Below are 57,671 nucleotides of genomic sequence, written 5' to 3'. Positions count from 1 at the left end.
GAAGACAAAATGGCCGAAGTATTTTATAGCCATATCTTCAAAGGTATCATCGTCTAACGCAATTTCCAGGGCAATTTCCAACATGTTCAAACAATAGAGCGCCATCCATGAGGTACCATCAACCTGTTCCAGTATGCCGCCTCCGGGCACACCATTGCTGCGATCAAAAACACCAATATTGTCGAGACCTAAAAAGCCTCCTTGGAAAACGTTATTACTTGCGCTATCCTCCCGGTTTACCCACCAAGTGAAATTAAGCGCCAGTTTATTGAACATCCGTTTTAAGAACTTTAGGTCGCCTTTACCTGTTTTACGCTGCTCCATTTGGTAAATCTGAATGGCGGCCCAAGCCTGCACAGGTGGGTTTACATCGCTAAAATTCCACTCATATGCAGGAATTTGTCCGTTTGCGGCCATATACCATTCTTTGGTAAAGAGCAACAGTTGCTTTTTGGCAAATTCATGATCTACCATTGAGAATGTAACACAGTGAAAGGCAGAGTCCCATGCCGCGAACCACGGATACTCCCAAGCGTCTGGCATTGATAGTATATCATGGTTTCGGAAGGCCGTCCATGAATTGTTTCTGCCGTGCCACCGCTCTTTTGGCGGAGACGTATTAGGATCTCCTTCTAGCCATTGCTCAACTTCATAGTTGTAATATTGTTTGGTCCATAATAGACCTGCAAATGCTTGTTTCTGTATTTCCCGTTCTTCTTCCGAGGATTTTTCGGTTACCGTATCTAAAAAGGAATTAGACTCTGCTATTCTTTCTTCAAAAATAGCATCAAAAGTATCATCAATGGGAGAGTTAATGTCTTCCGCCGAAAGTCTAAGCCTAATTATTTGGGTCTCTCCGGCAGGAATATTTAGCTCATACATAGGGGCAGATTTCGTGCCTTGCTTCTTTTTTTCTGCCAGCTTAAAATCATTTTCTATAACAGCATCGTGAAAGAGGTCTTTTTTATACGGATGGTCGTTCTTACCGTTATAAATACGCTCCATATTGGTTTCGTTCTCCGTGAGAAGAATTCTTGAAGGTGTGTCAAAATACAGATTGTATTTGCCCACGTAGCTATGATCAACCGCTAGATAGGGTTTCTTTTTAGTTCCTTGCTTTTTGATGGAAGGCATTTCTTCCATTCCTGTGAAACTCCAAAAATTACGGATCCATAAAGTAGGTAAAACAACGGCCAACGCTTTTTTAGGGCCACGATTACTGACCGATATTTTTACTAAAATATCTTCTTCGCTGGCTTTGGCATATTCGGTATGTACATCAAAATATTCGTTCTTATCAAAAATACCGGTATCCAAGAGTTCGTATTCATCATCGCTCTTGCCCCTTTTTTGGTTTTCCGCTACCAACTTATTGTATGGAAATTCATTTTGGGGATACTTGTACAAATGCTTCATGTATGAATGAGAAGGCGTATTTTCTAAATAGTAATAGAGCTCCTTAACATCTTCTCCATGGTTACCTTGCGGACCGGTTAATCCGTATAACCGTTCTTTTAATATGGGGTCTTTCCCGTTCCAAAGAGCCACAGAAAAACAGATGTTACAATAGCGATCGGAAATACCGGCAATACCGTCTTCTCCCCAGCGATAGGTTCTACTACGAGCGTGGTCGTGCGGCAGATAGTTCCAAGCGTCACCATTTGGACTGTAATCTTCCCGTACGGTTCCCCATTGCCGTTCACTGAGGTAAGGGCCCCATTTAAGCCAATCTTTTTTTTTGCTATAATGGTCTTCTAACCTTTTGTTTTCTTTGGTGCTTTGGGTCATATATTTGAAGTATGTAGGTTTAATGGTTCAAAAGCGCAAGAGTTTTGCGATTGTGTTTAACAAGATATCTAAATTAGGTATATATTGAGGTCTTCGCAAGTTGGAAATGCCTCTGTGAATAAAATTTTAAGCGCTATCGGAAATTTTCGTCATTTTTGTACGTTCATAGAGTAATTGGTAGGGATAGTAATCGCTCATCAATCTTCAAAATGAGAAATTAGCAGTGATATGAAGAAAAAAGGACATCTATTATGGAATGTTATGATCGTGGTCACGGTAATTATTTGTCTTTGTGCCTTTGTTCTTCATTTTAAAAATTGGACAAAAACAGATGCGGCCGGGCTAAAAGTGCTATCTGGCTTTTATTTGCAGGAAGTGCCTTTTTCGGCTTTGGACAGTGTAGATTTTGTTGAGAAAGTTCCACCCATGGTACGCCTTAATGGCTTTTCGGCCTTTGATAAGGAAAAAGGTATTTTTCAAGAATTTAGAGATTCCCTTACCGATAAAAAAGTATATGTCTACGTTGATAATTTTGAGAATCAAAAAATAAAAATTGTCCACCACGATTCATTAAAGCTCTTTATCAATCTAAAAGACTCTACGGATACGCAGCAGTTGTTTGATTTACTTTCGAGCAAATTAAGTGTTGAGCCGAACTAGAAGGCTAGAGGCTGTTCTTTATTCGTATTTTGCTTTACACATCATATTAATTTCTTTTTAAATTATCTGCAGTCCTTTGTTATTCAGGGGAATGTGTTGTATTTTGTTGGGATAATCAATAAACAAACAATCATGGAAACAAACGAAATTGCCTCTAAATTAGTGGCTTGGTGCAATGAAGGGGATTTTGAAAAACCGTATCAGGAATTGTACAGTGATAAAATAGTAAGTATCGAGAACGACGGTAAAGCGGAAGGTGCTTACGTTGAGGGTTTTGAGGGGATTAAGAAAAAGGGTGAGTGGTGGCAGGAAAACTTTGAAGTCCACAGTAGTAAGGCGTCAGATCCGGTAGTGGCAGACAATTGGTTTTCGGTAAAGTTTACCATGGATACGACACATAAACCATCTGGGCAGCGTTCAACCATGTCCGAAATAGCCGTATACGAAGTTCAGGATGGTAAAATTGTAAAAGAACAGTTTTTCTATGATGACAAAGAGTAAGTAGATATTTAAATGTATAAACTAGGGAGCCGCTCATCTATTGGGCGGCTCTTTGTTTTTAGTAGTGCCAAGGTGTACCTTTGCTTAAAATTGTTTTATGGTTCTATTGGCTCAGGTTTTAGGTGCATTATACGGTCTTTTGGCTGTAATTTTCGGCGCTTTTGGTGCTCACGCTTTAAAGAAGTTACTTTCTGAAGAGCAGCTTAAAAGTTTTGAAACTGGAGTTAAATACCAAATGTATCACGCAATGATATTGTTGGTAGTTGGGTTCAATCTTAATATGAACGCTGCGTATCAGCAATACATGGTCTACTGCTTTGCAATTGGTACGTTTTTGTTTTCTTTTAGTATATATGCTTTGGTCATCAGCTCGGCAAAAGGAAAGAAATTACGTTTCCTAGGACCCATAACGCCACTTGGAGGGTTGTTATTGGTATGTGGTTGGGGGCTATTGTTGTATAGCTTTATAAATAACCTTGTCTAGTTATCAGGTTGGATTTCTGAAGTGAATTCTTTTATGGCCTGATTGGGTTCTATAATGTCATGACCTTTCCAAAAGTTGGGGTCGTAATCTGGCATATAGGTTGGGAGAACACCGGTCTTTTCCTTAAAGGCTTCAAACTGACCTGAATTAATGGGTTCCTCGTCAAAAACTATAAGTTCATACCGGTTGATATTACCAAAAGCAGCATCTACTTTTAACGCCAACTCATTTTGCTTGCGCCTGCCCTTCACGTTTTTGTTCTTTTCAATAATGGTCAAGGGTCTTTTAATTCCAGCTCGGATACCTTTAATTACATTGTAGTAGCGCAGGTGGTACTTTTGATCGGGACCCTTATCAAAAAGAATGCTCCCTTTTGCTAAATATTCGTTCACGGAGACACCTAATAGTTTAAAGTCTCTAAGCGATTCAGTATTCTCAAAATCCATTCGGATTAGTGCAAAATCATCTGAATTTATATAAAGGGTACCACCATATTCGGGTGAGCCGTCTGGAACAAAACTGATGACATATACGGCCTGGTCTCCTAAATAGGTATAGTTTTCTAGGATGAGGTCATAGCGTCTGGGTTTGAACAGCACGTTATAGTCGGAATCGTCAAAAATCGGGAGGTTTTCAAAAAGGTTGCCCAGTGTTTTACGCTTGTATTCCAGAAAGAATTCCCTTCGCTCTTCTTTGCTCTTTTTTTCCTCTTCAAGGCGTTCGTTAAGGGCAGCCACATCTGTAGAATCTATTTCCTCTTTAAAGATTTCGCCCATGTCATCAGCATCTACTTTAGTGCCGAACAATCCGGATTTTATCTTAAAATAAGAATCGGTCTTAATATTTTCCTTTACAATTTTATTGAACTTTTCCTCTAACAGCTCTACATCTAGCTCTTTGCTTTTATCATACAGTTCTGATGCTTTAATAAGATCTAGCTTTTGTTCATCCGCATCATCGGCACCATAGAGGTCGCCCAGCATTTCTGTGTAATAAATGTTGTTTTTAGGTATGGATTGAATCACACTATCCAAGAAATTTTTGTTGAAAGCATCAATCGTAGATTTCTTGATCTGATACTCGGTTTTTATAATATTGTTCTGGTAGGTTTCCCTAAGGAACAACCGTTTTTTAGAAAAATCCGTGATGTAGTTCTTCTCAATATTATCTTCTACAAGTTCAATAATTTCCTTAGGCGTATAGTTTTTGTTGGATACGATAACTTCCCTAAGCTCTATAGCCTTTGGTTTAAGATAAATTAGGCTATCCGTAAACTCGGAAATGGGCTTCCCTATGGACTCATAGCCAATACAAGAAACAAAAAGTGTGTCGGAAGCTTCTACAGCATCGTTCAGCAAGAATTTGAACTTCCCCTCTTCATTGGTAATCATACCTCTATTGTTTAACTGCACGGTAGCGTAGGGCACAGGTTTTTTAGAAACGGAATCTACAATAGTAGAGCTTAAGCTTTGGGCATGTTGTGCCGAAGTAAAGAATAGGAAGAAGATGAGGGTATGAACAAAGACTTTTGGCATATTGATAACTAATGGCTATTCAAAAAAAGCGATTGCAATTGAAGTAAACGCATCTTTTTTGATTTATTTAATACCAATTTATCCTTTTATTAACGAAAATACTTACATCGCAAATGAATTTAATTCTGAAGTTTTGCAAATCCATTGCTGTTTGAATACGCATGATTGCGGTTGTTAGTGGCAACCACAGCCATCTTGTCCGCAATCTTTACCGTTTCCTTTTTTGCTAGCGAACAATGCTTTGGGCAGAAAGAATTTTTTTACCAAATACCCAACTGCAACAGCTAAAATAATGTAAACCAATATGGGTTGAATCATGCTCATTTTATTTTAATATTTGATAGGCGGCCAAAGCAACAATATAGGCAAAAGAACTCATAAATACCAATTGTGCGGCTGGCCATTTCCAAGTATTCGTTTCTCGTTTTACTACGGCTAAGGTGCTCATACATTGCATGGCAAAGGCATAAAATAACAATAACGAAATTCCCGATGCCAAGTTGAACAATGGTTTTTTAGTTTTAGGGTTTACCTCTGCGGCCATTCGGTTTTGAATGGTCTGCTCCTCATCACTACCAACACTATAAATTGTGGCCAGTGTGCCCACAAAAACTTCACGTGCAGCGAATGAGGTTAGGACTGCGATTCCAATTTTCCAATCATAGCCTAATGGATGTACGATAGGTTCTATAGCTTTACCCATATAGCCCATATATGAATTCTCAAGTTTATAGCTAGAAATTTCTTGACTCACCGCTTTCTCTTGAAGCGACCTTTTCTTTTGGATTAAGGAATCGGTAAGAGCGTTCTGGTTTATGGCGTACACGTTAGACTGAATACTGTCGTTTAAAGCAGCTTCATAATCGGAAAGCTCGTTTTGGATACTTTCTTGATTGAAATCCGAAAATCCTTCGGTTTCAATACGACTTGTTACAATCTCATCGGCATTTTTATAATCATCGGAAAAACCGTTAGAGCCTAAAAACCAAAGTACAACGGAAATCGCCAGTATTATTTTACCCGCTCCCAAAACAAAACTTTTGGTCTTTTCCCAAACGGTATAAGCTACGTTTTTGGGTAATGGTAATTTATAGTTGGGCATTTCTACCACAAAAAATGAGCGCCCTTTAATTTTTAATATTTTGTTCAATATTAAAGCTGATATAATAGCTGCTCCAAACCCCAGTAGGTAAAGAAGCATTAAGGTCAAGGCTTTATAGCCAAAACCTAGAAAGTCGCCTTCAGGAATCACCAAAGCAATGATAATAATGTAAATAGGTAGCCGTGCCGAACAAGTGGTAAAAGGCGTGACCAGTATGGTTATGAGTCTTTCCTTCCAGTTTTCAATAGTTCGGGTGGCCATTACTGCGGGTATGGCACAGGCCGTTCCTGACATTAAGGGAACGACACTTTTTCCGCTTAATCCAAATGGACGCATGAGGCGGTCCATTAAGAATACTACGCGGCTCATATACCCTGTTTCTTCCAGTAGGGAAATGAATAAGAATAAAAAGGCAATTTGGGGAACGAACATGGCAATACCGCCTATTCCTGCTAAAATACCTTCGGCAATGAGATTAGTAAACACTCCGGCGGGCAAGGTATCTTTTACCCAAGAGCTTGCGGAGGCAAAGAACGTCTCTATCAAATCCTGTGGGTAACCGCTCCACTCATAAATACCTTGAAAAATGACTAAGAGAATGGCAAAGAAAATGACATAACCAAACACCTTGTGGGTCAGAATTTTGTCCAAGGAAGCTCTAAAGCCTTTGGCGGCGGCCATATCCACTTTGTAAGTTTCCTTTAAAATACCGTTTATAAACTGGTACCTTAGAATAGTTTCTTTCTGTTGTAAGCGCTTTAACTCAGATTTAGATTTGGTCGCAAAAGACGCGGCATCTTTAAACAGCGTTTTCTCAATGGGCATAAAGTTTACGTCTTGCGTAATTACAAGCCATAATTTATAGAGGTCCTCATTAGGAAAAGCGTCTTTTAATTTTTTAAAATAACCTGGGTCTATGACCTTAATATCAACATTCTGTTCTGTGGAGAGACTTTTGTAGTTGGCAATAAATTCTTTGAGCTTATCTATGCCAATGCCTTTTCTTGTACTTACCAAGGCAATTTTAGTATTCAATTTTTCCTCTAAAAGTGGAATATCTACCGAAATACCTTTACGGGACATACGGTCTGCCATATTAATGACCAGTATTGCCGGTATCTTAAGGTCTTTTATCTGAGTAAATAAAAGTAGGTTCCGTTTTAAATTTTCCACATCCGAGACAACAACGGCTACATCTGGGTGGTTCTTGTCATTTTTATTCAGTAAAAGTTCAACAGCCACACTCTCATCTAAAGAAGTGGTGTTTAAACTATAGGTGCCCGGTAAATCTAATATGTGTGCTTTTACGCCTCTGGGAAGTTTACAAATACCCTCTTTTTTCTCAACGGTAATACCCGGATAATTACCTACCTTTTGGTTAAGGCCTGTAAGTTGGTTAAACACTGAAGTTTTACCAGTATTTGGGTTCCCAATAAGGGCAACGTTAATCTGTTTACTCATAGAGCAGAGGTGTCTTCTAAAATGTCTAGCTCAATGAGCATGGCGGTTTCCCGTCTAATGGCAATGTGTGATCCGTTTACATTTACATAAATAGGGTCTTTGAACGGAGCTATTTGAACCAATTCTATTTCATTGCCGGGTAGACAGCCCAACTCCAATAATTTTATGGGTAGCGAGTCATCGGCAAATTCCTTGATGATTCCTTTTTGTCCTTTCTTAAGCTGTGCGACCGTAGTTATCAATGTTTATTTAGATTGATTATAAGTAAGGGCAAAAGTAGCATAAAATATATTAAAAAGCGGTTCGGAAATCCCAAAAATTCATAAAACTATAGAAGTTAGGAGGTTTATTCCTCTTTGTTGTTTTCTCTTAGGATTTTAAGATCACCCATCAATTTTTCAACTTCCTCCTTGTTGGTTCCATCATAGAATCCGCGAATTCGTTTTCGCTTATCCACTAAAATAAAATTTTCGGTATGAATCATATCAAAAGGACCTCCATCGCCATCTGTTTTCACGGCTAAATATGATTTTCGGGCCAATTCGTATATCTGCTTCTTATCGCCCGTTACCAGATTCCATTTAGAATCGTCCACACCTTTTTCTAGTGCATACTTTTTTAATTGCGCCACCGAATCTATTTCTGGAGTTACGGAATGGGACAAGAGCATTACATCATCAAACCCTTTTATACGTTCTTGAATACTCGCCATATTTTTGGTCATAATGGGGCAAATGGTAGGGCAGGTGGTAAAGAAGAAATCGGCTATATAAATTTTATCTTCATAATTGGCCTCTGTTATAGTTTCTCCATTTTGATTCGTTAAAGAAAAATCTCCGATAGTGTGGTATTTTCTTTTGTATTGGAGAGTACTGTCCACCAGCTCTGGATTGACCATAGTAGGCTGATAAATAGTTAAAATTTTTGGAGGTTGTAGGGCATTATAGAAAAGATACATGATTATCGCCGAAAGCCCCAATAGTACCAGACCGAAAAATTTGTATTTGGCAAAAAATGAGCGCATAATCTTTTTGCCAAAGATACGTTAGTCAATACAAGCATTCAACTCTTAAGGGCTTATAGTGCTGCTAAAAGTTTCTTAAAAATAAATAGGGGTAGTTAGTTATTTTTTTTAAGCGGCTGTAAAAGTGTACTTTTGTCGGCTGAATTCAAGATGAGTTCGTTAATTATAGAAAACATAGATGAGTCCGTTACTTATAAAGACCATACAATTTTTTTTAAGCCTTTCGTTGTTAATCGTACTACACGAATTAGGGCATTTTATTCCAGCTAAGTTATTTAAGACACGTGTAGAAAAGTTCTATTTGTTCTTTGATGTTAAGTTTTCCCTCTTTAAAAAGAAAATTGGGGAGACCGTTTATGGTATTGGTTGGCTTCCTTTGGGCGGTTATGTAAAAATAGCCGGTATGATCGATGAAAGCATGGATACGGAAGCCATGAAAGAAGAGCCCAAGGAATGGGAGTTTAGAAGCAAGCCGGCCTGGCAACGTTTGATTATTATGATCGGCGGTGTAACGGTAAACTTTGTTTTAGCGGTGATTATTTACATAGGAATGGCCTATGCGTATGGCGATCAATATATACCTGGGGATAGTTTAAAAGATGGTGTACACGTTACTGAAAAGACCATTGGAGACGAATTGGGTATTGAAACAGGAGATAAAATTATAGCGGTTGATGGAGATAAGATCAAGGACTTTAATAAGATCTTTATGGACATCATTAATGGAAGTAGTATTACCATAGAACGTAATGGTGAAACTATTGAAAAGGAGATTCCTGTCGATTTTATTGCAACGCTGATGGAAGATAAAGACCGAGCTCGGTTTTTAGGTCCTCGTTTCCCTTTTTACATAGCGGAAGTGTCCTCGGAATCTTTGAACAAGGATGCCGGACTAGAGCCAAAAGATGAAATAGTAGAGATAGCCGGAAAGGAAATCTCCTATTTTGATGAGGTGAAACCTATTTTGGAGCAATATAAAGGCGAAAAAATAAACTTGACCGTTGTTCGTGATAACAGTGTGCGTAAAGTTATACCCGTTGTTATTAATGATTCCGCACAAATAGGAGTAAGACCGGGTATGCCTTCTATGGAAGAAATGGAAAAAAGAGGTCTTCTGCGTTTGGAGACTGAAAAATATACTTTTGCCGAATCTATACCCGCGGGAATCAATAAAGGGGTTAACACCCTTTCGGGTTATTTAAAGCAATTAAAAAAGATTTTCAATCCAGATACAGGTGCCTATAAAGGTGTAGGTGGTTTTGCAGCCATAGGAAGCCTTTTTCCAGATGCTTGGAACTGGGAAGTATTCTGGGGAACAACGGCGTTCTTATCCATTATGCTTGCCGTTATGAACTTGCTGCCTATACCGGCATTAGATGGTGGTCATGTCATGTTCCTGTTGTACGAAATGATTTCTGGTCGTAAGCCGAGCGATAAATTTTTGGAATATGCACAGATGATCGGCTTCTTTTTATTGCTTGCTTTAATACTGTTTGCCAATGGAAATGACCTGTATCGGTATTTAACCGGAAAATAGTTTTCGAATTTTATTTGGGACAATAAAAAAAACAATTATATTTGCACCCGCTTAGATAAACAAAGCGAAAATATTTTCCTCCTTAGCTCAGTTGGTTAGAGCATCTGACTGTTAATCAGAGGGTCCTTGGTTCGAGCCCAAGAGGGGGAGCAACAAAAAGCTAGTCGAAAGACTAGCTTTTCTTGTTTTAGGCTGTATTTGTTGGGGTTAAGCCTAATATAGGTGTTCGAGATGTACGCTCTAGTCTTAAGGTTCCTTACCTGTCTTAACCACGGGCAACGCTATACTTAAAGGTCGGCCTGGTTTTTCTTAAGGGATGAAAAAAGGAAAATCTTCTTGCGCTTTTTCTTCGGTCTTAGTTTCTGTGGAATTGCAAGCGACAAAAAGTGCCGTTACTACCAAGGCAAAGAATTGATATTTTATTTTCATAGCTGTATGGTTTAAAACTGAAAGGTTAGTTTTACTACAATGGGCTCATCGGTATTTCCGAAATATTTTTTGGAACTACCTTGTGGACCGGATTGCTCTGCAGGCATAAATTTGGTGCCCATTGCAGGAATATTTTTCACAAAAGAAAGGTCTCCTTGGGGGAATTTAGTTACTGCAGCACCTTTTCCGGAGTCTGAAGGTTGTTCTGGGGTAAGCATACGTAGAAATGTAAGGTCTGAATGGCAGTACACCGTAAAGCCGTTATTATTCTTTCCATTTAACTTCATCCAATACAGGTTAGAGAAAAAACCTTTAAATTCTGGGTATACAAACCCAGGTTGACCGGTAATTGTATTGTTATAATCGTTTTCCCAAACCTTAAACTGCGTGCCTTTCATGCGGTTGCTCCACACACGGTATGGACCGTCTCCTAGCCATTTCATGCCCTTAACTTCTTCCTCGGGGAAAGAAAAAGATATGCCTATATATTCTTCAACAATTTTTTGGTTTCTTATTTCAACATGTAAATCAAGTATTCCGTTGGGGTGAATGGTCCATTTAAAGAAATCTTGCGTCATTTCATGATTGCCATCCCAATCATGATATTTTTTTCTTTTTTTGAACCATGTAATTATCTCCACTTTATCATCTGATGATTTTATTTTTACATCTTCTAATTCCGTTTTGTTACCTAATAAAATGGGTCCTTCCTTTATGGGAATCAATTTTCCCTTTTTTATTACTTCTTTCAGTACTCCTGTTTTAGCTGAAAATTTAAATTGGTTTTCATCCGCATTGATTATTATGAAGTTGTTGGAAGTAGTAGTTGTGATACTTCCCTTTTTAGAGTATTTAATTTTATCAGTATTCACCTGCATAGCCATTTTTACCGGATATGACCACGTGAAGATTTCTTTACCGCGAATATCCGTTGCCATCAAGAATAAGGCATCCGCAGATTTCCAATTGGTGGGCTTGGCAATAGAGAAAGTTCCCTTTTCTAATGGTGCTAACTTTGGGAGTTCAACATTGCTTTCCGACATCATACTGAAGTCCGTTCCACCTTCAGGTCCATTGAAATTAACCCATTTTGCAATCATGGAACACTCATCTAAATCCGTGAAATGATACCGGTTTTCAACTTTGAAAGTTCCGGAAAAATCTTCCCTAATATATCTGTCCGCTATATAAATTGGGGACCATATTTCTTTAATGGTAAAATAACTAGCCTCTTTTTCGCCGTAAGGCCCCACAATACCATCCGCTCCATGATTACCGTCAGTGTCGATTATGCCACCTTTATCCGTGCGCACTACGCCTTCATCTGCAAAATCCCATAGGAAACCGCCTGCCGCCAATGGCATATTCCACATTTGTTTCCAGTAGTCATCTAGGCCGGCACCATGCCCACCATCATATAAACCGTGTAAAAACTCTGTAGGAAAATAGATTTTATCCTTGCTAGGGGAGTCAAAAGCAAAGTTATAGTAGTCCGGGTAGTGCATGGTATTGGTCTTTTTAAAGACGTTCCAAGGGTGTATTACCTCTCTTTTTTGAATGTCCCATTTGGCAAATTCATCATCTAACTCGGTATTCCAACCACTTTCATTACCGTTGTCCCACATTAAAATAGATGGATGATTTACATCTCTAGTAACCAGTTCTTTTATTAGTTTTTTCCCAACTTTAGTTTCTAAATAGGGTACATGCCATGTACACAGCTCATCCAAAACAAAGAGACCCAAAGAATCGCAAGCTTCTAGAAAATGAGTGTCTGGTGGGTAATGAGACATGCGAACGGCGTTCATATTCATATCTTTCATCAGTTTTACATGCTCAATACTCAGTTCTTTTGAAGTTGTTCTGCCGGATTCAGGGTGAAAGGAATGATGATTTACACCTTTAAACTTTATTGGTTGACCGTTTACATAAATACCATCACTCTCTCGGATTTCAACCGTACGGAAGCCTATCCGTTCCGAAACTGTATGTAGTTCCTTACCTTTCTTATCCAACAAACTAATTTGAAGCTGATATAAATTCGGCTTTTCCGGGTTCCACGTTTTAATGTTGGTGGCCTTTGCCTTAAAAGACAACTTCCCTTCGTGCTTCTCTACTTCCGCCTCTGGAAATTCCTGAACTAATTTTCCTTTCAAATCAAAAAGCTTTGCCACTATAGAAGTCGCTTTTTTTGAGTTTGTATAAACATCTGCGGTGACAGCTCCGTTGGCTTGTGCGCTTATTGCCACGCGCTCCATGAACTGCTGCGGTAAGACTTCTAAATATACCGGACGATATATTCCTCCAAAAATCCAGAAATCGGCATTGCGCTCCGCTGAGTTTATAGATGCATTGGCAGACATCTTATTCACTTTAACTTCCAATAGGTTTTCTTCTCCGTACTTAAGTAATTTTGAAATATCATATTTGAATTCGTAGAAAGCTCCTTGGTGAATTTCTCCTGCCAACTTACCATTAATTTTCACTTCACAATCGGTCATGACACCTTCAAAAACTATCTTTACTTCCTTTGTTTTCCACTCGGAAGGCACTTGAAATGTATGTTTATACAGACCATGCTCATTGTAATACTGTTTTCCATCTTTGTAATCGCGTCCGTAGTTATAGTTACCAAAACCTTGAAGTTCCCAACAAGAGGGCACAGGAATTTTTGACCATTTTCCGCTTTGCATTCCATCGGAACAAAAGAAATCCCATTCAACGGTATCATCTTTGCCTGTTCCGGACAGATATTGGATTTCGGTGGTGTTTTGAGCAAACAAAACCCCAGAGTTAAACAGGGAGAGTAGAAGCAGTATCGCTAAGGAAAGTACATTTTTCATTGGAGACGGTTTAAAATTTAAAGGTTAGGTCAAGGCTTATTAAATCGTCGTCGTTACCAAAATAATGCTCGGGATTACCATGTGGACCAGTACTCTCGGCATACTGAAACTTGGTGCCAATAGCAGGAATGTTCATCACAAATGAAATATCTCCTGCAGGGAATTCTGGAATTACTTTATCCCTCTTATTATCGGCTGGCGCATCTGGTGTGAGCATACGTAAATAGGTATGAGGTGTTTTACAGTATACGGTAAAACCGTTGTTGTTCTTACCCTTTAATTTGGACCAATATAAACCGGAGAAAAAGCCTTTGAATTCCGGGTAAACAAAACCGGATTCACCGGTGATGGTATTATTGTAATCGTTTTCCCAAACTTGGAATTTTGTTCCTTTCATTCTATTTCTCCAAACACGGTACGGGCCATCTCCGAGCCATTTCATACCTGCAACTTCTTCTTCTGGAAAAGAAAAGGTGATGCCCTTAAAACCTTTTACATTTCGGTAACCTTTAAACTTAACCTTTAAGTCCAATAAACCATTGGCATGCACTGTCCATTTTATAATATCTGAAGCATATTCTTTTACGGTTGACCATCCCGGTGATTTATCCGTCTTTTCATAAACAACGGTTATTTCAACTTTATTTTTAAAAGGGGTTACGGTCAGATTTTCTATTTTTTGATCTTGATTTAGGATAATTGGCCCGTTACTTAAAGGTATAACGGTACTGTCTTTTTTTACCTCTTGTAACATGCCTGTTTCTCTGGAAAAACGATAGGTTATATGGTTTGTCTCAATCCTTATCTGTTTATCCTTGGTTTCTGTTGTAATAACTTCGGACCCCTTATAGTCAGTTTTAGAATCACTCACATCTTTTGGTGTAGAAACGGGATAACTCCATGTAAAAATCTCTTTCCCATACGGGTCTGTCGCCGTTAAGTGCAAGGCATCGGTAGATTGCCAGTTTTGAGGCTTGTTAACCGTGATTTTCCCTTTAGATGATGGAGCTAAGTTGGGTAATTTTACTTCACTTTCGCTAAAAACAGTAGGGTTTTTTTTACCGTCTGGTCCATCGAACTTTAGCCACTTTGCGGTCATGGAACATTTCTCTAGGTTAGTATAATGATAGCGGCTCTCTAATCTGAAAATTCCGTTGAAATCATTAGTTATATACCGATCCTCAATATAAATTGGAGACCATATTTCTTTAATGGTGAAATAACTGGCCTCTTTTTCACCGTACGGTCCAACAATACCATCTGCGGCCTTGTTTCCTTGTAAGTCGATTTCATTGTTTCTATCGGTGCGCTCAATACCCTCATCGGCAAAACCCCAAAGGAAGCCGCCTGCACTTAGAGGTAAATTCCACATGATATTCCAATAGTCTTCTAGGCCCGCGCCATGTCCACCATCGTACAGACCATGTAAAAACTCCGTTGGGAACAGGATTTTTTCTTTGGAATAGGCATCGTTTATTAAGGAATGATAGTGACTGTAATGAATGGTATTCGTCTTTTTGTAAATACTCCAGGGGTGGATGACCTCTCGGTTTTGAATATCCCATTTGGCGTAATCATCATCTACTTCTGGATTCCAACCTTGCTCATTACCATTGGCCCAAAGTAAGATGGAAGGATGATTAACGTCTCTAACCACGGTTTCCTTCACAATTTTACGAGCTACTTTGGTGTCTAACATTGGGTTGTGCCACGTGCAAATTTCATCTATGACGAATAAGCCTAGGGAATCGCAAACATCTAAAAAGTGGACATCCGGGGGATAGTGAGACATACGAACAGCATTCATATTCATGTCTTTCATTTGTTGCGCTTGTTCAATACTCCAAGCTTTTGATGTAGTCCGACCCGATTTGGGATGAAAAGAATGCCTATTTACGCCTTTAAACTTAATGCGTTCCCCGTTTACATAAATGCCATCACCTTCAAGAATTTCAACCGTTCTAAAACCAATTCGTTTATTTAAGCTATGCAGTACCTCATTCTTTTTGTTGAGGAGTTCTATTGTTAGGATGTATAGATTGGGAGTTTCAGGATTCCATGTTTTTATAGTATTTGCTTTGGTAGAAAAGTTCCATTTCTCGCTTGTGCTCTTGTTTTCTGTAACCGATAAATCTTGAATTTTATTCCCTTTATCATCTGATAAGTACATTTGTATGGATGAAGCCTTTTTTGAAGTGGTAAATACGTCTACAATTATTTTTCCGTTGGCTTTTGCATCAATGGCTACACGCTCCATGTGTTCTTTGGGTAAAATCTCTAAATAGACAGGTCTATATATACCACCAAAAACCCAAAAATCAGCATCTCGTTCTGCATGGTTTATGGATTCGTTTGCGGAAACCTTATTCACTTTAACCTCCAATAGGTTCTCTTTTCCATAATTTAAAAGTTTACTTATTGCATATTTAAACTCGTAAAAAGAACCTTGGTGAATTTCTCCCGCCAGTTTGCCGTTTATTTTTACTTCGGCATCTGTCATAACACCTTCAAAAACAATTTTTACTTCGTTGTTACTCCAATCCGCAGGTGCATGGAAATTATATTTGTATACCCCATATTCTTTAGCGCGTGTTTTGACGTCATCGCTTCCGTAGTTGTACGCTCCAAAACCTTGTTGTTCCCAGCAAGAAGGTACTCCAATGGTTGTCCATTCTCCACTTTTTCTCCCTTCCGAGACGTAGAAATCCCACTCTACCATATCGTCCATTCCTGTACCTGATAGATATCGGATTTTAGTTTGTGTTGAATTTGTGCCAGGCTGAAAAGCATTTGCGTTTAAAACAGATAGGAAAAGAGCTATGATGACAGTCATAGTTATTTTAAGATTTTTCATACGGGTTCAGTAAAGTGTGGTTCTCTGCATAAAGTTAGGTTTTAAGCGTCGCCCCTAGGGCGTTAACCCTACTTTAACGGTAGTTATAACGGTTAATGTTAAATGTAAATGATTTAAAATCAGTTAGTTGATTGAAAATCACTTAAATTGATTTGAAATTTTAATGTTTAGGTGTCTTGCACATTGCAATGTTTTTGTGTTCGATTTAAAGGGGTTAATAAAATGAGTTTCTATATTGTTTTCTGCGACAAAACGTTGATAATGATTACTTAACATTTGTGATATGAATACTTTCCTATAATTTGTTACTTTGCAAAAACCAACCATTTTGACACGTACTTATGTTTAGTTCCCTATTAACTTCTATTCAAGAAGCCGAATCCGTACAATCTTTCTTTATTGCTGTTGGCCCTTTACTACTGGTGTCAATGACTATTTCTTCCATGTTATTTTTCTTTTGGTATTTTGGTTTTACACTTTCTGAACAAAGAAGAAAAGCAAGGTGGTGGTTGGTGGATAATATTGGGCTCGTACAGCAGTATAAAGATTTGGATGAACTTCTTGATGGTCTGGGGCAGAAGACCTCAGTATGCAAAAAGTGCAATAATGATAAAATGCAACTATGGAATTATCAGCAAGAAGGCTTATTGGTAGTTCGTTGTAGATCTTGTAAAATGAATTATACGTTTACCAAGGAGCACAATGAATTGGTGCAATTAATACTTTCCCAGATGGAAAATGCCACTAAACTGGTCAATATACTCGTACGGTATCGATATCAGGCACTGGGGAAACTATTGGCACGTAACCTTTCTATAGATGCGTCTGCCATGCGGTCAGAGATTAATCCCTTAGAAGTTTTGCATTTTACTGCAAGAAAGGAGCGATTAAGAACAGAACCTGTTAATGATATTCATGTGGAGTTTTATGTTGTTTGATGCTACTGATTGTATTATAAAGGTAAAAGACGGACTAGGATTATACCTGTCCGTCTTTTTAAACCCTCCGCTTTTCTTTTTCAGCTGAAAAAAGCGATTTATATATCTGCTGTTATTGTTTTACCTATAGTGGTGTTGTAAACAGAAGATGAAATATTGTCTACGAAGCGATATTCTGCAACAGCAGAACCACTTGTGAATTCCACCATTACGTAGCCTCTTCGTGATGCGTCAAAATATTTTAGGTCGTCTATAAGTAGAGAAAATGCTTGTTCTATACCTGCAACCGTTTCTGGATCCGTACCAAAGAGGCCTTCAAAACCAGGTGAAGTTACTGATGAACAAGCGAATTCTTCGCCTACTTTATCACCATTTACATCGGTTAAATTACTGTTCCAAGCATTGTGTGTGTCTCCTGCTAGTACAATTGTTTTTTTACCGTTCAGAAGAGCAAAGAGTTTTTCTCTTTCAACAGGATAGCCGTCCCATGCATCAAGATTATAAGGTACAACCGTATTTATACGACTTAAATCACTGGGAGTCAAAGAACGGTCATTGTTTAGCACCCGTGCTTTAATTGTGGATAGTTCAGAAATGGTGTTAAGTAATTGTTGAAACACTTCTGGCGTGGCATTCCCTGATGACACAGCACCAATTCCAATTAATAATTCTGCAGGTACGAACATTTTGGCCATTAAGACTTGTTGGCCTATAACTTGCCATTCAGCATTGCTTCCGGTTATTTGTGATGCTGCCCATGCCAACTGTTCAGAACCTAAGATGCTTCGGTTGGGATCCATCATAGCTGAGGAGAAACCTCCAAAATCAAAATTACCATCAGCTGAAAAATAATCGCCAAAACTTAGTTGTTTGTCTCTTCCAATAACTCTTGTGTCCAACATGACAAGGTTGGCAAGGTTTCCAAATTGAAAACTTCGATATATAATATTTCTGTCGTTAGTTCTAATAGGTAGGTATTCGCCATGTACGCGAACAGCAAATTGCTTTCTTAGATCAAAAGAGCCTTCATCTTCAGAATGGTTCTCGGCACCTGTAGTATATGTATCGTTTGTTATTTCATGGTCGTCCCAAACAACAATGAACGGTTTTTTTTGATGTGCCAATTGAAGACTTTCATCCGTACGGTACTGTCTGTATCTTAAACGGTAATCCTCAAGACTTAATATCTCATTCTTAGGGTCATGAACACGCTTTAAAGCCTCTGTGTTTTCATTGGTACCATATTCTCCTTCACCATATTCGTAAATATAATCACCTAAATGAATGACTATGTCTGCATCGCTTTTAGCAATAGCGTCATACACGTTGAAAAGTCCCGCGGGATAGTTACTACAGGAACAAACAGCTAGCTTAAGATTTGTGAGATGCTCACCGGCTTTAGGCAAGGTAATGGTTTCCCCAACTACGGAAGTAGTTTTAAGATTTTCCTCCATAAAACGATAATAGTATGTATTGTTGGAGGATAACCCCGTTACGTCTTCAACTACCGTGAAGTCGTTTTCTATGGAACAAGCGCTACTTCCTTCGGTAACTATATTCGTAAATGCACGGTCTGTTGCCACTTGCCATTTTATGTCTATGATTTGATTCACCTCTTCCGTGGTAGGTGTAAATCGTGTCCAAATCATCACGGCTTCCGCGGTTGGGTCAAAACTTCCCACACCATGCAGAAATCTAGGAATTTCGTCATTTGCATCGCCATTACCGATTAAGTTATCTAGTTTTTCACAAGCGACTAGTTGAGAAGCTAGGATGACTCCTCCCGATGCCCAGATAGATTTTGCCAAAAAGGCTCTTCTTGTAGTAGTATTTCTTTTCATATTGAAGTTGGTTTTCGTTCTTTCTTAACCGCCCAGGTAATCGTTCAGTTTGAGCGAAAATACCAATGCTATTTGGCCTTGTCGTTACTTCAACGTTATTAGAAAATTAAGATAGCGGTTGATTAAATGCTACAGAAATGTAGAATAGGTTAGGGGAAAAAGGTGTTTATTTAGGGCATATACAGAGTTATAACATACATTATTTTTTAGGCTGAGCATATTTATATGTCCAGCCCATTTGAGTGAGGGGTTTAGAAGTGGGAAGAGGAAAAGGGAATTTCTAACTTGGAGGATAGCAAAGTAACAATTTAGAGCTTTCGGTAGATTTAAAAGTAATGTTCTCTATTGCAGCTGATATAAAAATTTCATCACCTTGATTGTAAGTGTACGCTTTCCCATTGCAGTTTAAGGTGCCGGTACCAGAATACACGACTATCACATAGAAGCTTCCGTTGGAAGCTATGGAATGTTCACCATCTAAATACAGTTCGCTGAGTCCAAAACAATTGGTGTGCTTTGTATTAAAAATAGTGTTTAAAGTATGACCATCGGCAGAGTCTATGGTTTTGGGTTCTATCTTCCACTTATCCATGGCCTCTTCTAGGGTGTAGTCGTCATAATGAAAACAGTCTAGCATAGTTTGCTCTCCTACCCCTTGGTGTATTAATTCAGGAGAGATTTCTAATCCTGCAGGAGTAATTTTCTCAACGCGCATGGTGTAATCCGTAGGTTCTTGCACTTCCATTAGGAAACACCCACTTCCAATGGCATGTGGAACACCTCCGTAAATCATAAAAGCATCACCGGGTTTTACTTCAATTTTGTGAAGGCTGTCCAGCATACCTTCTATATCTTGATTTAAAAAAAGTTCTTCCCATTTTTCACGGGTGCCCCCTTTTTTGAACCCCATGTGCACCACACTTGTTTCACCCTCTATTTCTCTTGTGTTTAGAACATACCACGACTCTGTTTTTCCAAATGAAGAATTAAGGATGTCCTTTGCGTAAGTTTTATCCGGGTGTACTTGAATGGTTAAGCGTTCTTGCGAATCTAGCATTTTAATCAAAACCCCTGTAGAACCGTATTTTTCTGCAACTTTCTTCCCTAGAAATAGCTCCTTGTTCGATTCTATTATATCTTTTAAAGCTATGAGGCCTTCTGTCGTTTCAACTTTGGATAGACCCTCATCTTCCGGTCTGTTTTTGCCTCTAGCGGTTACGGTAGACATTATCCATTCTTCTGGGAAACTATTATCTACCTCTGGGGTGTCTTTTTTCCAATTATCGATTAAAGCCCCTCCGGAATACGTACGCCATACTCGGTTTGAAATTTGCTTTAAAGGAATCTGTGCGTATTTCTGTAAATCGATTTTCATGTTTCTAGTTTATAAGTTCAATTACCCCTTTAATACCCGTTACCGAGGTGAAAATTGCAAAGATTAGTATGAGGCTCAAAATTATATTCGATTTTATGTTGGCTTTATAAGTACCCATCAAATCCTTTCTATTTACCAGGTAGAAGATGCCAAGAACCGTAAGCGGTAAAATAATTGCATTTAGCGCTTGACTAATAATCATTACAAAGACAGGTTGAGCGTCAAAAATGGGAACTACCAAGCCTAGGATTGAAATTAAAAAGACGATAAGCCTGTATTTGGGCAAGCTCATATCGCGCTCAGTTTCATTATAATCACAGATTAACCAAGGTAGCATTAGGATATTGGGAAATTGAGAAGACACTCCGGCAGAAACAATTCCTACTGCAAATATAGAGGTGGCAAAACTTCCTACTAGTGGTTGTAAAAGCTCGATCATCTGCGATGCTCTTGATAATTGTATACCTTCAACATATAAAGTTCCGGCTGCTGCTGCCATGATAGAACCACTTATCAAGAACATTAAGGTTACTGAGAAAAGGGCGTCGTTTCTTTGTTTTTTTAAATCGCTTAACGTCCACCCTGCTTCCTTCACTAAAGTTGTTCTAATGATAAACAAGCCGGAAAACACTGTGGTTCCTATGAGAGATGCAATAATCAGCAGTGGACTTTTTTCTCCACTGATCGTTTGTGGGACATTTGGAATAAAACCTTTGAGGATCTCAATAGGCGGTGGCATCATGATAAAGAAATTCAATAGGAAACTAGCGGACATTATAGCCACTATTACAGCCAATGCCCGCTCAAAAAATTGAGTCTTGCCATTCCAGAATATGAAGTAGACCAATATGATAAAGAATAGTGCAAAGTATACGGGAGATATCCCACCTTCTACCATTGTTTTGGACCATTCATGGCATATATCCGCAACAATGCCCATCACTCCCATGACACTACCGCAAACACCAACCGTTAAGGCTATAATAAAAAAGATGCCAACAGCAGGATGTATATGTTTTTTAAATGCCTGCAATGCGGTTTCCCCTGTTACAAGGGTGTAGCGCCCATAAAGGTTGATCATAAAATAAGTGGTAAGACAGGAGGCTAAAATTGTCCAAAGTAGGGACATGCCGTAGTCAGCTCCGGCTTTGGCCGTGGAAGTAACACTACCCGTACCAATATTAAGTCCCAACAAAAAGATACCGGGTAGAAAGAGGGCTATATAAGCAGAAAACTTAGCACGCCAATTTTCTTTTTGATGTTCCATATTTATTAAAATATATTTGGTAAACCAATCTGGTTAACCAAATATATTATTAATTTATCAATACCCAAGGAAATTATATTTTTAAATCATCTAGAATAGATATTGAATATATGGGGAAAAACCTTTTATGCGTTGTACTTTTTTTAATGGCCCAAAACTATTGCAACAACGAAGCGATAATCTACTTTTTCCATTTTACCCTTTGGATATAAGCCTAATTACAGATAACGCTATTGGAATTGTTGACGATTGGTAGGTCCGATATTAAAGGTTTTGCCTAAGTTATTCTTGGAATGTCGAGCGTATAGGTACAGCCAATTACTTTTAAGCTATTGAAGATATAGTTCCCAAATTTACGAGCGCCCGCATGGCAGAACAGTATTATAGAGAACTGTATTTGCAGAAAAAGTAGTGTTTTATTATCTATTCATCATACATGGTGAATGGTTGCCCAGTGCTTTGCAATACCCCGAACCAAAATTCGCCCTCCAAGTCAATTTTCTTACGTTTGTTGACCACTTTTGAAATTGGTAAATAAACAAATTTGTGGTTGAGCCTGCCTATCACAAATTTAGTTTTCCCTGCCATAGCGCCATGAACCGCATGATAGGCTAGTCTGTTACAAAAAAGGCTGTCGTTGGCATTAGCGGGAGCACTGCGTATAATATAGCTTGGATCTATATATTTTACGGTAGTCTTCATATTTTGGCCATCAAAATATTCTTTAATATGCTGCTTTAATAAAAGGCCGATATCTTGATGAACAATATTTCCCGATGCATCTTTATGGGATTTACTGTCATCATTGAACAAATGTTGTCCTGCCCCTTCGGCAACAACAATAACGGCATGTTTCTTATTGTTCAGCCTTTTTTTAAGAGCTTCCAAAAATCCATTTTTACCATCTAGCTGAAAGTGCATTTCTGGTACTAGTGCAAAATTGACCACAGGCATGGAAATAGCGGTAGATGCAGCGATAAATCCACTATCTCTACCCATTAGTTTTACAATGGCAATCCCGTTGAAAGCTCCGGTAGCCTCATTGTGCGCATCTCTAATAATGGGACTAGCAACATCGAACGAGGTTTCATAACCAAATGATTTATCAATTAAGTCTATATCGTTGTCAATTGTCTTTGGAATCCCAATAACCGAAATATTCAGTCCTCTTTTTTCAATTTCTTCTCCTATAGCATTAGCTCCTTTAAGGGTGCCATCTCCGCCAATAGTAAAAAGAAGATTAATGTCGTTCTTTACCAGAGAGTCGACCATTTTTTCTACAGACTGGGCGCCTCTAGAAGAACCGAGGATGGTTCCTCCAAATTCATGAATGTCTTTTACCTTATCCGGTACCAAATCCATAAAATCATGTCCGTTTTCAGGAATGAGTCCCTCATAGCCATATTTCACTCCAATAATTCGCTTTACTCCATAAAAATAATGCAGAGCCATAACCAAACTTCGGATTACGTTATTTATTCCGGGGCAGAGACCTCCACAACTAACGATGGCTGCAGTTGTTTTTTCAGGATTGAAAAAGAGCTTTTCCCTTGGACCAGCTTTTTCCAGACATTCCGGCTTACTCATATTTTCCATACAAGTATTGAAATTATGGATGGAAGTATCTGCTAAAATTCTATCGTTTTCGTTAATAAAATTGAATATTTTGTCTCCACTGGTCTTGCTGAGATTTATTGGTGATGGTATGGCTGGCACCCCTAATGTTTGAATATCAAAATTACTTTTATCGGCCATAGTTTTGATGAGTTTTATATCTGTATACCTACCCTAAATTTACGTAGTAGATTTGCCATAATCTCTATAAAATCGATTTTTATTCTAGTTAATCAACTAATCATAAAAATGTAAAAACGAATGTGAGATAATCACATCGGTTTCCTGTTATATTGAGATTATTCTATTTTCAATTGATCTTTAGAGGCAATTATAGCGTAATGGATTAATATCCTTTATAAGTTCTCATTGAAAATAGCATAGAGTAGGATAGGGTTGTGACGAATTAATGAATTTTCGGACTTTATATTCATATTTAGCTTTGTTCGGTATAATATTCTGATTAACAGTGGGTAAAAGGAAAATATTTATTTTATCTTGTTAAGCTTGCGTAATGTAAGCATCTAAGTTGATGATTAATTCGTAGATCGACTATATGATAATTCCGAACATCTTTTAATGTTTTACTTAATATAATGTGGATTGACTAATTTTTAGGTCAATTGCCGTAGAAGAAGTAATATTCATTAAAAGTTAATTATTTCATTCATATATTTGGCGTTGTTCGGTGAGGAGGCAAACTATTTTATAAACTTTTAAAACCGACTAAATATCCCCCATGAATTCAAAAAATAGATTTATTCTTATAAATTTACTTGCATTTGAGTTTGTTCTACTCAATGTAGTTTTGACCATATGCTTTATGTTCAAATTGCCTGATTTTTCATTTAGTGACACGGCAATTCTTTGGAATATGGTGCGGTTAATGGTCATCTATAATGTTACTTGGTTAGTAATCATTATGTACATTAGGAGTAGTGAGTTTTATTTTAATCCGGATTTTGGTTATTTTAAGAGTATAGTAACATCACTTTTTTTCTTCGTTGGTTTCGTTATTAGTGCTGTTATTTTGCTAAAAATCAGGTATTTTGCGCGATCAACTTTTATTATACCTATTTTTATTTTTTCCTATTTAAACTTGGTGAGCCATAAGTATTTGTTGCAATATTTAAAGAAAAGGGCTTCGCATCTTTTTTCCGATACATTACTTATAGGGTCGGGCTATGATGAAAACAACATTCAGGGTTTTACTAATGCGATGACCCAGTACGGCTATAATATCATGGGCTACTTGGAGAACAGAGATAAGAAGCCGAAAAACGTTTTAGGGTTTAATATTTTCGGTAGTATAGATGATTTGCCAGAGGCGCTGTCAAATCATGGTATTGATGATATTTTTATTGCCATGGCGGGTATGAAGCATGAAAAAATCATGGAGACAATATCGATAGCTGATAGTTTTGGGGTGAGGGTGAAATTGATTCCTAAAAACCCACTTTTAAAATCTAAAAATTACAAGGCTGTCACCATGGGAGATTTGGCGGTTTTTAAACTTCGTGAGTCTCCCCTAGATCACTTTAGTACAACTGTACTAAAAAGATTGTTCGATTTTTGTTTTGCTCTTGTCGTATTGGTATTACTGTCTCCTATATTTTTAATTATTGCCTTACTTATAAAGATAGACTCCAAAGGACCGGTGTTTTACACCCCCCTTAGGAAGGGTGAAGCGGGCAAAACTTTTAAATGCTATAAGTTCAGAACAATGTCAGTAACGGAAGATCCGGTTAACGGTTCTAAGTCTACTGTAGTTAATGATCCTAGAATTACTCGTATAGGTAAGTTCTTAAGAAAAGGAGATTTAGATGAATTGCCCCAGTTTTACAATGTTTTAAAAGGGGAGATGAGTGTTATAGGTCCTCGACCACATAGAATCAATCTGCAAAATGACTTTAGAAAGACGGTAAATCATTATATGGTTAGAAGCTATGTTAAACCTGGTATAACAGGCTGGGCACAAGTAAATGGCTGGAGAGGTCCAACTGTGACAGATGAGCAAAAAAATCAAAGAGTAAATCATGATTTATGGTACATTGAAAATTGGAGTCCTTGGTTAGATGTTAAAATCATTTTTCTTACCATTTTTGGGAGTCACCATAAAAAGGCATTTTAATCTTTTGCATACTTGGGCGAATAACGCCCTTGTTCCAAACGTATGTTCTATACGTTAAAAATCGAATCCGAAAATAAGAGACTAAGTAAAAATTAAGCCATGACAATTATACCAAGCATAAAAAAACCGATGCTTACTTTTTTTAAAAATGCATATGCCGCACTTTCCCTGCAGCGGGTTTTTGTAATATTGATCACTTTAACATTAACTTCTTGTTATACTACTAAAGGTGTGAATTACCTTCAAAGTCCTGATCAAGAAATGACCATACGTCTGAGACCTACGGAATATGGAGTGCAACCAAATGATGTGTTAAGTGTTAAAGTGCAAAGTAGAGATCCTGATCAAGTAGCATATTTTAATAATTCAACCGTAGAAAACAGAAATTTGCAGGCTAATCCTGCTTCACTTTTTTTAACAGGCTATACTGTTGATAAAGAAGGGGCTATAGATTTGGCTATCGTGGGAAAGGTTAATGTGCAGGACATGACTGTTGAAGAAATTCGCGATTTCGTACAAACCGAAATAGACAAATATTTATTGAATGCCGTGGTATCCGTAAAGCTTACCAGCTTCAAGGTTTCGGTTCTAGGTGATGTAAAAACTCCAGGAACAACGTATATATATAATACTCAAGCAACCATTTTTGAGGCTTTAAGTGCCGCGGGGGATTTAAACATATCTGCAAAGCGTAAGAACGTTAAATTGATTCGTCAAAAGGGAGATAAATCCATTGTGGTAGATTTAGATTTGACAAGCCCGGAAATCATAAGGTCGCCCTATTATTTTTTACATCCCAATGATGTGTTGTACGTAGAAACATCAAAAGAAAATCTTTTTCAAAAGAACTTGGGAGTTTTCAGTTTAGTGCTTTCCGCAATATCTACGACCATATTAGTATTGAGTTTCAATAACAACTAATGCGCCAGAGTTTCCTTACCGGGTAAGTGTAAAAGTAGAATTTCATGAAGGTTCAAAAAAGGAAAAGTATTTGGGCTGGAAGAAAACATTAATGATAACGAGATGAAAGAGAAAAAGAATAATCAAGTTAATGCTCAGCAAGAGATTAACTTAAAATTATTTTTTAGAAAAATATATAAGAACAAAATGTTTTTTATGGCCAGTATAGGTCTCTTTGTTCTTTTGGCGTTGATTTATATTGCTGTGGCCACACCAATTTATGAGGTTTCCACTTCTGTTTTGATTGACTCTAAAGGTAGAAACCGGGTTTTGGGAGACAGTGAATATGTTGAAGGCGGAGTGAGCCTTATTGAAATGGAGAAAAACCTATATAATGAAATAGGTATTTTAAAATCATTTAGTCTCATTAGGCAAACTATAGAAGACCTTAGTTTTGATGTGTCATACTATACCAAAAGCTTCTTGTCTTCTGAAGAAGAGAAGTACGGATATTTTCCGTTTGAAGTTTTTTTGGATCGTTCTAAACCTCAATTGTATGGGGTTCCTTTTGAAATTGAATTACTATCCGACGATAGTTACCGCTTGAATATTGAAGGCGACGAGTTCGGTGTTTCTAATCCATTGAACGGATCTGTAAGAGATGTAGAAAGAAGTTTTGATTTTTCTGGGGAGTATAAGTTCGGAGATACTGTAGAACACGAATATTTCACGTTTACTCTAAATAGACCTGAATATAGCGTAAACGATGAAGATTTTGACGGAGATGATTTAAGCTTTGTAATTAATAACATTGAGGGAGTCACTAAAAATTACATGGGTAAATTAGAGGCCGACAATATTGATATCCAGGCCAGTATTTTTAAAATAGTTTCATCGGGGCCTATTGTAAGTAAAGAAGTTGATTTTCTCAAAAAGCTAACTCAGAATTATGTTCAGAACGAACTTTCGTCAAGAACAGAGATTGCAGCGGGGAAAGAAGCTTTTATTAGAAATCAGTTAAGGGTCATATCTGATTCATTAAACAAATTCGAGGTAAAGCTAGAAGCCTTTAAAAGGGACAAGAAGGCTGTGGATTTAGGTGCTACGGCCTCAAATGCTTTAGATCAGACCAATAACCTTCAGGTTGAGGCTGCCAAAATAAAAATGAATATTAATTATTATAACTCCATTATTAGGAGTGTAAAGAGTAATAGAAACAAGGATGAATTCATAATGCCTTCCGGAATCGGCCTGGAGGACCCCATGATCAACCAGAATATTCTCGCATTAAAAGAATTATACGCAGAGCGCTCAAGAAAGAAATTTTATGTGACGAGCAACAATGAGGAGATGACCATTTTAAACGGTCAAATAAAAGAATCTACAGAACTGTTGTTGAATAACCTAAGAAGTGCAGTTAGGTCTTCACAAGCAGCTCTAGGTGGTATAACATCTCAATTGTCTAACATTGATGAGCAGATAAGCTCTTTACCTACTAGAGAAATACAATTGCTTAATATTGAGCGGCAAAATACGCTGTATGAGAATCTGTACAAGTACTTGAGTCAAGAGTTGGCTAAAACAGGAATAGCAAGAGCGGAGAGTACGTCCGATACGAGAATATTAGATGAAGCAAGAATGGTGGGGAATGGTCCTGTAGCACCACAAAAATCTCTTTTATTGGCTCTTGCCGTAGTGTTAGGTATGCTCATACCTTTGGGGTGGATGATATTCTTTTCACCAGATGATACTATTGAGAATGTTCAGCAGGTTATGGCGAATAGTGATATGCCAATAATAGCGAGTATCGTGCATTATGATAATGAGCCAAAAAAGAAAAGGGAGCTAGTGGTTCCTTTTTTGGATTTTGATATTGAGAAGTGGGTAAGGAAAATTAAGGGTAGTGAAAAGCTTTTTGATTTTGTAGACCAAAATTTTAAACCGGCAGAATCTGATTCGGAAGTGGCACTTTGGAAGCTTAAAGAATCATTCCGAGATCTGAGTACAAATCTTAAACTTGTTAATTCTGCAGATAAAGGAGTTATTGGCATAACCTCTATATTGCCTGAGGAAGGCAAAACTTATAGTGCAATTAATCTGGGAATAACACTTGCAGAAGCGGGAAAGAAAACCATAATTATTGATGCCGATTTGAGAAACCCTAGTCTGGTTAAAGGGGTTCGTAAAATAAAGGGGAAAGGATTATCCAACTATTTAATGGGAGAACTAAGTTCATTGAATGAAGTTATTCACTCACATGAAAAAGTCAAAAATTTAAAATTTATCCCTTCGGAAATCGTAGACGGTAATGTTCATGAGTTATTGTCCAGTGATAAAATGAAGTCTGTTGTTGAGAAGCTGAAACAGGAATATGACTACGTTATTTTAGATACCCCTGCAGTAGGTTTGGTGTCTGACTTTCTTCTGCTTTTAGATGTTATGGATATTAATCTGTTCGTAGTGAGAAGAAATATTTCTAAAGTGGAGTTTTTAGAAGATCTTGAAAATTTGATTCCTCGTGATAAAAAGAAAAAGAGCTATATCATATTTAATGATGCATTAAAAGAGGACCATAAATATGGGTATGAAGCCAAATATGGTCTGAACAAGGAAAAACAACTTGTGGATAAGTCGTTTTCGGTGTAAGGTTAATAAGCTATTGGATAGGTATATACAACTTTTGAATCGAATTTTGCTATAAGGGGAATGGGTAACTACGAGCAGCATTTTAGTTGGACAGGAGTTCAAATACACCACTTTTACATCTATTTTGTAATTGCTGGGCTAATTGCTTCGTATTTGACCTATAAAAGCGATTCTAAGTACAAGTTAGAGGGTTTTCTTTTGTCCTTTTACTTTTTGACAGGAAATATAAATGAACTGCTTACAATTAAAATACCGGGTTTTAGCTTTTTTGAAATTCAGCCTATAAGGCTCATATATCTTTTATTGCTCTTTTTTATAATACGGAAAACGCTTTTGTCTAAAGAAAAGCTATTGTCCTCCTCTAAAAGAAGCACTCCGTTATTCATGATTCCGCTTGCACTTTATATCATTCTACTTACAATCTCAATAGGTGTGAATGTGGATGAGGTGGGTTCTGGTGATGCATTAAAAACGGTACTGGAATCTTTTGCATTTGTCATTATTCTTTTTGGTCTAAAGTTAATGGCGGATCAGCCAACTTATGATTTAATTGGAAAATCTATAATCATAGGGGCTATCGTTACAAGTTTAGTTGCTATTGTACAATTAGGGGTTGAACCCTACTTTATGAGAATTGGAGATGATAGGCCGGCTTTTGGGGCGGTAATTAGATCTAATGGAATCTTTAGTACAGAATATTTCCATTCATATTTTTTAATTATAGCAATTGTATGGGTGTTTACTACCGTGAAAAATAACCTTTGGAAAACGGGTCTTGTTATTTTGTTTTCTATAGGCGTAGTTACTTCGTTTATGAGAATGAGTTGGATAATACTAGCCCTAGTGTTGATTACTTATCTTATTTTTATTTATAAGATAGCTCTTGAAAAAATGTTATTTGCTGGATTAACAGGTTTGGCTATACTGCTTTGTGCGGGTATTTTTTACTATCAAGACATTATGAACAGTACAATGGTAAAAGAACGTCTAACGGATTCCGTGGGAGGTCGAAAAGGGTATTATGGTATGGTAATAGATAATATTCATAAGAAACCGTGGCTTGGCTATGGAGGTCTTAAAAATGAAGTGTATTACATTAATCTTTTGAGAATAACAGGAGATAGAGATCGTGCAACCGCAACTACAGGTAGTTTGCATAGTGGATATTTTTCTTCATTGTTTGAATATGGTGTGCCGGCATTCGTTTGTTTTACTTTATTTGTTATGCTTTCAGCATTGTACTATTCTCGCTCCTTTCATTCAAACTTATATTTTGTAATTCCTTTTTTAGCAAGTGTAATATTTATGATAGGTAACCTCACAAACACCTTTTTATTTCTCTCTTATGTTTCTGTGTTGTATGCCGTGCACATTGGCATGGGTATGGGTATACATAAAATTGAGGAGAATCGATTATTGACATCCCAAGCGGATTACTCAAAATAGCCCAAGTTTACCTATGAAACTATTAGAAAAGGCAAAAAGGCTTATTGGAAAAGATAAAGGACGCTCAGGCAAGGCTAAAAAGAATATATTTTTGACCATTATCATCAAGGGGGTGGGCATCTTAATAGGGTTTCTTTATTTTCCTCTATCATTAGATTATCTTGGGGCGATGAAGTTTGGGATCTACCTGACTTTATTATCTACCATTGATTGGTTTTTGAACTTTGACATTGGAATTGGTCTAGGACTTCGAAATAAATTTGGAGAGGCGATTGCAAAAAATGAGGAAGAAGAGGCTGTGCACTATGTGAGCACGGCGTATTTTGTACTTGGAGCCATTGTTACTTTACTAACGTTTGTATTACTTTCACTCAATTTTATACTACCATGGACCGGTTGGCTAAATATTGAGCCCAGTATGGTAGAAGAGGTTAAGATGCTTGGAGCGGTGATAATAGTTGCTTTTGGTATTAGATTTGTAACCCGCAATGTATACGAGATATTCTACGCGCTACAGAAAATGGCCTATGTTGAGTACTTTTCGTTATTGACTAAAGCATCTTTCTTAGTGTTAATTTTGTTGATTCCTTTTATCATGAGCGATTCACTATTGCTTTTTGGAACAGCAAAGGCCATGACTTTTGCCTTAGTACCTTTGTTTGTTGGAGTATATTTTTTTAGAAGAAAATTCAGTCAATACCGGCCGACTTTAAAAGCAGTTAAGCTTTCTTATTTCAAAGACTTATTTTCCTTAGGTGTCAAGTTTTTTCTGATTAAAATATCACTTCTTGTAATTCATCAGACCAATAATCTTTTAATAGCTAGTTTTGTTTCCTTGGAAGGGGTGCCTCAATATGAGGCGGCGTATAAGTACTTGTCTATATTCATGATTCTTTTTGTAATTATTACAAATCAACTGTGGCCATCCAATATAGAGGCCTATGTAAAAGGAGATATTGATTGGATGAAAAAATCTCTAAAAACAGTGCTTAAGGTGTGGTTGGTTACCTTAGGGCTGGCAGCAGTTATGGTATTGTTATCTCCTTTAGTATATAAATTCTGGTTGCAAGATAACCTTACGATACCTATAGGTATTTCTATTACTGTTGCCGTGTCCGTGTGCTTGGTTACTTGGATTAATATTTTCAGTATTGTCTTGAATGGTACAGGAAAAATTAAAATTCAGATGTATGCTTATCTTTTCGCAGCCTTAGTAAATATTCCAGCATCACTTTTTTTTGTAAAGGTCCTTGATTTTGGTGTGGTGGGTATAGTTCTAGGAACTGTAACGTGTCTTATACCTTTGGCTATCTTGGCCCCAATTCAAGTATTCAAAATATTGGCTAAGAAAGAGCGGGGTATATGGGCGGAGTAGTAAATAATACGTAAACAAGAAACTTGACTGTGGAAAATGGTATACAGTTTTTATTAATACTAATGTAGTTTTGTCTGAACACGAAATGAAAAATCAAAAGCATGTTGTTTTTTTAGGAGAAGCTAGATTTCCCTATGGCTTAGCTTCTGTACAGCGTATGACTTTAATGGCAAAGGCTCTGCTGCATGAGAACATTAAGGTAACAATTATCTGTAGAAAAGGCTCTTGGAACCAAGGAGAACATCCTGATTTTAAGTATGAAGGCACCTATGAAGGAATTAACTATATCTATACTTCTAAAGAGGTGCATAAGCCAAAAGGTTTCATAAAACGAAACGTTCAAAAGATTCGAGGGATTTACGGCGAATACCAATATTTAAGAAATTTAAAGAAAAACGGAGGGATTAGCATGGGCGTTCTTTCAAATAGAAAGTTAATACATGTTTTCAGATATGTATTTTTTTCATATTTATTTAGGTTTCCAATAGTAATAAATCTTGTTGAAATGGCTTCCTCAATGAATCATAAAAGAAGCCTTTCAAGAAAGATAAATGATTTTATTCTTGATAAATGGATAGTTAAACTGTATGATGGGGCATTACCAATAAGTGATAAATTAAAAGATTTTTATCACGTTGCATCACCTTTAAAACCAAACCTAAAATTGCCCATCATTTGTGATTTCGATAAGTTCAATATATCAAGAGAACCTTCTGAACCATATTTCTTGTATTGTGGCAGCATATCATATCGCGAGGTGATAGATTTCATTCTTGAAGCTTACAAACATATTTCGCAAGAAGAAAATGTAAAGTTATATATGATAGTAAGTGGGGAAAGTAAAAAAGAAGTGGCACGTTTTCAGCAAGAAATGAACGATATGTTTAAAACTGAACCCATTCAGTTATTCTCGAACATACCTTATTCCCAATTAGTGAAATTATATGTAAATGCTAGTGCCCTATTGATTCCATTACGACCAACGCTTCAAGACTCATCAAGATTTCCACACAAGATTGGAGAATACTTGGCTTCTGGTAACCCGGTCATCACGACAAATATTGGTGAAATATCTGTTTATTTTAAAGATGGGGAGACGGCGTTGGTTGCCGGCAATTATATTGTTGAAACCTTCGCCGAGAAAATGAAGTTCGTAGTAGACAATCCAGAAAAGGCAAAAAAAGTGGGACTAGTTGGTAAGGAATTAGGCTTAAGAGAATTTGATTATAGAACTCATGGAGCGCGTTTAAAGGCGTTTATTGAAAACCTATAAATATAGATTAACTGAAAGGTAACTTTAGTTACAATCATCAGATAGCTCATATTGTATATATTTCTATCGTAAAGTCCGCTATGACAAAAAGAAAAAATATTTGCATTACAATTAACTCTTTAGGACGTGGAGGAGCGGAGAAACAGTGCCTGTTATTAGCAAAAGCACTAAAGCATAAGCATAACGTTGTTGTTGCTATTCTTAAACCGGAGCCAAGGTATGAGTCTCATGTAAGATTTATACAGCAGGAAGAGATTGAGCACCTTGTACTATCTCCTAATGTGCTTTTTAATGCCGTTAACTTTATTAAGTTTCTTAAAAAAGAAAAAATTGATATCGTTTTTTCTTTTTTGCCTACAGACACCATTTTTTCTGCCATTTGTGGAAAGTTTGCCGGAGTATCGTATTCTTTTGGAGGCATTAGAAATAGCTATATGCCTAAGCTCAAGTTTATGGCCTTAAAGGCGGTTAATAATTACCTTTTGGATTATACTATAGCAAATAACTTTGCCGCTTATAGTTCGTCTCAAAAATTTGGGTTTAAGAAGAATGTTTTTGTAATATCCAACGGAATAGATATCAACCCGTTTAAGCAGCGAATTCCTCAAAATGGAGCATGTATCTCTATAATTAGCATGGGTAGATTGGTAGAACAAAAGCAATATGGAGTAGCGCTTAAATCCATTTATAAGCTTAAAGAAACATTAGCTGGGGCCTATAGGTTTAGGTACAAAATTGTTGGACAGGGTGCTGAAGAAGAAAATATTAGAGAAGACATAAGAAAGTATGGGTTAGAAAATGAAGTAGAACTTGTAAAAAACCCGTCTAATATTTATCAACTTTTAGAAGAGTCTGATATATATCTGTGCAGTTCATCTTTTGAAGGTGTGTCAAATTCCGTAATGGAGGCTATGAACTCTGGATTGCCCATAGTCGCAACTGATGCCGGGGATAACTCACGATTGGTCATTCACCAAAAAAACGGGTTTATTTCAAAAATCGGAGATGATAAAGCATTGGCTGGATATCTAGAAGAACTTGTACAATTTCCACAAAAAAGAATTGACATGGGCAGGAAAAGTTACGATCATCTAGTCGAAAAATTTAGCTATAAAGCGTTCCAAAATCATTACTTGAGTCTCATTGAAAATATAAATACGTTTCACATAGATAAGGGGAACGTCCAACTGTAGAATGAGTACGTACTTTAATGTGATTGTAGTTTGAATTAAAAATGTAGTTGACCAATATTGAATGAAAGTATTATTACTTATAGATAGCCTTACCTCCGGAGGCAGGGAGAGAAGGTTGATAGAACTCATAAAAGGATGTAAGGAATATAGAGATGTAGAGCTGTCTTTGGTTACTTTTTCTGATAAAGTGCATTACAAGGAAGTGTTTGAGTTAGGTATTCCTGTAACAATCATGAAAAGAGTACCTAAAAAGAATCCTATGGTTTTTTATAGACTGTATAAATTTTGTAAAAATTATAAGCCTGATGTAATTCATAGTTGGGGTACGATGTCTACTATTTTAGCGATTCCCTCTTCGGTATTGCTGGGCATTAAAATAATCAATGGAAACATAGTTAATGCTACAAAAGATATGGGTTTCTTTGATAAACGCCTTCTTAGGGCTAGACTTACTTTTCCTTTTTCACAGGTAATATTAGGTAATTCAGTGGCGGGTTTGAATGCTTATCAAGTACCGGAGAATAAGCGAGCTTGTATTTATAATGGCTTTGGCAACGAGAGAATTGCAAATTTAAAATTGTCAGAATACGTTAAAAAAGAATTAGGTTTTACTGGACAGAGAATTGTTGGCATGGTGGCAAGCTTTACCGATAAAAAAGATTTCTCAAGTTTTATTAGAGCTGGTTTAATTATTCTTCAAAAACAAACAGATGTTGTTTTCTTGGCTATAGGAGATGGTCCAAATCTTGAAAAATGTAAACAGATGGTTCCTGATCAGTATATTTCCCATTTTGTCTTTACAGGTGTTAGAAACGACGTTGAATCATTGGTAAATATTTTTGATGTTGGGGTTTTGGCTACGAATACCGATGTGCATGGTGAGGGTATTTCAAATTCAATTCTTGAATATATGGCTTTGGGTAAACCCGTGGTGGCCACTACAGGCGGCGGAACCAATGAAATCGTTACTGATGGCAAAACTGGATTTTTAATCCCTAATAAGTCACCAGAAATTCTGGCAGATAAGGTAATGTACTTGTTAAATAATCCCGATGAAGCCTCAAAGATGGGAGATGAGAGTAAGAATAGAATTGAAAGGACATTTAGTTTACGGAAAATGACTTCAGCATATTATCAGCTCTATCAAGGTGTATTAAAGTAAATATTCAAAAACTAATAATTCAATCATAAAAGATTTGAAATCTTTAACTATGGCAGTGAAGAAAAAAATAGCTTTTTTTGGGATTAAATATTTTCCTTCTAGAGGGGGCACAAGCCGCGTTGCTGAGAATATGATTCTTAATTTGGTGAATGAGTATGATGTTACGGTCTATTGTTATAAAAATGAAAAGGCTAAAGGTCATATTAAGGGTGTGGAGGTAATAGAGTTTCCTGAAATTAAACTGGGTAGTTTAGGAGTACTTATCTATTATTGGTTGTGTTGCTTTCATATTAGAACAAGAGGAAAATATGATATAGTTCACGCACATAAAATTGACAGCTTCTTTTTTCTAAACACGCTCAGTAAGCATGCTAAAGTTATTGCTACTGCTCATGAGGCTCCTTATAAGAGAGATAAGTGGGGTAAAATTGCTAAATGGTTCTTTAAAATTTCAGAAAAAAGATTTTTAAATTTTTCAGGAGTCAAAACCGCTATTTCAAAGCCATTATGTGAGTTTTATAGGGACAATGCGGGAGTAGATGTTCAATTTATACCCAATGGTATTAATTTGCTGGAAAAGGTGGATTATAAAGCGGTAGATAGCTTTTGGCCAAAAACCTTAGGCACTAAAGAACCTTTTGTACTATTTGCTGCACGTAGGATTATGGGGACCAAAGGTCTGCATACTATGCTCAAAGCTTATAAAAAGTTAAATTATACTGGAATTATTCTTGTGGCGGGAGAGCTAGATAATTACCCAAATTATATCAAACAAATAAAAGAGCTGGATAAAGGGTTGAATGTTCACTATTTGGGTTTTGTAAGCCCGTTATCTACTTTATTGGCGTTGGTTGAACGTAGCGAGTATTTTGTTTTTCCGTCTGAAACGGAAGGAATGTCTATTATGTTACTTGAGGTTGCGAGTGCCGGTAAACCAATAATTGCAAGTGATATACCAGAGAACACCCAGGTCTTTACAGACGAAGATGTGCTTTATTTTGAAAATAAGAATGTTGATGATTTAGCTGAAAAGATAACATGGGCTGAAAATCATCGAGAAGATTTTGAATTACGTGGCAAAAATGCCAAAATTAAGGTGGAAGATCATTATACTTGGGACAAAGTAACTCGGGAGTATAGCGAGATATATGAAAATATTTAGTAGTTCCACATTAATTTTAACGTCTATGCAAATTGTCTTAATTTCATGGGCTTAACCTACTCCTATTGATGAGATATTTTTCGTTTTCTCAAGTTTTTTATACCGTAATAGGATGTTTTACTGTGATTATTTTCATGGGATATTTATCGGTTGATGATTTATTCCCTTCTAGTACTCTATCTAAAATACCGGAAAAACGTGATGGTCAAAGTAATAGATATCAAGATTGCATATCTAAGGGTGGTAGCGCCAAACAAACGGGTCTAAAAGAGTGGTGTTGGCAAGATGTTGATTTACCCACCTATTCAGGAAAGAAGGGGGCAACTTTAATACAGAATCAACTAAGTATTAATTCTGAGTGTTCTGAGGGTCAAATAACTGTTCAAGACAAGATGCTGAAATTTCGAGTGGAACCAACTAATCCTCAACCCCGGGATTGGTGTTCTAATGAATATAATTTTCGTGCAGAGTTGAGCACCTCGCCGTGGCCGGTAAACCATGAAAAGGGTACGGAAGAATGGTTTGGTTGGACCTATACTTTTGGCGATGATTATATAGTTGACTCAAAAATTCCTTGGCTTTTTTTTCAGGTGCATGAGGGCACAGTGGGTTTACCTCCATTAGTGGCGCTTTGGTGTATGAACGAAAATGGACCGGGTAGTGGAAAGGTTGGCGAAATCCATGTTGTGAATAATGCGGAAAGGTATAAAAACAAATATTTTCCTACAGGTGTGACACCTGTTGCTGGACAAACTATCTCTGTAGTGGTTCATATAGTATATGGCGATGCTTTTAATGGATTATTGCAGGTATGGATAAATGGCAATATGGTACACGATCGTAAGGCTAGAACTGTTCGCGCTTCAAATGAAGTTGGGGGAAATGCCAAATGGGGAATCTATAAATGGCGATGGTCTAAAGAAAACGGGGTTCGTCAATCCGCTCAACAGAATATTCATCATTTAGAAACTTATCTTGGTCCGTTAAAAATCGTTACGCGAAAAGCTAACGATTTAGAATATGGTAAAAGTGCATATTCACTTGTTTCTCCGGAATAAATATTAAAATATTCTTCTCCTTTCGTAATACTCATTTTTTCTAGTTTTACCCTTTGTATAGCGTGCTTTTTATCGATTCTGTTTTAAAAACACTAGATTTTCAACGTATAGTTTAATGTAGTCGTACTAAACTTATGTAACTGTCGTTAGGGTTAGAAGTGGTAAGACAAATCTCAATTGAAGTTTGTACTAAAGGCATTAAGAAATGAAATTGACAATACCTCTACCATGTAAACTAGAATTATAAATAAGTATCTCATTAGGTGATGACCTACCAAAACCTATATGAGATTTATGAGAACATTATGAAAGTCCCAAATATTACTATTTTGTACCTTACGGTATTTGCAATGATTTCTTGCGGAAAAGATAATTTAAACCTTGAGGAAAATGAGAGCGTCGCTGGGCTTCAAAAAACAGTGGAAATCAGAGACAGTAGTGAAGGCAATGATCTGGTGGCTAGCGAATCGGAAAAGGCAAGTGTGGAAATTGAATGTGTGACAAATGGGGCAATGGCTAATGAGTTAGGTTTAAAGACATGGTGTTGGGAAGATGCCTCTATTCCTGATTATTCAGAAAAGAAAGGGGTTTTGTTCAGTAATGGCCAAATGAAAGTCGATTCAGAATGTTATGAAAAGCAAGTGACTATAGAAGATGGTCGAGTCAAGTTTAGTTTAAATCCAACTTTTCCCGTAGTAGAAGATTGGTGTTCTCGAGATTTTAACATGCGCGCTGAAATAAGCACGCAGCCATGGAGGGTTGATCATCCAAAAGGTACGGAAGAATGGTTTGGATGGAGTTATACATTTGGGTCAGATTATATAATTGATAAAAATAATCAATGGCTTTTTTTTCAGGTTCATCCGGGTATTGTAGGTGAATCTCCTCAAACAGAGTTGATGGTTGTTAAGGAAGGGCAAATGAACGGTCATGATGCGGGAGAAATTTTCGTCATCAACGCTGCCAATGGTAAGGATTACCATCCAACAGGTATTATACCAACGGCCGGAGAAACCTTTAATATAGTTGTACACGCTATTTGGGGAGATGAATCAAACGGTCTTTTGCAGGTGTGGATTAACGAAAAGATCGTTTATGATAAACAAGTGCCAACGGTGTATTCGGCCTACCCATGGGGCGGTAATGCTAAATGGGGTATCTACAAATGGCCTTGGGCAGAAGCTAGTGGTGTTGAGAAATCTCACGATCAAGGCATCACGCATCTTGAGACTTTTATGGGGTCATTAAAAATGATAACTAGAGAACCTAGTAACCCGGATTATGGTAAAGATTCATACGCAATTGTTTCTCCAAAATAGCGTTTTCCTATACTTTTAGCCAAGGTTGTTCTTTTGTATAGAATTCGTATTTGGGTTTTTTGTGCATTTCATCGATTTTTTGTGGTTTACGTCGGCTATTTCCGGTTAAATCTGCGTATATAGCGGCGTAGTTATTTTGCAAAAGTAGAATTACCCGTATAGAACCACTTATGAAATTATTCCCCAAAAAGACTTTGGTTTACACTACCTCTTTTATAGTGTCCACGTTTTTAATCAATTTGTCGTGCAATAAGGATGTTGATGCTTTGCGCGATACTGTTCTAGATTCAGCTCTTCCAGTCATTGATAAAGAATCTGAAAACTTGGCCGAAGTGGTTGTAGAGGAAGTTGAGTTGCCCAGTGAAATGGATAGTTTGGACGTAGCTGATGCAATAGAGATGGAAAATAGAACAGCTATTTTCTACCCGGTTCATGATGCGTATATTCAAAATGGTATAGGTTATAATGAGGCATTAATTAGGCTGCAAGAAGAGCGTAGAACGAGTTATTTAATGTTTGACCTTAGTCCAATAGATTCTATTGGTGGAATTATTTTAAGTGCCAGTTTAGAATTTGTCATCAGTAAAGATGATGGTAACGGTGAAATAGACGTTTTTCAAGGACATTCAAATGATTGGACGGAGACTGAACTTTCAGAAAAATCGGCACCTGAAACCGGCATACAGATTGGGGCTATTAATCAAGAATATAGAATAAACAATACTGTGTCTATAGATTTGGACACAACATATATAGAACCATCACTTTCAACTTTAGTTCTGGATCATAAAGACGGAGATGACCTAGCCTTTTCAGCCAAAGAAGACACAAGTAGCAAGGGTAGTGCATTAGTGATTCAATATAATGCACCAGTAGATTCTGGCCCTATAAGCTTTGTTGAACCTGATGTTATAGTTGATGAAGAGCTTTCGGAAAACGAGCCTATAGAGGAAGTTACAGGAGAAGAGGTGTCAACAGAAGAAGAAGTCATTGAGAAGATTGTTGAGGAAGGGTTAGAAGAGGAAGAAGAGACTGGAGAGATAGTAGGGGAAGAGCCAGCTGAAGAAGAAGTTATAGAGGAAGAGGCTGCTGAGGAAAGTACTAAAGAGAAAGAAAAGACTGAAGAGGATGAAACTACAGAAGAAGAAGTTGTTGTAGATGTTTCTGATACCGAACCTGTAACTACTCCTGAGGAAATTAAAAATTCAGCGCCGATAGCTATATTAGATGCTACTCCATTAAGTGGAAATGTCCCTTTACAAGTTACTTTCATAGGAAATAATTCTACTGACGATGTTTCTGTTGTTAATTACAGTTGGAATTTCAAAAATGGTAAAACTTCTAATGAAGCGAATCCTACTTTTACATTTGATGAGGCGGGAAGTTATGATGTGGAATTAACGGTTAAAGACGAAAAAGGACTTAGTGATAGTAAGTCAGTTACAATTACGGTCAAGGCTAAAGATAACGAAGCTCCAATTGCAAAACTGACGGCCAACTTAACTGGTGGTTCTGCGCCGCTCAAAGTAAACTTCGATGGTAGTAGCTCTACAGATGATCAAAAAGTCATAAAATATTCATGGGATTTTAAAGATGGGTCATCCTCAAATGATATAGAGCCAACCCACACTTTTGAAGAAAAAGGTGTTTATGACGTTGAGCTTACTGTTGAAGATGAAAGCGGACTGACTCATAAAAATGTTATTTCAATAGATGTAACGGCTGAGCAAGACGAAGTACCAGTTGCAAGGGCAAGTGCCTCTAAAACATCCGGTATCATTCCTCTAGAAGTGGATTTTACATCAACGAATTCTACAGATGATAATAGTATATCTTCTTACGCATGGAATTTTAAAGACGGCAATTCATCAGATAAGGCTAGTGCTTCACATACTTTTGAATCAGCAGGTGAATATTTGGTAGAACTTACCGTTACAGATAGCGAAGGGCAGAATAATAAAACTACAATTGCTATTAGGGCAGAAGCACCGACCAACGAAGCTCCTTCCGCTAAGATAACGACTAATTCAAAAAATGGAACAGCTCCGCTTTTAGTTAATTTTACAAGTAGCAGTTCAACAGATGATAATGGTATTACTAAATATGAGTGGAACTTTAAAGACGGTTCTTTATCTGATCAAAGAAATGTCCAACACACTTTTAATGAGCCAGGAACTTATAATGTTGAGCTAAGGGTCGAAGATGAAAAAGGTCTTAGTGACACGGAAACTACAACTATTCAGGTTGAAGCAAGACAAAACGAAGCACCCATTGCGAAGGCATCTGCTAGCAGACTTTCTGGTGATGCCCCGCTTACAGTGAATTTTAAGGGAAGTGATTCTTCCGATGATTTAGCTATTACTAATTATTATTGGGATTTTGCGGGAGGGTCTTCTTCTCAGGCAGACACGAGTTATACCTTTAACAATCCAGGGGTTTATAATGTTAGTTTTACGGTGACAGATGAGAGTGGTTTGGCAAATACAGATAACCTTACGATTACTGTCAACCAAGCACAAATTGGGAATATTGACTGTAGTACCGGAGGCGGTATGGCAAATGAATCGGGAGCTAAAATATGGTGCTGGAATAACGTTTCGATTCCTGATTACTCAGAGATGAATGGTCCTCCCATCAGTAACGGAGAACTTAAAATAGATTCAGAATGTTATGAAAAACAGGTAACACAGGAAGGGAGTCGTTTGAAATTTCGTGTGGATCCTACCAATCCTAGAACAGAAAATTGGTGTTCTAGAGATTTTAACATGAGGGCAGAAATCAGCACGTTACCTTGGAAAGTAAAACAACCAAAAGGAACGGAGGAGTGGTTTGGTTGGGACTATACTTTTGGAAATGATTATAAAATCGATAAGAACAATCAGTGGCTCTTTTTTCAAGTACACCCCGGTGTAACCGGTGAATCTCCTCACACAGAATTAATGATTATAAAAGACGGTCAGATGATAGGCCATGATGCTGGTGAAATATATGTTATCAATGCAGCTAATGGTAAGGATTATCATCCTACAGGTATAACGCCAAGAGCGGGCCAAAAATTAAAAATAGTGGTACATGCTATTTGGGGCGACTCATCAAATGGGCATCTGCAAGTTTGGATAAACGGCAACAAAGTGTATGATAAACAGGTGGCAACGGTCTATTCACGTTATCCTTGGGGAGGGAATGCCAAATGGGGTATTTATAAATGGCCATGGGCCCATGCTGATGGCGTTCAGAAATCTTTAAGTCAAGGGGTGAATCATGTGGAAACCTATATGGGTACTCTAAGAATAATTACAAGAAAACCAGGTGATCCCAATTATGGTTCTGATGCTTATTCTTTGGTGGCTTCAGACTAAGACGGTAAATTAAAAGTGGTAATTTGAAAGGGTAGGTTTTTTGTATACACAAAGAACGTAGTTATTTTAGCTTTAGTTAACCAAAATTTATAAATGATTACATCAAAAAAGGAACTTTTATTTTATATAAAAGCAGATCGCATTATAGCCGGAGTTACTCCTATAAGGGGTGTTAAGGAGCGCTTAAAGGAGTTAATAAGTCCTAACTATACTCTGAGTTACCTTAAAGCTATGCGTTATGTGGCTTATTTTGTAAATATCAAGAAAAGAGGGACTTTGTCATATTACTATCATCTCATAAGGTTTAATCGGCTTGGTGCGAAACTTGGTTTTAGTATTGGCTATAATGCTTTTGGTTATGGTCTCCTTATCCCTCACTATGGAACAATTGTGGTTAATTCTGACACTCAAGCTGGTAATTATTGTGTGTTACATACCTCTACGTGTATAGGTGGGGCGGGTAAAGTTGTAGGTAATGGTTTATATTTGGCCTCAGGTGCTCAAATCATGGGGGGGGGTATTATTTTGGGAAATAATGTATCAGTTGCAGCAAGTTCAATGGTTAATAGGTCTTTTGAAGATTCAAATATACTTCTAGCTGGTTTACCAGCCGTTCTAAAAAAGAGTTCGTTACCATGGTATAATCGGGATGGTGAAGTATATAGTAAAAGAGTGGAACGAATAGAATTACTTAAAAAGGATTTGAAATTAAATTAGAGCGCATTGCTTTGACGGAACAAAGTGCAAAACTTACTTACTATAATCTAGGGGACGCTTAATTTACTTTTATTTTTATAATATTCATGTATATATAACTGAAAAACAAAATTAGCGTTGGTGCCATTATAAGGGCATGTCGCCCTCTTGCATCTAGCAAAATGATTCCGCCGGCATAAATCAGGCTAAAAACCATCAATGATTGAATTGCGAAAGGAAATGTTTTTCTAGTTATAAAAAATGGATATATGCTGAGGATCCATAAAAAAGTTAAAACTGCATTTGGAAGCATAAAACCAAAAGTGTTAATGCTCTGTGCTCTATAGGAAAAGGGGTAGTGAAATGCAAACCGTCCAATATTTGTAAGAGTGTTTTTTAGATATTTAACCGGATGTTCCTTCATGTTTCTAATAGCGGCAGCTTTAAAAACACTATCTCTTTCAATATGACTCATATTTTCGATTGACATATAAAATTCGCGGTGGTTTTTAGAGAGCTCAGTTAAATCTTCGTAAACGCCAGAGGAAGGTATGTAGTCTGGGTTCTGCCCGTTAAGTATATCTTCTCTAGAGAACCAGCTGCCAAATTCGTTTTCAAATGGAGTAGATCTGTGATAAAGAATCTCTCCACCACCGGTGCCCACATAGAGGGGTTTTCCTGTTAGAGTGTAAGCATAGAACAAATAGGGGGTTATGAATAAAAAACCACACCCCAGAACCAAAAGTGATATTTTAACCTCATTGTTTCGTTTCCAAATAGAAATAATTCCTAAAAAGAAAAGACTTGCCAAGATAACTTGAAGGTAGATTATTTTAGTGAGCACCAACAGACCTAGATATGCTGCGGCTATGAGTATGTCTTTCCAATCATAATGTTTTACAAGTGTAGCCTTACAGTAATGATAGGCCATTCCGCAAAAAGTCAAATAAGTTAAAGGTTCTGAGTACAATAAAGGGGTATATCGTATAATTGGGGGATAAAGCCCAAGCATATATACAAAAAGGAGAGCAAGCTTGTTTTTGGTAAAAAGGTCTATCGTTTTTTTAAAATAGACCAGAGCCAAAAAGAGTAAGAGTGCGTTTAAAAGTTTTGGTAAAATAAGGTCCGTGCCAATTGCAATGAATGGAGCAAGAATCATAGGGTAACCTGGTCCATTTCTAAAACTGGGATTGTCGGAACTCTCATAGAACCCTTTAGTAATGTTTTGGGCATAATGGTAATGTCTACTTTCGTCACCAAAAAAATCATTGTTAGAAAATAAAAGAACCACTATAATATAGACTCCTAACAAAGGAAGTAGTTGAATTATATTTTTGGGGAACAATATTTTAAGCATAGAATATGGGGGGCTATATTTTTTTAGTTTTTTTAAGTATCTCAGAGTTTAGATGAAACAATTCATCAAAATACCGTTTCTTTTGCAGCGAAATAAACCCCAAACTTAATAATTGAATGGAGATTATCATAGCGGTACCGCCAACAATAAAAGAATAGGGGCGTTCGGCAAATACTTTAGATATGGCTAGTGCAAATCTATGTCCGAAACCATTAGCAGTCTCCATCGTCATGGGGTAATATTGAATCGCGTCAATCATAATCCACAAAATCATGTAAAAGGAGGGTAGAAAAATAAGGAGCCCAAAAATCCAAAAGAACATATACGGTCTGAACATAAAGCTATTGGCCAACCCATTAAATATGCCCATAACAATGCGTAAACTTGAGGTGCGTGTCTTGCCAAGCTTTTGTTGTTCGGACCAATCTAGATGTGCTGGTATTTCTATAACTCTGGCTCTTAAAATATAGGCTTTCAATAAAATCTCGGTATTAATGTCAAAAGTACTGGATTTTGTATTTAGTGATCGAATAAATTCCCCATTATATGCACGCACCATGCCTGTAAAAGTATAGATGTTCAGCCTAGAGGCTTTTCGCATCATAAAGTTTACGGTTTTACTCAATAATAACCTTAAACCGGGGACTGCGGTATTTTTTCCACCTTTCATGTAGGGGGAGGCTATAACCACATCAGCTTGTGTAGTCTCTATTTCGGACAAAAGCTTTTCAATGTGGTCGGGAGAATAGCTTAGGTCAATATCTAATACAATTACGTAATCTCCTTTACTGTGTTGAAAACCCGTCCTTAGCGCTGTACCTAAATTTCTGTTCACGATATGATGATAAGCTCTTAGATTATCAATAGAATTCGCAAGTGAATCAGCAATAGCTTTTGTGTTGTCCGTGCTACCATCGTTTATTATAAGTACTTCCCAAGAATATAAATCAGCGAGTTTGGAAAAATAATCATATAGAAGGGAGACATTCTTTTCAATTATGGCTTCTTCATTAAAGGCAGGTAAAACTATGGATACTAAGGGCTTTGTTCTACCGTTCTTATTGGTTGTCTGTATCATTTTTTCAGGAGGTTTGGTAATGATAGATGTTTAGAATGAAGATAGGCAATCGTTAATATGCCCAGCCAAATAGGTATTTGTATCAACTTATTATACCTAATTTTTTGTGATATAAAAAGTTCGATTTTTCAAAATTATAAAATTAAAATACGGTTTGAACATTAATAGAGTTAAACCGAGTTTAAGTTAGGACGAAGTGTTATGGCTACGTCTTCAATATGTTTTAAAATAAAGATTTAGGTTTTTGTACCACTCCAGTCTGGTAGGAAGGACTAACCGTTAGGTACATCCATAATTTTGAGATTTCCTTTTTGAATAATGTTTTCCACATGCCCGTTCATATCCGTTAAGGTAAAATGCTTACCTAATTTTTTCATCACTTTTTTGAATAGGAACACTTTTCGTTCGCTTGAGACATTCATTCCTGGAAAAAATGCAAGACTGGTTATCTGGTCGCCACCAATTAAATCTAAAGGGTGTAATAAAAAGCTAGGTTGAGTCTTCGTTATTTTACAAAGAAAAATTGCAATATTGAGATACAACATCATCAAATGGATTGAGATGTTGCTTATGTAAATAAGGTAGCTGAGGTGAAAGGGTATTCTGAATATAGGCATCGTAGTTACCGGCAATTCTAACAACTTTTGGTTCTTTTTGGTTTTCCAGAAATAAGGCTTCAGCTTTTTGAATCCATCGGAAAACTTACCAAAAATCTCTTTGCGGTCTTCCTTTTCTTCTTTAGAAAGGTTGGAGGTGCTAAAGTAATATAGTCTCGCTAATGGGCCTATTACTGTAGGAAGGGTAGATGCATCATAAACATACCCTTTGTCAGCAAGAACTTCAAGTAAAGTTGCACTCCAGCTAAACCCAGGGCCTCTAAATCCATTTGGAGCCTTGCCAGTCACTTTTTCGATAATATCATGAGCTGTATCAATTTCTTTCTCCATTTCTTCTCGTGAATAGAGGTGCAGCCATGTTTCATGTACGAAAGAGTGGTTCCCAATGTCATGACCTGCATCGGCAATATCCCTTAAGTATTTATGGTTTTTCTCAAAAGCCGCATCTTGGCCAACGATAAAAAAAGTAATTTTTAGATTCAGTTCATCCAAAACTTTTAGAACATGGGGAACAAAAATATCTAGATAAGAGGGGTAGGTTTCCCATCCCTCTTCTCCATGTATTTTCATGTACGACCATTGGTTGTCCATGTCTAACGAAAGACTCAAAAAAGGCTTACTCATGCTATTTGACCACGTTTTTCTCTGAAGCGGACTTAATTTCTTTTTCAAAACCCTTCATGAACTTGTCCACATGGGTGACTACCGAGTTATTGTTAACCGATTCACTTACAAATTGGGAAGTGTTCAAAACGTAAAAATCAGGATGAGGTGTTTTTACTTTAGGTACAATTTCAGAATAATTAAGTACTTGCATAGGTTGAACTTTGAACGCTCTATGCACATGAGATGAAATTATATCGGCTTCATCAAAATCAGGGTAAAGGTATTTGACACCTTCTAAGAAAGTAGCTGTGATTTCTTCGTCTGTTTTTGACCAAAGCTCACCGTCATGACTAATGTATTTTGGAAAATACGTAATGTGTTGGTTGGCCGTTTCTTCAAGATCTACAAGAGAACTCATGCCAATTACGCCAGTAAAGGGAGTATCATTGTCGCCTATATTCAGAACGTAAAACGGTGTTATTGGCTTTTTTGTAATTAGGATAAGACAAATTGCGCCAAGATAATCAATAGGCTTGCTGCTTTTTGAAATATCATAGAGCTCGGGTGAGGTTACTTTTTCCATCACATTTAACGGAGAGGTGAAAACCACCTTATCAAAATGTTCTGTATTTCCGTTATAGGTAACATTGATTCCTCCCTCAGCATTTTCTGCAATATGTTCTACTTGGCTATTCAGTAACATATTTGAGCCAGCTTGGGTCAGATTTTCTTCAAGACGGTCAAAAATAGTCTTGTAACCGCCGTTAACGTAAGCCATATGTTCTTTTTTGGCAGCCGAGCTACGTGCCTTGAAAAGGCGCTTGATATAGGTCCAAATAAATACGGCAGAAACCCTTTTGTGATTTTCCCCTAATTTGGCGTGTAACATTGGAGCCCAAAACTTATCGTATGTTTTTTTACCACCAAGTTTGATTAGCCAATCTGTAACGTGAATTTTTTCAAGTGATTTCCAATCATCTGTTCTAGCACCCTTTAATATGGTGTAGGCTAACCTCATTTTGTCTATGGGGCCAAGAAGGGGGAAAAGTAAAAACTCAAAAGAACTACTTACAGAGTGGAACTTTTTGTTTTCATAAAAACCTGTAAGTGAACGGCGCCATTGTATTTGGTCTCCTAGGCCTATCTCGTTTAGAAAGTCAATAAGGTCTGTATCGGTGGGTGTTATGGCATGGTAATATTTGTCCCATGTAAAATCACCGTAATTGTGATATGTAGAGAGCCCGCCGGGTAGAGCATCCTGTTCTATTACTTTAACTGTTGCTTTGGTTGAGGCGGTTATTCTTTGAGCTAAAACAAGACCCATTAAACCTCCTCCAACGATTGCTATTTTCATATAAACTATACTTTTTGCAAAGAAACACTTTTCTGCCAATTAAAAGTAATGCGTAGACCTTCTTCCAAGGAAGTCTGGGCTTTTATACCTAGTATTCGCTCAGCTTTTGTATTGTCCGGTACACGTCTCATTACATCTTGATATTTTCTGCCAGCTGATATTTCGTTATACGGAATCAACTTTACTTCGGAAGTGGTTGGTTCGTCAGATATTCTCTTTAGCATATTGGCGAGCTCAAGAATAGTAATTTCTTCGTTAGCACCAATGTTGAATATTTCACCGTTTGCTTCTGGCTTCATTGTAGCGGCATAAATACCGGCTACGGTGTCTTCAACGAACGTGAAGGTCCGTGTCTGAAGTCCATCTCCATGAATAGGTATCTCCTTGTTGTTTAAAATACAGTCTATGAAAACGGATTGTGGGCCTCCCCACCAAGATAGGTTTTGGTTGGGACCGTACGATCCAAAGAACCTTAAAATGACAACCGGAAAATCATAGTCTTCCATGTAAGCCAATGCTAAATGTTCATCAAAAAGTTTTGAAACGGCATAAGCCCAACGTGGTACTTTTGAGTCTCCAATAAGGCAATTCCCATCTTCCTTAAAAGGAATATCAGGGCTCATGCCATAGACATCGGAAGTAGAAGCTAAAACAAATTTACATTTGAGTTTTTTAGCAAGCTCCAACATGTTTTCGCTTCCTTTGGAGTTTATTTTTAATGTATCTACTGCGTTACCATATCTTGGTATCTTAAAAGCGGCCAAGTGCACAATAACATCAAAGTCATCATCTAGGTTGTTAATTAGATTTGTATCTAAAACATCGCCTTTAACGAAGGTAAAGTTTTTGTTGTTAAGGTTGTCCTGAATGTTTTCGAGCATCCCCATGGATAAATTATCCAGGCCTACAACTTCATGCCCTTCTTTTAAACATTTGGTCAAATAGTTAGAGCCTAAAAAACCGGCAACACCGGTGACGAGAATTTTTTTTCTCTCTGTAATCATATGGTTAGGTTTGATTTGTAATCGAATTTGGTATTAGTTTTGGGGGCACAAGATACCCCAATAAAACAGGTTTTTAAAATCGGTTTTCCGTGTTTGATGGATAAAATCAGGGCTTATATCGAAAATTTCGTAGGAGATAATTTTTGGTAGGCTGTTTTGCCGAAATACCGATGGTTAATACCTCTTTTTATCAATTTCAGGTGTAAATTCCTTAAACATGTAAAATATTGACTTTCAGTGGTTAATAATTTGTGAGTTTTTGTTTTATTTTAGATGTGGAGGAAGTATAGTTCTCATTATAAATATTTGAAAATGTTACTCATACACTTATAACCGGATTCTTTGCGTATTTTTGAGAAAACCGTTAACTATAGTTTTAATTTAAGATGGACAGAACATATAAGGATATACAGCAAATTACTCTTGCGGTAGATTGTATCATTTTCGGATTTAATGATAATAGGCTCGAAGTACTTTTGGTACATAGGGGCTTTGAGCCAGAAAAGGACAGATGGTCACTTATGGGCGGGTTTGTTGGTAATCATGAAGATTTAGATGACGCTGCAAATAGAGTGCTAAAAGACCTTTCGGGTTTGGAAGATGTATATATGGAGCAGGTCAGAACTTTCGGCCAGGCTCATCGTGACCCCTATGAACGCGTAGTATCTACTACGTACAGTGCTTTGATTCTTAAGAAAAAGTACAATGAAGAGTTAATTGAGGAATTCCGTGCTAAGTGGTTTCCTATAGATGAGCTTCCTGATTTAATCTTTGATCACAAAGAAATGGTAGAGTCTGCCATTCGGCGTCTGCAGAGAAGAGTACGTACGTTTCCAATCGTATTTAACTTGCTTCCTGAAAAATTCACTTTACCGCAATTGCAAAAGCTGTATGAGGGTATTTTTCAAGAGGAAATGGATAAAAGAAATTTCAGAAAGAAACTGGCTACAATGGATTTTTTAATAAAGTTGAACGAAAAGGATATGTCCGAGTCTAAAAAGGGAGCGTTTTTATATCGATTTGACGAAAAAAAGTATAACAAAACAAAAAACTTTACAATTTAGTCAATAAGTGTTTTTGAAACACTTGTAAAAAGTTCTATATTAGTTTCTTTTACAGGATGTTTTGGTAAAACGGACCTAAATTTTTAAAGTTTATACACATGAAATCACAAATTGCCTATAGCTTAGGCTTGGATTTTGGTTCGGATTCCGTCCGGGCTCTTTTGGTCCATACACAAACGGGGGAAGAGCTGTCCACGGCGGTTCATTATTATGCACGTTGGAAAAAAGGGGAATTTTGTGATCCTTCCGAAAATCGGTTTAGACAACACCCGTTAGATTATATAGAGGGCATTGAATCTACAATCAAATCTGTAGTAAGTGAAGTTGGTGCTGAAGTGGCCAAGCAAATTGTTAGTATAGGTGTGGATACCACGGGGAGTACTCCGGTGGCGGTTGATGCGCAAGGAACTCCTTTGGCATTGTTGGAAGAGTTTAAAGAGAACCCTAACGCCATGTTTGTTCTGTGGAAAGACCATACGGGTATTCAAGAGGCCAAAGAAATAAATGAGTTGTGTGCCCAATGGGATGTTGATTATTCGCAATACGAAGGTGGAATTTATTCTTCTGAGTGGTTTTGGAGTAAAATATTACACGTGTCAAGAACGGATGCGGCGGTTCACAAAGCGGCCTATTCTTGGGTAGAGCATTGTGATTGGATTCCTTTTTTATTGACAGGTGGTAACGATGTGCATAATATGAAGCGAAGCCGATGTGCTGCTGGACATAAGGCGCTTTGGCATGAAAGCTTTGGTGGTTTGCCTTCCAATGATTTTTTGACAACTTTGGACCCGCTTTTAGACGGACTACGAAATCGACTTTTTACAAAAACATATACTTCCGATGTTTCGGTGGGGAATTTAAGTGCAGAATGGTCTGAGCGATTGGGGCTTCCTGAATCTACAGTAGTTTCCGTGGGTGCTTTTGATGCCCACATGGGTGCCGTTGGAGCAAAAACGGAACCGTATTTCCTAACCAAAATTATGGGTACCTCCACTTGTGATATTCTTGTCGCTCCAATGGACGGGGAAGAGAAACTGGTCAAAGGTATATGCGGACAAGTAGATGGTTCCGTTATTCCACAAATGCTGGGGCTGGAAGCAGGGCAGTCGGCTTTTGGCGATATCTATGCATGGTACAGTCGAGTTTTGGAGTGGCCTATAAAAGAACTGATTTCAAAATCGGACCTCATTGATGAGGATACGAAACAAAAGCTGATTGCCGAAGCATTGAAAAACTTAATTCCGGAACTTAGTAATGCCGCAAGCAAGGAACCGATTGGTGCTTCGGGTGAGTTGGCGTTGGATTGGATGAACGGACGGCGGACTCCGGATGCCAATCAGAATTTAAAAGGCGTTATTTCCGGTATAAACCTAGGGAGTACATCGCCTAAAATATTCAGGGCATTGGTAGAAGCTTCTTGTTTTGGCGCGAAGAAAATCGTGGACCGTTTTTTATCAGAAGGAATACCAATAAAAGGAGTCATTGCTTTGGGTGGAGTGGCTAAAAAATCGCCGTTTATAATGCAAATGATGGCCGATGTGCTGAAAATGCCCATAAAAGTGGTGGCATCTGAACAGGCTTGCGCTTTGGGGGCAGCTGTTTTTGGAGCCGTTGCAGCCAAGGTGTATAACAATGTTCCTGAAGCTATGGACCAAATGGGAAGTTCTTTTGAAACTATTTATGAGCCAAACCAAGTACATGCAGAAGCGTATACCATAGTTTATGACAATTATAGTCGGTTATGCGAAACGATGGAAACACATATCATGAACCAAACCAAAAAAAATGGGTAAATACAAATCACTAAAGGAAGAGGCCTACGAGGCCAATATGCAGTTGCCGGAACTGGGTCTAGTGTTGTTCACTTTTGGAAATGCAAGTGCTGTGGATAGGGATAAAGGTGTTTTTGCCATAAAGCCAAGTGGAGTGCCGTATGCCAAGTTGAAGGTTGACGATATCGTTATCTGCGATTTTGATGCGAAGATTGTTGAGGGTAAAATGAGACCTTCATCCGATACTAAAACCCATGCCGTTCTTTACAAGGAATGGGATAAAATAGGCGGAGTAGTACACACGCATTCAACTTATGGTACGGCATGGGCACAAGCTATAAAGGATATTCCTATCTTCGGGACCACTCATGCGGATCATTTAATTGCTGATATTCCCTGTGCTCCACCTATGAAAGATGAATATATTGAGGGCGATTATGAGCATATGACAGGATATCAGATTATAGATTGCCTAAAAGAAAGAGGGCTGGACTATAACGAAATTGGTATGGTACTCGTGGGTAGCCATGCTCCATTTACTTGGGGAGTTACTGCAGCAAAGGCTGTGTACAACAGTGCGGTCTGCGAAGAAGTTGCGAAAATGGCTCATTTAACGCTTCAGATAAATCCCAATGCTACTCCGTTAAAGGAAGCTTTGAAAAAGAAGCATTTTGAACGTAAGCATGGCAAAGATGCCTATTATGGGCAAGGGTGTTAGCTTACTTGAATGAACAACCAACGCAGTAAATAAATATGAAAGGATTAGATACACTGGACTGGGTCGTTATTGCCCTATATTTTATTGTATTACTTGGTGTGGCCTGGTGGGTTATCAAGCAAAAACAAAAAAATACCGAAGATTATTTTTTAGCAGGGAGAAACATAGGCTGGTTTATGGTGGGTGCTTCTATTTTTGCATCCAATATTGGTTCTGAGCATGTTGTAGGTCTTGCCGGTAATGGTGCCGGTGATAAAATGCCTTTGCTAATTTACGAGCTTCATGCATGGTTAGTATTGATGTTGGGCTGGGTATTCTTGCCCTTTTATGCTCGAAGTGGTGTATTTACCATGCCCGAATTTCTTGAAAAACGCTTTGATGCCCGTTCCAGATGGGTCCTTTCCATAGTATCCTTAATAGCATATATCCTAACCAAAGTCTCCGTAACCATTTATGCCGGAGGTGTGGTCGTATCTGCTCTATTGGGCATTCCGTTTTGGATTGGAGCTGTGGCTACAGTTGTACTCACAGGATTGTATACGGTTCTAGGTGGAATGCGGGCTGTGGTGTACACGGAAACAATCCAAGCCATAGTTTTGGTTTTCGGTGCAGGAATTTTAACTTATTTAGGGCTTGATGCTGTTGGCGGATGGGGAGAATTGAAAGCAACCGTTGGTCCGGATTATTTTAACATGTGGCGACCCAACTCGGACCCTGATTATCCGTGGTTACCTTTGTTCATCACTAGTACGGTAGTGGGTATTTGGTACTGGTGTACGGATCAGGTTATCGTACAACGCGTACTAACTGCAAAAAATATTAAGGAAGGTAGAAGAGGAAGTATTTTTGGAGCCCTCTTAAAATTGATGCCGGTATTCTTGTTTCTCATTCCGGGTGTTGTTGCTTTAGGGTTGAAAATGCAAGGAAAATTGCATTGGGATAGCCCAGATGAAGCCTTTCCTGTTTTGATGAGTAATTTAATGCCTTCGGGATTACGAGGTTTGGTGGCCGCCGGTTTGCTGGCCGCATTAATGAGTTCTTTGGCTTCGGTCTTTAATTCATGCTCTACACTGTTCACTTTGGATATTTATAAAAAATTGAAACCTCAAAAACCGGAAGAAGAGTTGGTTAAAACAGGTCGTATCGCAACCTTTTTTGTGGTTGGACTAGGACTTTTATGGATTCCTATTATAACCACATTGTCCGATGGGCTATACGAGTACCTGCAGAATGTACAGGCCTATATCTCACCGCCCATAGCGGCTGTATTCTTACTAGGTATTTTTTATAAACGTATAAATGCCAATGGAGCAATAGCAACTTTGGTAGGTGGTTTTATCATTGGTTTTACAAAACTTACGCTAGAAATAGTAAAGTCTAGCTTGGCACAGGATAGTTTAATGTTCAAGCTCGCAGATATTAATTGGTTGGTTTTTGGCGCTTACTTTTTTGCGCTTTGTATTGCCATTGCAGTTGTAGTAAGTATGTTCTATCCGGCGCCATCGCAGGCTCAATTGGCAGGGTTGACTTTTGGGAGTGTATCTGCGGAGCAAAAGGAAGAAGGTAAATCGAGCTACAACATATGGGATATAATCACTTCGGTTATTGTACTTCTGATAGTGGTGTATATCATGATTTCTTTCAGTGCATTGAGTTTATAATTTACAGAGCATTACTACAATGATAGATATTTCAAATGAAGAAGTTTGGTTCGTAACGGGAAGCCAACATCTATACGGACCGGAAACACTGGCACAAGTTGCGGAGCATTCCCTTGAAATTGCTAATTACTATAATGCAAATAAACGTGTTCCCGTTAGGGTGATTTTCAAACCTGTAGTAAAAACGGCTACAGAAATCAATGCACTATGTAAAGAAGCGAACCATGTTGATACTTGCGTAGGTTTGGTTCTGTGGATGCATACTTTCTCTCCTGCCAAAATGTGGATTGCGGGCCTACAGGCACTTCAAAAACCATTTTTGCATCTGCATACCCAATACAATCGGGACATTCCTTGGAATGCCATTGATATGGATTTTATGAACCTGAATCAATCTGCACATGGTGGTAGGGAATTTGGATTTTTGGCTTCCAGGATGCGGTTGAATCGAAAGGTGGTTGTGGGACATTGGCAAAATGAAACTGTTATTCAACAGGTAGTCAGCTGGTGTCGTGTGGTCTCAGCCGTTGCAGACTCTAAAAAAATGAAAGTAGCCCGTTTTGGGGATAATATGCGTCAAGTAGCAGTTACCGAGGGAAACAAAGTTTCTGCTCAAATGAAGTTCGGTTATGAGGTTAATGGATATGGCGTAGGTGATTTGGTAAAATATATCGATGAGGTTTCCGCTGTTGAAATAAATGCTTTGATGCAAGAATATGAGGATTCTTATACCATGGCAGCTAAAATTAAAGCTGATGGAAGTATGCGCAATTCTTTAATGGATGCTGCGCGGATAGAGTTGGGTATGCGGGCTTTTCTTGAGGAAGGTGGTTATACCGCTTTTACCGATACTTTTGAGGATTTACATGGTATGAAGCAATTACCGGGTATTGCTACTCAACGGCTTATGGCAAGTGGTTATGGCTTTGGTGGCGAAGGTGACTGGAAGACGGCAGCACTTGTGCGTACCATGAAAGTTATGGGGGCAGGTCTGAAAGGCGGTAATAGTTTTATGGAAGACTATACGTATCACTTTAACCCCGCAAACACGTCGGTACTTGGTTCTCATATGTTAGAAATTTGCCCGTCCATTGCTAAAGGAGATGTTTCGTGTGAAATTCATCCCCTTGGTATTGGCGGTAAAGAAGACCCGGTACGTTTGGTATTTAACGCTGGCGCAGGAAATGCTTTGAATGCATCGGTTGTGGATATGGGTAATAGATTTAGGATGCTGGTCAATAAAGTGGAAGCTATAGAAATAGAAGAAAATATGCCTAACCTTCCCGTGGCAAGAGTTTTATGGGAGGCAAAACCCGATCTTCAAACGGCTGCTGCAGCTTGGATTTATGGTGGAGGAGCACATCATACCTGTTACAGTCAGAATATCTCCGCAGAATCATTGGAGGATTTTGCAGAAATCATGGATTTGGAATTTCTGCTGATTGATGAAAAAACTGACCTGTACCGCTTTAAACAAGAACTGCGTTGGAACGATGCGGCTTATGGTTTAAAAGGTATTTAAAGCCTACGTTTTTTATTACTTATAAGTAAGGAATTTACTTGTGTTTTATGTATTGGGGACTGATTTAATTTGCGAATAGTGTGATAAGGGCTATTTATTTTTGATTATTCAATAATATTTATGTACTTTTTTTTCTACATTTAAAATTTGAATTTGTATTTATGTTTTTTTTCGGTAACTCATGATTGATAAAAAGAACCATAGTGATAACTTATTGGTGGCCCAATTTAAAGAGGGCAATCAGAGGGCGTTCCAGGTCCTTTTTGAGAAGTATTGGGAGGTTATGTTCATTAAGGCCAATGCCATCCTTGGAAACAGAGCGGCAGTAGAAGACATTATTCAAGAAGTCTGGATTAATCTATGGAAGCTTAGGGAAAAGCGAGATATAGCAGATTTCCAAGCATACCTTTTCCAATCTGTTCGTTATGGTTGTTATAAATATTTAAGAGACAATAAATTTAACAATGTCCAAATTAAGGTTATAAACTCCTTGCCGCTTATTTCCGAAGCGGAAATAGAGGGCCAGCACAATTTGGTGCATGTGCAGACCATTATAGACAAATCCTTAAAAGAGCTGACTCCTAGATGCCAGCAGATATTTAGGTTGAGCCGTATGGAACATACTACCAATGAAGAAATTGCCATAAAATTCGGCATATCAAAACGATCTGTTGAGAATCAAGTGTCTTTGGCTTTAAAAGTAATAAGGCGGCATATGGCTACACTTCACGCTATCTTACTTTATCTTTTCGTTTAAAAAGTCCTTTTTTTATTGCGTTATATCTGGTTAACTAGGTTCCTTACGGTCTCTATGCACTCTTTAATTTGTTAAATATATGTTAAAACAGTATTTGCTGTGTGAGTCCTAATAGTTTTACGGTTCCTACTAATAGAGGGATATACAATGAAAGAACAAGATTTCAGAAAACTGTTGGACAAGTATTTAGAGGGATCCATTTCTGACGAAGAAATGCAACTTTTAAATCGGTTTAGCAGTGAACTAGGTTCCCATATCAAAAAAGAAGCTTTTGAAGATGATCTCGATCGCATTCAGGTAAAAAATTCGTTATGGAAAAGAATCGAACCGCACACCAAAGAAAGATCCAATAGATTTCGATTTGGGCAAGTGGCTTCAGTAGCAGCTGTATTAATCGGGTTTTTGGCTGTCGGATATTTTTACTTTACATCGAGAGGAGAATATCAAAATGAAACCCCTAATAATGTTATAACCCTTAAACTCGATGATGGTAGTGTTCAAATCATTGAAGAAAACGGAGGGATAACCTTGACCGATGATGCCGGAAGTGTAATAGGCCGTCAAGATGGAAAAGAATTGATTTATTCGGCAGCAAGTGAAACAGAGAAATTAGTGTACAATACGTTAACCATTCCTTTCGGAAAGACTTTTCGGGTAAGTTTATCTGACGGAACAGTTGCTCACCTAAATGCTGGGTCTTCTTTAAAATACCCTACAAGGTTTTTGAAAAACCAAGAAAGACAGGTCTACATTACAGGTGAAGCATATCTTCAAGTTGCTAAAGATTCGTTGCGACCGTTTATTGTAAATACGGAGAAGTTGAACGTACAAGTTTTAGGAACTGAATTCAACATATCGTCATATTCCGAGGATGAAACAACAGATGTAGTCCTTGTTGAGGGATCGGTAAGTCTTTATGCCGAAGATAAGACCATAACCAATAAAAATACGGTAATACTTAAACCTGGATTCAAAGGAAGTTTCAACAAGAAAAATCAAGAAATAAGTAAAAGCGCAGTTCCAACAAATCAGTATACTTCTTGGATGAAAGGTGAATTGATTTTTCGGAATATCACCTTTGAGAGTATCATAAAAAAGTTAGAAAGACACTATAACGTTTCAATTGTCAATCGTAATGAGAATCTTTCTAAAAAGAAATTCAACGCAAATTTTGGAAATGAGCCTATA

42 protein-coding genes and 1 tRNA gene (2 of these 43 running past the window's edge) are annotated in these 57,671 nt (G+C 37.6%); 26 read left to right on the top strand and 17 right to left on the bottom strand.

Translation table 11 applies throughout. The features are described 5' to 3' along the window. Positions 1 to 1,788, bottom strand: partial view of an MGH1-like glycoside hydrolase domain-containing protein gene (locus tag P0077_RS07100; protein WP_276168431.1) — the 5' portion only. It extends 846 nt beyond the left edge of the window; 1,788 of the gene's 2,634 nt are visible here — the first part of the coding sequence; the start codon lies at positions 1,786 to 1,788; the stop codon falls past the left edge of the window. A 228-nt stretch (positions 1,789 to 2,016) separates the two neighbouring features. Between P0077_RS07100 and P0077_RS07095 the strand changes: the two genes are divergently transcribed. The 3 genes from P0077_RS07095 (at position 2,017) to P0077_RS07085 (ending at position 3,433) form a co-directional block, all read left to right on the top strand. Then, a complete protein-coding gene (locus tag P0077_RS07095; protein ID WP_276168430.1) occupies positions 2,017 to 2,448 on the top strand; it encodes a hypothetical protein in 432 nt (143 codons plus the stop codon). Between the two features lie 132 nt (positions 2,449 to 2,580). Then, the gene (locus tag P0077_RS07090; RefSeq protein ID WP_276168429.1) at positions 2,581 to 2,949 is read left to right on the top strand and encodes a nuclear transport factor 2 family protein; all 369 of its coding nucleotides are present in this window, start codon (positions 2,581 to 2,583) and stop codon (positions 2,947 to 2,949) included. 97 nt (positions 2,950 to 3,046) lie between these two features. Then, positions 3,047 to 3,433 carry a DUF423 domain-containing protein gene (locus tag P0077_RS07085; protein ID WP_276168428.1) on the top strand — a complete coding sequence of 129 codons (387 nt, stop codon included), beginning with the start codon at positions 3,047 to 3,049 and terminating at the stop codon, positions 3,431 to 3,433. Here the strand turns inward: P0077_RS07085 and P0077_RS07080 are convergent. The 5 genes from P0077_RS07080 to P0077_RS07060 form a co-directional block, all read right to left on the bottom strand. Continuing rightward, positions 3,430 to 4,968 (bottom strand): carboxypeptidase-like regulatory domain-containing protein, encoded by a 1,539-nt coding sequence (locus tag P0077_RS07080; RefSeq protein ID WP_276168427.1) that lies wholly within the window; start codon positions 4,966 to 4,968, stop codon positions 3,430 to 3,432. The two genes, P0077_RS07085 and P0077_RS07080, sit on opposite strands and share 4 nt — an antisense overlap. A 174-nt stretch (positions 4,969 to 5,142) precedes the next feature. Beyond that, complete coding sequence (locus P0077_RS07075) at positions 5,143 to 5,286, bottom strand: hypothetical protein (protein WP_276168426.1); 144 nt, start codon at positions 5,284 to 5,286, stop codon at positions 5,143 to 5,145. Positions 5,287 to 5,293: 7 nt separating this feature from the next. After that, complete coding sequence (feoB, locus tag P0077_RS07070) at positions 5,294 to 7,531, bottom strand: ferrous iron transport protein B (RefSeq protein WP_276168425.1); 2,238 nt, start codon at positions 7,529 to 7,531, stop codon at positions 5,294 to 5,296. Continuing rightward, on the bottom strand, positions 7,528 to 7,773 hold the full coding sequence (locus P0077_RS07065) for a FeoA family protein (RefSeq protein WP_194525119.1): 246 nt from the start codon (positions 7,771 to 7,773) through the stop codon (positions 7,528 to 7,530). The genes feoB and P0077_RS07065 overlap by 4 nt, the downstream gene beginning before the upstream one ends. Before the next feature lie 104 nt (positions 7,774 to 7,877). After that, positions 7,878 to 8,555: an SCO family protein gene (locus tag P0077_RS07060; protein ID WP_276168424.1), complete on the bottom strand. Its 678-nt coding sequence runs from the start codon at positions 8,553 to 8,555 to the stop codon at positions 7,878 to 7,880. 178 nt (positions 8,556 to 8,733) lie between these two features. Between P0077_RS07060 and rseP the strand changes: the two genes are divergently transcribed. Beyond that, the gene (rseP, locus tag P0077_RS07055) at positions 8,734 to 10,092 is read left to right on the top strand and encodes an RIP metalloprotease RseP (RefSeq protein ID WP_276168423.1); all 1,359 of its coding nucleotides are present in this window, start codon (positions 8,734 to 8,736) and stop codon (positions 10,090 to 10,092) included. Between the two features lie 76 nt (positions 10,093 to 10,168). Next, positions 10,169 to 10,242: transfer RNA gene (locus P0077_RS07050), tRNA-Asn, on the top strand. Between the two features lie 290 nt (positions 10,243 to 10,532). Here the strand turns inward: P0077_RS07050 and P0077_RS07045 are convergent. After that, positions 10,533 to 13,364, bottom strand: a complete 2,832-nt coding sequence (locus P0077_RS07045; protein WP_276168422.1) for a glycoside hydrolase family 2 protein — start codon at positions 13,362 to 13,364, stop codon at positions 10,533 to 10,535. 10 nt (positions 13,365 to 13,374) lie between these two features. After that, complete coding sequence (locus tag P0077_RS07040; protein ID WP_276168421.1) at positions 13,375 to 16,218, bottom strand: glycoside hydrolase family 2 TIM barrel-domain containing protein; 2,844 nt, start codon at positions 16,216 to 16,218, stop codon at positions 13,375 to 13,377. 341 nt (positions 16,219 to 16,559) lie between these two features. Here P0077_RS07040 and P0077_RS07035 point away from each other — a divergent pair, with 341 nt between their 5' ends. Beyond that, on the top strand, positions 16,560 to 17,156 hold the full coding sequence (locus tag P0077_RS07035) for a hypothetical protein (RefSeq protein ID WP_276168420.1): 597 nt from the start codon (positions 16,560 to 16,562) through the stop codon (positions 17,154 to 17,156). A gap of 98 nt (positions 17,157 to 17,254) precedes the next feature. Here P0077_RS07035 and P0077_RS07030 read toward each other — a convergent pair whose 3' ends face one another. The 4 genes from P0077_RS07030 to P0077_RS07015 all read right to left on the bottom strand — a co-directional run bounded on the left by P0077_RS07030 (position 17,255) and on the right by P0077_RS07015 (position 23,394). Continuing rightward, positions 17,255 to 18,997, bottom strand: a complete 1,743-nt coding sequence (locus P0077_RS07030; RefSeq protein WP_276168419.1) for an alkaline phosphatase D family protein — start codon at positions 18,995 to 18,997, stop codon at positions 17,255 to 17,257. A 280-nt stretch (positions 18,998 to 19,277) separates the two neighbouring features. Beyond that, positions 19,278 to 20,372 (bottom strand): type I phosphomannose isomerase catalytic subunit, encoded by a 1,095-nt coding sequence (locus tag P0077_RS07025; protein WP_276168418.1) that lies wholly within the window; start codon positions 20,370 to 20,372, stop codon positions 19,278 to 19,280. 4 nt (positions 20,373 to 20,376) lie between these two features. After that, positions 20,377 to 21,639: an Nramp family divalent metal transporter gene (locus P0077_RS07020; protein WP_276168417.1), complete on the bottom strand. Its 1,263-nt coding sequence runs from the start codon at positions 21,637 to 21,639 to the stop codon at positions 20,377 to 20,379. A 423-nt stretch (positions 21,640 to 22,062) separates the two neighbouring features. Further along, on the bottom strand, positions 22,063 to 23,394 hold the full coding sequence (locus P0077_RS07015; RefSeq protein ID WP_276168416.1) for an ATP-dependent 6-phosphofructokinase: 1,332 nt from the start codon (positions 23,392 to 23,394) through the stop codon (positions 22,063 to 22,065). 598 nt (positions 23,395 to 23,992) lie between these two features. Between P0077_RS07015 and P0077_RS07010 the strand changes: the two genes are divergently transcribed. The 13 genes from P0077_RS07010 to P0077_RS06950 all read left to right on the top strand — a co-directional run bounded on the left by P0077_RS07010 (position 23,993) and on the right by P0077_RS06950 (position 42,994). Next, entirely contained in the window at positions 23,993 to 25,384 is a 1,392-nt protein-coding gene (locus P0077_RS07010; protein ID WP_276168415.1) for an exopolysaccharide biosynthesis polyprenyl glycosylphosphotransferase, read from the top strand. A gap of 99 nt (positions 25,385 to 25,483) precedes the next feature. Continuing rightward, complete coding sequence (locus P0077_RS07005; RefSeq protein WP_276168414.1) at positions 25,484 to 26,305, top strand: polysaccharide biosynthesis/export family protein; 822 nt, start codon at positions 25,484 to 25,486, stop codon at positions 26,303 to 26,305. 102 nt (positions 26,306 to 26,407) lie between these two features. After that, the gene (locus P0077_RS07000; RefSeq protein WP_276168413.1) at positions 26,408 to 28,930 is read left to right on the top strand and encodes a polysaccharide biosynthesis tyrosine autokinase; all 2,523 of its coding nucleotides are present in this window, start codon (positions 26,408 to 26,410) and stop codon (positions 28,928 to 28,930) included. A gap of 60 nt (positions 28,931 to 28,990) precedes the next feature. Further along, entirely contained in the window at positions 28,991 to 30,376 is a 1,386-nt protein-coding gene (locus tag P0077_RS06995) for an O-antigen ligase family protein (protein WP_276168412.1), read from the top strand. Positions 30,377 to 30,389: 13 nt separating this feature from the next. Further along, entirely contained in the window at positions 30,390 to 31,751 is a 1,362-nt protein-coding gene (locus tag P0077_RS06990) for a lipopolysaccharide biosynthesis protein (protein WP_276168411.1), read from the top strand. A gap of 85 nt (positions 31,752 to 31,836) precedes the next feature. After that, positions 31,837 to 33,024, top strand: coding sequence for a glycosyltransferase (locus tag P0077_RS06985; protein ID WP_276168410.1), 1,188 nt, complete (start codon positions 31,837 to 31,839; stop codon positions 33,022 to 33,024). Positions 33,025 to 33,104: 80 nt separating this feature from the next. Next, complete coding sequence (locus P0077_RS06980; RefSeq protein WP_276168409.1) at positions 33,105 to 34,217, top strand: glycosyltransferase; 1,113 nt, start codon at positions 33,105 to 33,107, stop codon at positions 34,215 to 34,217. Positions 34,218 to 34,278: 61 nt separating this feature from the next. Then, positions 34,279 to 35,379 carry a glycosyltransferase gene (locus tag P0077_RS06975; RefSeq protein WP_276168408.1) on the top strand — a complete coding sequence of 367 codons (1,101 nt, stop codon included), beginning with the start codon at positions 34,279 to 34,281 and terminating at the stop codon, positions 35,377 to 35,379. A 49-nt stretch (positions 35,380 to 35,428) separates the two neighbouring features. Further along, the gene (locus tag P0077_RS06970) at positions 35,429 to 36,541 is read left to right on the top strand and encodes a glycosyltransferase family 4 protein (protein ID WP_276168407.1); all 1,113 of its coding nucleotides are present in this window, start codon (positions 35,429 to 35,431) and stop codon (positions 36,539 to 36,541) included. 134 nt (positions 36,542 to 36,675) lie between these two features. Next, a complete protein-coding gene (locus P0077_RS06965) occupies positions 36,676 to 37,599 on the top strand; it encodes a heparin lyase I family protein (protein WP_276168406.1) in 924 nt (307 codons plus the stop codon). Between the two features lie 266 nt (positions 37,600 to 37,865). After that, positions 37,866 to 38,918: a heparin lyase I family protein gene (locus P0077_RS06960; RefSeq protein ID WP_276168405.1), complete on the top strand. Its 1,053-nt coding sequence runs from the start codon at positions 37,866 to 37,868 to the stop codon at positions 38,916 to 38,918. Between the two features lie 170 nt (positions 38,919 to 39,088). Next, positions 39,089 to 42,277 carry a PKD domain-containing protein gene (locus P0077_RS06955; protein WP_276168404.1) on the top strand — a complete coding sequence of 1,063 codons (3,189 nt, stop codon included), beginning with the start codon at positions 39,089 to 39,091 and terminating at the stop codon, positions 42,275 to 42,277. Between the two features lie 93 nt (positions 42,278 to 42,370). Next, complete coding sequence (locus tag P0077_RS06950; protein ID WP_276168403.1) at positions 42,371 to 42,994, top strand: LbetaH domain-containing protein; 624 nt, start codon at positions 42,371 to 42,373, stop codon at positions 42,992 to 42,994. A 58-nt stretch (positions 42,995 to 43,052) separates the two neighbouring features. Here the strand turns inward: P0077_RS06950 and P0077_RS06945 are convergent, their stop codons facing one another. The 5 genes from P0077_RS06945 to P0077_RS06925 form a co-directional block, all read right to left on the bottom strand. After that, entirely contained in the window at positions 43,053 to 44,330 is a 1,278-nt protein-coding gene (locus tag P0077_RS06945) for a hypothetical protein (protein WP_276168402.1), read from the bottom strand. A 13-nt stretch (positions 44,331 to 44,343) separates the two neighbouring features. After that, on the bottom strand, positions 44,344 to 45,408 hold the full coding sequence (locus P0077_RS06940) for a glycosyltransferase family 2 protein (RefSeq protein WP_276168401.1): 1,065 nt from the start codon (positions 45,406 to 45,408) through the stop codon (positions 44,344 to 44,346). Positions 45,409 to 45,680: 272 nt separating this feature from the next. Beyond that, positions 45,681 to 46,649, bottom strand: a complete 969-nt coding sequence (locus P0077_RS06935; protein WP_276168400.1) for a polysaccharide deacetylase family protein — start codon at positions 46,647 to 46,649, stop codon at positions 45,681 to 45,683. A gap of 1 nt (position 46,650) precedes the next feature. Further along, complete coding sequence (locus tag P0077_RS06930; protein ID WP_276168399.1) at positions 46,651 to 47,985, bottom strand: NAD(P)/FAD-dependent oxidoreductase; 1,335 nt, start codon at positions 47,983 to 47,985, stop codon at positions 46,651 to 46,653. 5 nt (positions 47,986 to 47,990) lie between these two features. Continuing rightward, positions 47,991 to 48,989, bottom strand: coding sequence for an NAD-dependent epimerase/dehydratase family protein (locus tag P0077_RS06925; RefSeq protein ID WP_276168398.1), 999 nt, complete (start codon positions 48,987 to 48,989; stop codon positions 47,991 to 47,993). Between the two features lie 386 nt (positions 48,990 to 49,375). Here P0077_RS06925 and P0077_RS06920 point away from each other — a divergent pair, with 386 nt between their 5' ends. From P0077_RS06920 to P0077_RS06890, 7 genes are all read left to right on the top strand, one after another. Next, positions 49,376 to 50,053, top strand: a complete 678-nt coding sequence (locus tag P0077_RS06920; protein WP_194525092.1) for an NUDIX hydrolase — start codon at positions 49,376 to 49,378, stop codon at positions 50,051 to 50,053. A gap of 98 nt (positions 50,054 to 50,151) precedes the next feature. Continuing rightward, positions 50,152 to 51,846: a ribulokinase gene (locus P0077_RS06915; RefSeq protein WP_276168397.1), complete on the top strand. Its 1,695-nt coding sequence runs from the start codon at positions 50,152 to 50,154 to the stop codon at positions 51,844 to 51,846. Beyond that, on the top strand, positions 51,839 to 52,543 hold the full coding sequence (locus P0077_RS06910) for an L-ribulose-5-phosphate 4-epimerase (RefSeq protein ID WP_276168396.1): 705 nt from the start codon (positions 51,839 to 51,841) through the stop codon (positions 52,541 to 52,543). Before P0077_RS06915 ends, P0077_RS06910 begins: the two co-directional genes overlap by 8 nt. A gap of 35 nt (positions 52,544 to 52,578) precedes the next feature. Further along, on the top strand, positions 52,579 to 54,204 hold the full coding sequence (locus P0077_RS06905; protein WP_276168395.1) for a sodium:solute symporter: 1,626 nt from the start codon (positions 52,579 to 52,581) through the stop codon (positions 54,202 to 54,204). 19 nt (positions 54,205 to 54,223) lie between these two features. Further along, positions 54,224 to 55,726: an L-arabinose isomerase gene (gene araA / locus P0077_RS06900; protein WP_276168394.1), complete on the top strand. Its 1,503-nt coding sequence runs from the start codon at positions 54,224 to 54,226 to the stop codon at positions 55,724 to 55,726. A 181-nt stretch (positions 55,727 to 55,907) separates the two neighbouring features. Next, on the top strand, positions 55,908 to 56,483 hold the full coding sequence (locus P0077_RS06895) for an RNA polymerase sigma factor (RefSeq protein WP_276168393.1): 576 nt from the start codon (positions 55,908 to 55,910) through the stop codon (positions 56,481 to 56,483). Positions 56,484 to 56,630: 147 nt separating this feature from the next. Then, positions 56,631 to 57,671, top strand: partial view of a FecR family protein gene (locus tag P0077_RS06890; protein WP_276168392.1) — the 5' portion only. The gene runs 81 nt beyond the window's last position; the window shows 1,041 of its 1,122 coding nt (coding positions 1-1,041); its start codon is at positions 56,631 to 56,633; its stop codon lies off the right edge, out of view.

The sequence above is a fragment of the Zobellia alginiliquefaciens genome (assembly GCF_029323795.1).
GTDB classification, from domain to species: Bacteria; Bacteroidota; Bacteroidia; order Flavobacteriales; family Flavobacteriaceae; genus Zobellia; species Zobellia alginiliquefaciens.
The sequence above is the reverse complement of the archived record's forward strand: the minus strand, read 5'-3'. Positions and strand labels throughout refer to the sequence as shown.

Bases quoted from the DNA above. Each gene is read 5' to 3' on its own strand.
- P0077_RS07095 (WP_276168430.1), top strand. From the start codon at position 2,017: ATGAAGAAAAAAGGACATCTATTATGGAATGTTATGATCGTGGTCACG.
- P0077_RS07090 (WP_276168429.1), top strand. From the start codon at position 2,581: ATGGAAACAAACGAAATTGCCTCTAAATTAGTGGCTTGGTGCAATGAA.
- P0077_RS07085 (WP_276168428.1), top strand. From the start codon at position 3,047: ATGGTTCTATTGGCTCAGGTTTTAGGTGCATTATACGGTCTTTTGGCT.
- P0077_RS07080 (WP_276168427.1), bottom strand. From the start codon at position 4,968: ATGCCAAAAGTCTTTGTTCATACCCTCATCTTCTTCCTATTCTTTACT.
- P0077_RS07075 (WP_276168426.1), bottom strand. From the start codon at position 5,286: ATGATTCAACCCATATTGGTTTACATTATTTTAGCTGTTGCAGTTGGG.
- feoB (WP_276168425.1), bottom strand. From the start codon at position 7,531: ATGAGTAAACAGATTAACGTTGCCCTTATTGGGAACCCAAATACTGGT.
- P0077_RS07060 (WP_276168424.1), bottom strand. From the start codon at position 8,555: ATGCGCTCATTTTTTGCCAAATACAAATTTTTCGGTCTGGTACTATTG.
- rseP (WP_276168423.1), top strand. From the start codon at position 8,734: ATGAGTCCGTTACTTATAAAGACCATACAATTTTTTTTAAGCCTTTCG.
- P0077_RS07045 (WP_276168422.1), bottom strand. From the start codon at position 13,364: ATGAAAAATGTACTTTCCTTAGCGATACTGCTTCTACTCTCCCTGTTT.
- P0077_RS07040 (WP_276168421.1), bottom strand. From the start codon at position 16,218: ATGAAAAATCTTAAAATAACTATGACTGTCATCATAGCTCTTTTCCTA.
- P0077_RS07035 (WP_276168420.1), top strand. From the start codon at position 16,560: ATGTTTAGTTCCCTATTAACTTCTATTCAAGAAGCCGAATCCGTACAA.
- P0077_RS07030 (WP_276168419.1), bottom strand. From the start codon at position 18,997: ATGAAAAGAAATACTACTACAAGAAGAGCCTTTTTGGCAAAATCTATC.
- P0077_RS07025 (WP_276168418.1), bottom strand. From the start codon at position 20,372: ATGAAAATCGATTTACAGAAATACGCACAGATTCCTTTAAAGCAAATT.
- P0077_RS07020 (WP_276168417.1), bottom strand. From the start codon at position 21,639: ATGGAACATCAAAAAGAAAATTGGCGTGCTAAGTTTTCTGCTTATATA.
- P0077_RS07015 (WP_276168416.1), bottom strand. From the start codon at position 23,394: ATGGCCGATAAAAGTAATTTTGATATTCAAACATTAGGGGTGCCAGCC.
- P0077_RS07010 (WP_276168415.1), top strand. From the start codon at position 23,993: ATGAATTCAAAAAATAGATTTATTCTTATAAATTTACTTGCATTTGAG.
- P0077_RS07005 (WP_276168414.1), top strand. From the start codon at position 25,484: ATGACAATTATACCAAGCATAAAAAAACCGATGCTTACTTTTTTTAAA.
- P0077_RS07000 (WP_276168413.1), top strand. From the start codon at position 26,408: ATGAAAGAGAAAAAGAATAATCAAGTTAATGCTCAGCAAGAGATTAAC.
- P0077_RS06995 (WP_276168412.1), top strand. From the start codon at position 28,991: ATGGGTAACTACGAGCAGCATTTTAGTTGGACAGGAGTTCAAATACAC.
- P0077_RS06990 (WP_276168411.1), top strand. From the start codon at position 30,390: ATGAAACTATTAGAAAAGGCAAAAAGGCTTATTGGAAAAGATAAAGGA.
- P0077_RS06985 (WP_276168410.1), top strand. From the start codon at position 31,837: ATGAAAAATCAAAAGCATGTTGTTTTTTTAGGAGAAGCTAGATTTCCC.
- P0077_RS06980 (WP_276168409.1), top strand. From the start codon at position 33,105: ATGACAAAAAGAAAAAATATTTGCATTACAATTAACTCTTTAGGACGT.
- P0077_RS06975 (WP_276168408.1), top strand. From the start codon at position 34,279: ATGAAAGTATTATTACTTATAGATAGCCTTACCTCCGGAGGCAGGGAG.
- P0077_RS06970 (WP_276168407.1), top strand. From the start codon at position 35,429: ATGGCAGTGAAGAAAAAAATAGCTTTTTTTGGGATTAAATATTTTCCT.
- P0077_RS06965 (WP_276168406.1), top strand. From the start codon at position 36,676: ATGGGATATTTATCGGTTGATGATTTATTCCCTTCTAGTACTCTATCT.
- P0077_RS06960 (WP_276168405.1), top strand. From the start codon at position 37,866: ATGACCTACCAAAACCTATATGAGATTTATGAGAACATTATGAAAGTC.
- P0077_RS06955 (WP_276168404.1), top strand. From the start codon at position 39,089: ATGAAATTATTCCCCAAAAAGACTTTGGTTTACACTACCTCTTTTATA.
- P0077_RS06950 (WP_276168403.1), top strand. From the start codon at position 42,371: ATGATTACATCAAAAAAGGAACTTTTATTTTATATAAAAGCAGATCGC.
- P0077_RS06945 (WP_276168402.1), bottom strand. From the start codon at position 44,330: ATGCTTAAAATATTGTTCCCCAAAAATATAATTCAACTACTTCCTTTG.
- P0077_RS06940 (WP_276168401.1), bottom strand. From the start codon at position 45,408: ATGATACAGACAACCAATAAGAACGGTAGAACAAAGCCCTTAGTATCC.
- P0077_RS06935 (WP_276168400.1), bottom strand. From the start codon at position 46,649: ATGAGTAAGCCTTTTTTGAGTCTTTCGTTAGACATGGACAACCAATGG.
- P0077_RS06930 (WP_276168399.1), bottom strand. From the start codon at position 47,985: ATGAAAATAGCAATCGTTGGAGGAGGTTTAATGGGTCTTGTTTTAGCT.
- P0077_RS06925 (WP_276168398.1), bottom strand. From the start codon at position 48,989: ATGATTACAGAGAGAAAAAAAATTCTCGTCACCGGTGTTGCCGGTTTT.
- P0077_RS06920 (WP_194525092.1), top strand. From the start codon at position 49,376: ATGGACAGAACATATAAGGATATACAGCAAATTACTCTTGCGGTAGAT.
- P0077_RS06915 (WP_276168397.1), top strand. From the start codon at position 50,152: ATGAAATCACAAATTGCCTATAGCTTAGGCTTGGATTTTGGTTCGGAT.
- P0077_RS06910 (WP_276168396.1), top strand. From the start codon at position 51,839: ATGGGTAAATACAAATCACTAAAGGAAGAGGCCTACGAGGCCAATATG.
- P0077_RS06905 (WP_276168395.1), top strand. From the start codon at position 52,579: ATGAAAGGATTAGATACACTGGACTGGGTCGTTATTGCCCTATATTTT.
- araA (WP_276168394.1), top strand. From the start codon at position 54,224: ATGATAGATATTTCAAATGAAGAAGTTTGGTTCGTAACGGGAAGCCAA.
- P0077_RS06895 (WP_276168393.1), top strand. From the start codon at position 55,908: ATGATTGATAAAAAGAACCATAGTGATAACTTATTGGTGGCCCAATTT.